Source organism: Streptomyces beigongshangae (assembly GCF_019710745.1).
Taxonomy (GTDB): domain Bacteria; phylum Actinomycetota; class Actinomycetes; order Streptomycetales; family Streptomycetaceae; genus Streptomyces; species Streptomyces beigongshangae.
Genome location: NZ_JAHKJW010000061.1, coordinates 1 through 45434 on the forward strand (window position 1 = coordinate 1; position 45434 = coordinate 45434).

Annotated in this window: 13 protein-coding genes; 2 read left to right on the forward strand and 11 right to left on the reverse strand. The window is 75.7% G+C overall.

Going from position 1 to position 45434, the window contains the following annotated elements; all coding sequences use genetic code 11:
* The 4 genes from KM933_RS32405 to KM933_RS32420 all read right to left on the reverse strand — a co-directional run.
* Positions 1-5127: type I polyketide synthase (locus tag KM933_RS32405; RefSeq protein WP_221359019.1), on the reverse strand; the 5127-nt coding region annotated here is incomplete at its 3' end.
* Between the two features lie 10 nt (positions 5128-5137).
* Entirely contained in the window at positions 5138-34141 is a 29004-nt protein-coding gene (locus KM933_RS32410; RefSeq protein ID WP_221359021.1) for a type I polyketide synthase, read from the reverse strand.
* 505 nt (positions 34142-34646) lie between these two features.
* Positions 34647-35702, reverse strand: coding sequence for a GDP-mannose 4,6-dehydratase (locus tag KM933_RS32415; protein ID WP_221359023.1), 1056 nt, complete (start codon positions 35700-35702; stop codon positions 34647-34649).
* Between the two features lie 209 nt (positions 35703-35911).
* Positions 35912-36535, reverse strand: a complete 624-nt coding sequence (locus tag KM933_RS32420) for a hypothetical protein (protein ID WP_221359025.1) — start codon at positions 36533-36535, stop codon at positions 35912-35914.
* 232 nt (positions 36536-36767) lie between these two features.
* Between KM933_RS32420 and KM933_RS32425 the strand changes: the two genes are divergently transcribed.
* The gene (locus KM933_RS32425; RefSeq protein ID WP_430727398.1) at positions 36768-37043 is read left to right on the forward strand and encodes a hypothetical protein; all 276 of its coding nucleotides are present in this window, start codon (positions 36768-36770) and stop codon (positions 37041-37043) included.
* A gap of 107 nt (positions 37044-37150) precedes the next feature.
* Here the strand turns inward: KM933_RS32425 and KM933_RS32430 are convergent, their stop codons facing one another.
* The 6 genes from KM933_RS32430 to KM933_RS32455 all read right to left on the reverse strand — a co-directional run bounded on the left by KM933_RS32430 (position 37151) and on the right by KM933_RS32455 (position 43356).
* Complete coding sequence (locus KM933_RS32430) at positions 37151-37912, reverse strand: thioesterase II family protein (protein WP_221359027.1); 762 nt, start codon at positions 37910-37912, stop codon at positions 37151-37153.
* A gap of 437 nt (positions 37913-38349) precedes the next feature.
* Positions 38350-39852 carry a glycoside hydrolase family 43 protein gene (locus tag KM933_RS32435; RefSeq protein WP_221359029.1) on the reverse strand — a complete coding sequence of 501 codons (1503 nt, stop codon included), beginning with the start codon at positions 39850-39852 and terminating at the stop codon, positions 38350-38352.
* A 145-nt stretch (positions 39853-39997) separates the two neighbouring features.
* Positions 39998-40867, reverse strand: coding sequence for a class I SAM-dependent methyltransferase (locus tag KM933_RS32440; RefSeq protein ID WP_221359030.1), 870 nt, complete (start codon positions 40865-40867; stop codon positions 39998-40000).
* A gap of 124 nt (positions 40868-40991) precedes the next feature.
* Positions 40992-41582, reverse strand: a complete 591-nt coding sequence (locus KM933_RS32445; protein WP_221359032.1) for a helix-turn-helix domain-containing protein — start codon at positions 41580-41582, stop codon at positions 40992-40994.
* 262 nt (positions 41583-41844) lie between these two features.
* A complete protein-coding gene (locus KM933_RS32450) occupies positions 41845-42468 on the reverse strand; it encodes an NAD(P)-dependent oxidoreductase (RefSeq protein ID WP_221359034.1) in 624 nt (207 codons plus the stop codon).
* A 90-nt stretch (positions 42469-42558) separates the two neighbouring features.
* Entirely contained in the window at positions 42559-43356 is a 798-nt protein-coding gene (locus KM933_RS32455; RefSeq protein WP_221359042.1) for an inositol monophosphatase family protein, read from the reverse strand.
* Positions 43357-43568: 212 nt separating this feature from the next.
* Here KM933_RS32455 and KM933_RS32460 point away from each other — a divergent pair, with 212 nt between their 5' ends.
* Entirely contained in the window at positions 43569-44498 is a 930-nt protein-coding gene (locus KM933_RS32460; RefSeq protein ID WP_221359036.1) for a LysR family transcriptional regulator, read from the forward strand.
* Positions 44499-44631: 133 nt separating this feature from the next.
* Here KM933_RS32460 and KM933_RS32465 read toward each other — a convergent pair whose 3' ends face one another.
* Positions 44632-45234: a DJ-1/PfpI family protein gene (locus KM933_RS32465; protein ID WP_221359038.1), complete on the reverse strand. Its 603-nt coding sequence runs from the start codon at positions 45232-45234 to the stop codon at positions 44632-44634.
* Positions 45235-45434: the final 200 nt, after the last annotated feature.

Genomic DNA, 45434 nt, shown 5'->3' on the forward strand with positions numbered 1-45434 from the left:
CCAGCGCGGCGGCATGGACAGCACGATCTTGCCCACGTGCTTGGCCTGGCTCATGAAGCGGAACGCCTCACGCGCCCGCCGCACGTCCCACACCCGCACCGGCAACGGACGCAACGCGCCCCCGGTGAAGAGGTCGACGAGTTCGCCGAGCATCGCGTGGATGCGCTCGGGAGCCGCTTCGCCGAGGTCGAAGGCGCGGTAGCGCACGTCCCCGACGGAGCGCGGGTCGCGGATGTCGGTCTTGCCCATCTCCAGGAACCGCCCACCGGCAGCCGTGATCCGCAGCGACGCGTCCACGAACTCACCCGCGAGGGCGTTCAGCACCACATCCATCCCACGGCCACCGGTGACCGCACGGAACTTCTCCTCGAAGCCCACATCACGCGAGGACGCGATGTGGTCCTCGTCCAGACCCAGCTCCCGCAGGGTCTCCCACTTGCCCTCGCTCGCCGTCGCGAACACCTCGGCACCCAGATGACGCGCCAGCTGGACCGCCGCCATGCCCACACCACCGGCACCGGCGTGCACCAGCACCCGCTCCCCCGCCGACAGGGCCGCCAGGTCACGGAAGGCGTACAGCGCGGTCAGGAACACCAGCGGCACCGACGCCGCCGTCTCGTCGCTCCAGTCCGCCGGGACGGTGGTGAGGTAGCGCTCGTCGACGAGGACGGTGTCCGCGAGACCGCCGGGCACCATGCCCATCACCCGGTCACCGACCGCGAGACCGGTCGTCTCCGGGCCGACGGCCGTCACGACGCCGGTCGCCTCGGAGCCGAGCAGCCCGGCCTCACCCGGGTACATGCCGAGCGCGTTGAGCACGTCACGGAAGTTCAGGCCCGCGGCCCGCACCTCGACGCGGACCTGGCGGCCCGCCGGCTCGTCCAGGGCCTCGGGGGCCGGGGCGAGGGCGAGGGCGTCGATGCTGCCGGGGGCGGTGCTGTCCAGGCGCCACGGCAGTCCGGGCACGGGCAGCAGGCCCGCGCCGGTGGTGAGCCGTGCCAGCCGGGCGACCAGGACGGTGTCCTCGCGTACGGCGAACTGGGTGTCGCCGTCCGCCAGCAGGGCCGGGAGCCGGGAGAGGACGCGGTCGGAGGGGGCACCGGCCGCGGTGTCCAGGTCGAGCAGGGCGAAGCGGCCGGGGTTCTCGGCCTCGGCGCTGCGGACCAGGCCGTACGCGGCGGCGGCCGCGAGGTCCCGTACGGTGCCGTCGGTCCCGGCGGCGACGGCGCCGCGGGTGACGAACACCAGGCGCGCGTGGCCGGGGCTTCCTGCGTCCAGCCACTGCCGCACCAGGTCCAGGGTGCGGGCGGTGAGGGCGTGGACGGCGGCGGGGGTGTCGCCGCCGGGGCCCTCCAGCGGGACGTCGGGGCCCTCCAGCGGGACCAGTACCAGGTCGGGGGCCGGGGTGAGAGCGGCGGCTTCGGCGAGCCCGGCGACGGGTGAGGGCCAGGGGTCGTCCGCGGGCCGGGAGGCGTCGGCGGCGAGGGTGGCCGTGCGTACGGGAGTCGCGGTGCCGTCCGGGGCGGGGACCCACTCCAGGCGGAGCAGTCCGTCCTGTTCGCCGTGGCGCAGGGTGGGGGCGTGCAGGGCGGAGGGGGCGCGCAGGGTCAGCGACTCGGCGGAGAGCACCGGGGCGCCCTCGACGTCGACGGCGGCGATGGACACCGTGTCCTCGCCGATGCGGGCGACCCTGACCCGGACGACGGAGGCGCCGCTCGCGTGCAGGGAGACCCCGGTCCAGGAGAACGGGACGAGCTTCTTGCCGTCGCCGAGGCCGGCGAAACCGACGGACTGGACGGCGGCGTCGAGCAGGGCGGGGTGCATGCCGTAGTACTCGGCGTCGTCGACCTGCGCGGGCAGGGCGACCTCGACGAACGCCTCGTCGCCGCGGGTCCACACGGCACGCAGGCCCTGGAAGACGGGGCCGTACTCGCTGCGTTCGTAGAAGCCCTCCAGGTCGGCGGCGACGGCGCCGCGCGGCGGCCAGACGGCGGCGTCGAAGCCGGCGGTGCGCTCGCCCGTGGTGAGCAGGCCGGAGGCGTGCTCGGTCCAGCGCTGCTCGGGGTCGTCGACGGTCTGGGAGTAGACGGTGACGGGGCGGGCACCGCTCTCGTCGGGGGCGCCGACCAGGACCTGGACGACGGCGGCGGAGTTCTCGGTGAGGACGAGGGGCTTGGCGAGGGTGAGTTCGTCGACGCGGTCGCAGCCGACCTGGTCGCCGGCGCGGACCGCGAGTTCGAGGAAGCCGGTGGCGGGGAAGGCCGCCATGCCGCCGACGGTGTGGTCCATCAGCCAGGGGTGCGTCTGGGCGGAGAGGCGTCCGGTGAACAGGACGCCGTCCGTTCCGGCGAGGGAGACGGCGGCGCCGAGCAGCGGGTGCTCGGCGGAGACCAGGCCCGCGGCGCTGACGTCGCCGGCGGCGGCCATCAGCACCGGCCAGTAGCGCTCGTGCTGCCAGCTGTAGGTGGGCAGGTCGGTGCGGCGGGCGCCGGTGCCGTCGAAGCAGGCGGCCCAGTCGACGTCGACGCCCGCCGTGTGCAGCCGGGCCAGGGCGGTGAGCAGGCAGCGCTCCTCGGCGCGGTCCTTGCGCAGCGCCGGTACGACCACGGTGTCGGCCCCGGCGTCGAGGCTCTGCTGGGCGAGGGCGGCGAGCACCCCGTCGGGGCCGAGTTCGACGAAGGCGTCGGCGCCGGCGCCGGCGAGGGCGCGCACGCCGTCGGCGAAGCGGACGGTCGCGCGGACGTGCTCCACCCAGTAGTCGGGGGTGCTCAGCTGTCCGGGCCCGGCGAGCGTGCCGGTGACGTTGGAGACGACCGGGAGGAGGGGTTCGTGGTAGGTGAGGCTCTCGGCGACGCGGCGGAACTCCGCGAGCATCGGCTCCATCAGCGGCGAGTGGAAGGCGTGACTGACCGACAGGCGCTGCGTCTTGCGGCCCTCGGCGGCGAACGCGGCGGCGAGTGCGAGGACTTCCTGCTCGTCGCCGGCGAGGACGACGGAGTCGGGGCCGTTGACGGCGGCCAGGGCGGTGCCGGGGGTGAGCCGCGGCGCGGTCTCGGCCTCGGTGGCCTGCACGGCCACCATGGCGCCGCCCGCGGGCAGTTCCTGCATCAGCCGGGCCCGGGCGGCCACCAGCGTGCAGGCGTCCTCCAGCGAGAACACCCCCGCCACGTGGGCGGCGGCGATCTCGCCGATCGAGTGGCCCGCCACGAACTCGGGGTTCACGCCCCAGGACTCGACCAGGCGGTACAGCGCCACCTCGACCGCGAACAGGGCGGGCTGGGTGTAGCCGGTGGTGTCGAGGAAGGCGGCCTCGGGGGTGCGGCGTCCGGCGAACAGCACCTCGCGCAGCGGGCGGTCGAGCTGCGGGTCGAGCAGCGCCAGCACCTCGTCGAGGGCCGCCGCGAACACCGGGAAGCGCGCGTACAGTTCGCGCCCCATGCCGGCGCGCTGCGAGCCCTGGCCGGAGAACAGCACCGCCAGGGAGCGTTCGGCGGCGTGCGCGCGGGCCGCCTCGGTGGGGACGCCGTCGACGCCGGTGAGGAGGACGGCGCGGTGCTCGAAGGTGGAGCGGCCGGTGGCCAGGGAGTGGCCGACGTCGAGAGGGGTGGCGCCGGTGAGGGCGGTGAGGCGGGCGATCTGGTCGTCCAGGGCGGCCTCGGTGCGGGCGGAGACCGGCCACGGCACGACGGCCGGTACGACCGCCGGTGCGGTCTCGGCGGCGGGCTCCGGTCCGTCGGCCGGTACGGCCTGTTCCAGGACGACGTGGGCGTTGGTGCCGCTGATGCCGAAGGAGGAGACGCCGGCGCGGCGGGGCCGTCCGGTCTCGGGCCATTCGGTGCGGTCGGAGAGCAGCCGGACGGAGCCGGAGGTCCAGTCGACGTGGCGGGAGGGGCGGTCCGCGTGCAGGGTCCGGGGAAGGACCCCGTGGCGCATCGCCATGACCATCTTGATGACGCCCGCGACACCGGCGGCGGCCTGCGCGTGGCCGATGTTCGACTTGATGGAGCCGAGCAGCAGCGGCCGGTCCCCGGGCCGGTCCTGACCGTACGCGGCCAGCAGGGCCTGGGCCTCGATCGGGTCGCCGAGGGGGGTGCCGGTGCCGTGCGCCTCGACGGCGTCGACGTCGGCTGGGGTGAGTCCGGCGGCGCTCAGGGCCTGGCCGATGACGCGCTGCTGCGCGGGTCCGTTGGGGGCGGTGAAGCCGTTGGAGGCGCCGTCCTGGTTGACGGCGGAGCCCCGGATCACGGCGAGGACGGGGTGGCCGTTGCGGCGGGCGTCGGACAGCTTCTCCAGCAGGAGCACGCCGACGCCCTCGGACCAGCCGGTGCCGTCGGCGTCGTCGGAGAACGCCTTGCAGCGGCCGTCGCCGGCCAGTCCGCCCTGGCGGCTGAACTCCAGCAGCGAACCGGGCGCGGACATGACGTTGACGCCGCCCGCGAGGGCCAGGCCGCACTCGCCCGCGCGCAGGGCGTGGGCGGCGGCGTGCAGGGCGACGAGCGAGGAGGAGCAGGCGGTGTCGACGGTGACCGCCGGGCCCTCCAGACCCAGGGTGTAGGACAGCCGTCCGGAGGTGGCGCTGGCGGCGATGCCGGTGCCGATGTCGCCGGTGGCGTCGCTCAGGGAGCGGATCAGGAGGTACGCGTAGTCCTGGCCGTTGGTGCCGACGAACACGCCGGTGGGGGTGGAGCGCAGCTTCCGGGGGTCGATGCCGGCGCGCTCGATCGCCTCCCAGGAGGTCTCCAGGAGGAGCCGCTGCTGCGGGTCCATGGAGACGGCCTCGCGCGGGGAGACGCCGAAGAAGGCGGCGTCGAAGTCGGCGACCCCGTCGAGGAAGCCGCCGCGCTGGCTGACGGAGTGGCCGCGGGCGTCGACGCCGGCGTCCCGCAGCGCGTCCAGGTCCCAGCCGCGGTCGGTGGGGAAGCCGGAGACGGCGTCGGTGCCGGAGGAGACGAGGTCCCACAGGTCCTCGGGGGAGGTGACGCCCCCGGGGTAGCGGCAGCTCATCGCGACGATCGCGATGGGCTCCGAGGCCGCGGCGGCGAGTTCGCGGTTCTGCCGCTTGAGGCGCTCGGTCTCCTTGAGCGAGGCCCGGAGAGCTTCGACAACTTTTTCGCTGGGCGTGGTCATGGTAGCTCCGTCAGTCCCGCTCTTCGTCAGGGTTGCCGTTGAGTGCCGCCTGCACCAGGTCGTCGATCCCCATGGCGTCGATCGACACGTCGTACGTGTCGTCGGCGGTGTCGGGGACCGCGGTGTCCTGGCCGGTGCCGGGTGCGGCCGGGGCCTGCCCGGCGAGTTCCAGCAGCTGTTCCAGGAGACCGCTCTCGCGCAGCCGGTCCAGGGGGACGGCGGCGAGGGCGGCGCGCACGGCACCCTCGTCGGCGCCGGTACCGGTGGCGCCCGGGGCGCCGGCGGCGTTGCTGGGGAGGAGCTGCTGGAGGACGTGCCCGGCGAGGGCGGCGGGGGTGGGGTGGTCGAACACGAGGGTGGCGGACAGGGTGAGTCCGGTGGCGGCGTTGAGCTGGTTGCGCAGCTCGACGGCGCCGAGGGAGTCGAATCCGAGGTCGCGGAAGGCCCGGTCGGGGCCGACCTGGTCGGTTCCGGGGTGGCCGAGGACCTCGGCGGCGCGCTCGCGCACCAGGGTGAGGACCGTCTGGGTGCGGCGGTTCCCGGGGAGCCGGGCCAGCCGGTCGCGCAGGGCGGGTCCCGCCGGCTGCGTGTCCCGTCCGGCGGCGGACGCGGCGGTGAGGGCCGTGTGGGCGGGCATCTCGGCCAGCAGGCTGCTGGGCCGGACGCCGGTGAAGGCCCGGACGAACCGCTCGGGGTCGACGTCGGCGACGACGGCGACCGGGTCGGGGCCGGTGACGGCCTGGCGCAGGGCCAGGACGGCGAGGTCCGGGTCGAGCGGCCGGATGCCGGTGCGGCGGGCGAGGGCGGCGGCGCGCTCCCCGCCGGCCATGCCGTCGCCGTCCCAGGCGCCGTAGGCGACGGAGGTGGCCGGCAGTCCCTCGGCGCGGCGCCGTTCGGCGAGGGCGTCCAGGACCGCGTTGGCCGCGGCGTAGGTGCCCTGGCCGGGGTTGCCGACCGCGGCGGACGCCGAGGAGAACAGGGCGAACACCTCCGGGTTGTGGGCGCGGGTCAGTTCGTCCAGGAGCAGCGCCGAGGTGACCTTGGCGCGGAACACGGTGGCGAACCGCTCGGGGGTGAGGCCGTCCACGACGCCGTCGTCGAGGACGCCCGCGGTGTGGATGACGCCGGTGAGCGGCGCGTCCTCGGGCAGGTCCGCCAGGGCGGCGGCCAGGGCGTCCCGGTCGGCGGTGTCGCAGGCGGTGATCACGGGTTCGGCGCCCAGCGCGCGCAGGTCCGCGGCGAGTTCGGCGGCGCCGGGCGCGTCGGGTCCGCTGCGGCTCAGCAGCAGCAGGCGGCGGGCTCCGGCGCCGGCGAGCCGGCGGGCGGTGCGGGCGCCGAGGGCGCCGGTGCCGCCGGTGATCAGGACGGTGCCGGTGGGCTGCCAGTCGCGGGGGGTGCCGGGCCGGACGGCGGCGAGGCGGCGGCCGAAGACCGCGCCGGGCCGGACGGCGAGCTGGTCCTCGCCCTCGGGGTCGGCGAGGACCTCGGCGAGCCGTTCGGCGGTCCGTCCGTCGAGGGTGACGGGCAGGTCGACGGTGCCGCCCCAGCGCTGCGGGTGCTCCAGCGCGGCGACCCGGCCGAGTCCGTGGACGGCGGCCTGGAGCGGTGCGGCGACGGTCTCGGCGGGCGAGACGGCGGCGGCGCCGCGGGTGAGGCACCACAGCGGGGCGTCGGTGCGGGCGTCGCCGAGCGCCTGGACCAGGGTGGCGGTCAGGGCGGCGCCGAGGGGGGTGCCGTCGGCGGCGAGGCCGTGGGCGGTACCGGCCGGGGTGCCGTTCCGCGTGCCGGCGGGGTCCTCCGCGAGGGCGAGCAGCGAGACCACCCCGGTGAACGGACCGGACGCGTCGAGCCGTTCGCGGATCGCGGCGGCGAGACCGGCGCGGTCCTGGCCGGAGACCTCCAGCGGTACGGCGCCGGGGCCGAGGGCCCGCAGCACCTGCGCGGTCCACGGGTCACCGGCGTGGCCCGCGGGCAGTACGGCGAGCCAGGTCCCGGTGGGCGCGGCGGCGGTGGCCCGGTTCAGGGGCCGCCAGGCGATGCGCTGGCGCCAGCCGTCCACGGTGGCCTGGTCGCCGTGCTTGCGGCGCCAGTCGCGCAGGGCCGGCAGGACGCGGGAGAGCGCGTCGCCGTCGACGCCCAGCTCCCCGGCGAGGGAGTCGAACTCCGCGTCCTGGACGGCGGACCAGAAGGCCGCGTCCCCGGCGGTCCCGGTGTCCCCCACCGGCTCGGCGGTCTGCGCGGCCGGGGCCTCGTCGGGCCAGAACCGCTGCCGGCGGAACGCGTACGTCGGCAGGTCGACGCGGCGGGCGCCGGTGCCGGCCAGGAGTGCGGTCCAGTCGACGTCCTGGCCTGCGGCGTGCAGCCGGGCCAGTGCCGTGATCAGGGAGCGCTCCTCGTCGCGTCCGGTGCGCAGCGCCGGGACGACCGCCGGGGCGGGCCGGTTCTCGTCGGCGAGGGTGTCCAGGGTGTCCTGCGCGAGGGAGCACAGGACACCGTCGGGGCCGAGTTCGAGGTAGCGGGTGGCGCCGCGGCCCGCGAGGGTGCGGACACCGTCGCCGAAGCGGACCGCGCGGCGCACGTGCTGGACCCAGTAGCCCGGGTCGCACACCTGCTCGTCGGTGGCCGGTTCCCCGGTGAGGTTCGACACCAGGGGCAGCTTCGGCGGGGTGTACGACACGCTACGGGTGACCCGTTCGAAGTCCTGCAGCATGGCGTCCATGTGCAGTGAGTGAAATGCATGGCTGACCCGCAAACGCCTAGTCTTCCGGCCGAGTGCGGCGAACTCGTCGGCGAGCGCGGTCACCGCGTCCTCGTCGCCGGAGACCACCACGGCCTGCGGGCCGTTGACGGCGGCCAGCGAGAGCCGGCCGGTCAGGCGCGGGGCGACCTCGTCCTCGGCGGCGCGGACGGCCAGCATGGCGCCGCCGGCCGGGAGGGCCTGCATGAGCCGGGCGCGGGCGGCGACGATCCGGCAGGCGTCCGCCAGGGAGAACACCCCGGCCACGTGCGCGGCCGCGATCTCGCCGACCGAGTGGCCGGCCAGCAGGTCGGGCCGCAGTCCCCAGGACTCGAACAGCCGGTGCAGGGCCACCCCGAGCGCGAACAGGGCGGGCTGGGTCCAGCCGGTGCTGTCCAGGAGGTCCGCCTCGGCGGTGCCCTCCTCGGCGAACATCACCTCGCGCAGCGGGCGGTCGAGCTCCCGGTCGAAGTGGGCCCAGACCTCGTCCAGGGCCGCCGCGAACACCGGGAAGCGGGTGTACAGGGCGCGGCCCGCGCCGGCCCGCTGGGAGCCCTGGCCGGGGAAGAGGAACGCGGTCCGGCCGCCGGGCGCCGCCCGGCCGCGCTCCACCGCGGCGTGGCCGCGGTCCCCGGCCAGCGCGGTGAGCGCGTCGAGCAGTTCGTCGCGTCCCGCGACGGCGAGCACGGCACGGTGTTCGAACGCCGAGCGGGTGGTGCCGAGGGAGAGCGCCAGGTCGGCCGTGGCCGGGCGGTCCTCCGGGGCGGCGGCGAGCAGCCGGTCGCGGAGGCGGGCGGCCTGGTCGGCCAGGGCGTCCGCGGTGGCGGCGGACAGCGGCACGGGCAGCAGGCGTACGGCGTCCTCGCCCCGGTCCATGTCCGTGCCGCTGTCCGCGGCGTCACCCGTACCGGTGTCGGCGGGGGCCTGTTCGAGGATGACGTGGGCGTTGGTGCCGCTGGCCCCGAAGGAGGACACGGCCGCGCGGCGCGGGCGTCCGGTCTCGGGCCAGTCGGCCGCCTCGGTCAGCAGGTGCACGGCGTCCGGGTCCCAGTCGACGTGGCGGGAGGGCCGGTCGACGTGCAGGGTGCGGGGCAGGGTGCCGTGCCGCATGGCGAGGACCATCTTGATGATCCCGGCGACGCCGGACGCGGCCTGGGTGTGGCCGATGTTCGACTTGACGGAGCCGAGCAGCAGCGGCCGCTGCGGGTCCCGCTCGCGGCCGTACGTCGCCAGCAGGGCCTGGGCCTCGATGGGGTCGCCCAGGGTGGTGCCGGTGCCGTGCGCCTCCACCGCGTCGACCTCGCGGGCGGTGAGCCCCGCGGCGGCCAGCGCCTTGCGGATGACGCGCTGCTGGGAGGGGCCGTTGGGGGCGGTCAGGCCGTTGGAGGCGCCGTCCTGGTTGATGGCCGAGCCGCGCAGGACCGCGAGGACCTCGTGGCCGCGGCGGCGGGCCTCGGACAGGCGCTCCACGACGAGCATGCCCACGCCCTCGGCCCAGGCGGTGCCGTCGGCCGCGTCGGAGAAGGGCTTGCAGCGTCCGTCCGGGGAGAGCGCCCCCATCTCGCCGAACTCGACGAAGCCGACCGGGGTGGACATCACGGTGACGCCGCCCGCCAGGGCCAGGGAGCACTCGCCGTTGCGGATCGCCTGGGCGGCGAGGTGAAGGGCCGTCAGGGAGGACGAGCAGGCGGTGTCCACGCTGACGGAGGGGCCCTCCAGGCCCAGGGTGTAGGAGAGCCGGCCGGAGAGCAGGCTCGCCGACTGGGCGGTCTCCACGTGTCCGGACTGGCCGATGGCGGGGCGGTAGTCGCCGCTGCCGCCGCCGACGAAGACACCGGTGTCGCCGCCGCGCAGCGCGGCGGGGTCGATGCCGGCCCGCTCCAGGGCCTCCCAGGCGGCCTGGAGCACGATCCGCTGCTGCGGGTCGATGACCAGGGCCTCGCGCGGGGAGATCCCGAAGAAGGCGGGGTCGAAGTCGGCGACGTCGTAGAGGAAGCCGCCCTCACGGGTGACGCTGCGGCCGCGGCCGTCCCGGTCGCCGTGCAGGAGCCGTTCGAGGTCCCAGCCGCGGTCGGTGGGGAAGCCGCCGATGGCGTCGGTCCCGGCGCCGAGCAGCTCCCACAGGTCCTCCGGCGAGCGGATGTCGCCGGGGTAGCGGCAGCTCATGCCGACGATGACGATCGGGTCGTCGGCGTCCGCACCGGCGCCGGCCGTGGGCCGGGCGGCGGTGGCGGGGGCGGCCTCCCCGCCGAGGAGTTCGTCCAGGAGGTGCCCGGCGAGCGCGGTGGGCGTCGGGTAGTCGAAGACGAGTGTCGCGGGCAGGGTGAGCCCGGTGGCCGAGGCGAGCCGGTTGCGCAGGTCGACCGCGGTCAGCGAGTCGAAGCCCAGGTCCTTGAAGGCGTGGCCGGCCTGTACGGAGGCGGCTCCGGAGTGGCCGAGGACCGCGGCGACCTCGGTGAGCACCAGGTCCAGCAGGGCGCGTTCGCGGTCGGCCCGGTCCAGCGGGCGCAGCCTCTCCCGCAGGCCGGCGGCGGTGCCGCTGTCGGCGCCGTCGCCATGACCACCCGCGTCGCGCAGGGCTTCACGGGCCTCGGGCAGCGCGGTGAACAGCCGTCCCGGACGGGTCCGGGTGAACGCCGGGGCGAACCGGTCCCAGACCACGTCCGCGACGGTCACGGAGGCCGGGGCCGCCGGGTCCGCGGCGGTCTCGCCGACCACCGCGTCGAGGGCGGCCAGGGCGCGGCCGGGCTCCATGGCGGGCAGGCCGTTGGCGCGCAGGTGGGCGGCGAGCCCGTCGGGCCCGGCGCCCTGCCAGGCACCCCAGGAGACGGAGACCGCGTTGGTGCCCCGGGCGCGGTGCGCCTGGACGAGGGCGTCCAGGGCGGCGCCCGCCGCGGCGCCCGGACCCTGTCCGCTGACGCCCCAGACGGCGGAGATGGAGCCGAAGACGACGAACGCGTCCAGGGTCCGCTCCCCCACGGCGGCCGTCAGCGCGTCGTACGCGGCGCGCACGGCGTCCACCTCAAGGGACTCCACGGAGTCCACGGACTCCGCGGAGGACTCCCCCGTGTCGCCGGTGTGGACGACGGCGGTGAGCGGCCGGTCCGCCGGCAGCGCGGCGACGGCCTCGGCGAGCGGACCCGCGTCGGCCGGGTCGGCGTGGTGGACGGCGGTCAGGACCGCGCCCGCCGCACCGACCTCGGCGCGCAGCCGCTCGAAGGTCTCGTCCGCCGGGTCCGCAGGACCGGCCAGCAGCACTTCGGCGGCGCCCTGGGCGGCGAGCCGGCGGGCGACGTGGCCGCCGAAGCCCTCCGGGCGGCCGGTGACCAGGACGGTCCCGGCGGGCCGCCAGACGGCGCCGGGCTGCCGGGCGGCGGCCCGCGTCAGACGCCGGCCGAAGGCGCCGGAGGCGCGCAGCGCCACCTGGTCCTCGGCGGGGCCGTCCGGCGCGGTGGCGTCCGCCGCGGCGCCCGTCAGCACGGCGCGCAGGCGGTCGGCGGTGCGGGCGTCGGCGGTGCGGTCCACGTCGACGAGCCCGCCCCAGCGTGCCGGCTCCTCCAGGGCGAGGACCCGGCCGAGCCCCCAGAGCGCGGCCCGGTCCGGGTCGGCCGCGGCGTCGGAGCGGCCCACGGAGACCGCGCCCTCGGTGACGCACCACAGCGGGGCGTCGATCCCGGCGGTGCCGAGGAGCCGCAGCAGGACGTCGGGCCGGGCGGGGCCGTCGGCGGCGCCCGCGGCCGCGGTGGCGAGCAGGGAGAGGACACCGGCGTACGCGGTCCCGTCGGCCGCCGCGGCGAGCAGGGCGGCGGTGCCCTCCTCGTCACCGGCCGGGACGGTGAGGCGTACCGCGTCCTCGCCCGGTGCCCCGGCGAGGGTCTCGGCCCACGGGTCGCCGTCGAGCGCGGCCGGGGTCAGGACCAGCCACCGTCCGCCGGTACCGGTACCGGTACCGGTGGCGGTGGCGGTGGCGGGTGCGGTGCCCGTCAGGGGCTGCCAGGTCACCCGGTAGCGCCAGCCGTCCAGGAGCGAGCGCTCGGACAGGCCGCGGCGCCAGGTGGACAGGGCGGGCAGCACACCGGAGAGGACCTCGTCGTCCAGGTCGAGGGTGGCGGACAGGGACTCCAGGTCCTCGCGCTCCACGGCCGCCCAGAAAGCGGCGTCGACCGGGTCCTGACCGGCGCCCGCACCGGCGCCGGAGGCCGGCTCGGGCCAGTAGTGCTCGCGCTGGAAGGCGTACGTCGGCAGCTCGGTGCGGCGGGCACCGGTGCCGTCGAACCAGGCGGCCCAGTCGACGCGCACCCCGGCCGTGTGCAGGCGGGCCAGCGCGGCGAGCAGGGCGCGCTCCTCGTCGCGGTCCTTGCGCAGCGCGGGTACGACCGGGCTGCCGTCGGTGTCGTCGAGCACGCGGGCGGCCATGCCGGTCAGCACGCCGTCGGGGCCGATCTCCAGGAAGGCGTCGGCGCCGGCGCCGGCCAGGGCGCGCACCCCGTCGGCGAACCGGACGGTCGCGCGGACGTGCTCCACCCAGTAGTCGGGGTCGGTCAGCCGTCCGGGTTCGGCGAGCGCTCCGGTGACGTTGGAGACGACCGGGAGGCGCGGCTCGGCGTACTCCAGGGTCTCGGCGACGCGGCGGAACTCCGCGAGCATCGGCTCCATCAGCGGCGAGTGGAAGGCGTGACTGACCGACAGCCGCTGCGTCTTGCGGCCCTCGGCCGCGAACGCCGCCGCCAGGGCCAGGACTTCCTCCTCCGCGCCCGCGAGGACCACGGAGTCCGGGCCGTTGACGGCGGCCAGGGACAGACCGTCGGTGAGGCGCGGGGCGGTCTCGGCCTCGGTGGCCTGCACGGCCACCATCGCGCCACCGGCGGGCAGTTCCTGCATGAGGCGGGCGCGGGCGGCGACCAGCGTGCAGGCGTCCTCCAGGGAGAACACCCCCGCCACGTGGGCGGCGGCGATCTCGCCGATCGAGTGGCCCGCCACGAACTCGGGGCTCACGCCCCAGGACTCGACGAGCCGGTACAGCGCCACCTCGACCGCGAACAGCGCGGGCTGGGTGTACCCGGTGGTGTCCAGCAGGACGGCCTCGTCGCTGCCCTCCGCCGCGAAGAGCACCTCGCCCAGCGGACGTTCCAGGTGGGCGTCCAGGCGGGCCGTCACCGCGTCCAGCGCCGCCGCGAACTCCGGGAAGCGCGCGTACAGTTCGCGCCCCATGCCCGGGCGCTGCGAGCCCTGGCCGGAGAAGAGGACGGCGAGCCGGCGCTCGGCGGCGTGGTCGCGGACGGTCTCCACGGGTTCGCCGTCGGGCGTCACCAGGAGGACCGCGCGGTGCGCGAAGGCGGCGCGGCCGGTGGCCAGGCTGTAGCCGGTGTCGAGGGCGGGGACCCCGGGCCGCTCCTGCGTGAAGGAGGTCAGCCGTTCGGCCTGGGCGGACAGCGCCGCCTCGGAGCGGGCGGAGAGCGGCCAGGGCACGACGGCCGGGACGGCCGCGGGCTCCGCGGGGGCCTTCGGCCCGGCGGCCGGTGCGGGCTGTTCCAGGATCACGTGGGCGTTGGTGCCGCTCACGCCGAAGGCGGAGACGCCCGCGCGGCGCGGGCGGCCGGCGTCGGGCCAGGCCCGGTGCTCGCGCAGCAGTTCCACCGTGCCGCCGGACCAGTCGACGTGCGAGGAGGGGGTGTCCACGTGCAGGGTGCGCGGGAGTTCGCCGCGGCCCAGGGCGAGGACGGTCTTGATGACGCCGGCGACGCCCGCGGCGGCCTGGGTGTGGCCCAGGTTGGACTTGACCGTGCCGAGCAGCAGCGGCCGTGCGGGGTCGCGGCCCTCGCCGTAGGCGGCGATCAGGGCCTCGGCCTCGATCGGGTCGCCCAGGGTGGTGCCGGTGCCGTGCGCCTCGACGGCGTCCACGTCGGCCGGGGTGAGCCGGGCGTCGGCCAGGGCCTGGCGGATGACGCGCTGCTGGGCGCGGCCGTTGGGTGCGGTCAGGCCGTTGGAGGCGCCGTCCTGGTTGACGGCGGAGCCGCTGAGGACCGCGAGGACGGGGTGGCCGTTGCGGCGGGCGTCGGAGAGGCGCTCCAGGACGAGGACGCCGGCGCCCTCGCCCCAGGCGGTGCCGTCGGCGGAGTCGGCGAACGCCTTGCAGCGGCCGTCGCCCGCCAGTCCCCCCTGTGCGGTGAACTCCACGAAGGCGTCGGGGCTGGACATCACCGAGACGCCGCCCGCGAGGACCAGGGAGCACTCGCCGGAGCGCAGCGCGCCCGCGCCCATGTGCAGGGCGACCAGGGCGGAGGAGCAGGCGGTGTCGACGGTGACGGCCGGGCCCTCCAGGCCCAGGGTGTACGACAGGCGGCCGGACATCACGCTGGCGGTGGTGCCGGTGGCCGCGTGGCCCTGCACGTCGGTGGTGCCGCGGCGCAGCATGGTGGCGTAGTCCTGGCCGTTGGTGCCGACGAACACACCGGTGGCGCTGGAGCGCAGCCCCTGCGGGTCGATGCCGGCCCGCTCCAGGGCCTCCCAGGAGGTCTCCAGCAGGAGCCGCTGCTGCGGGTCCATCGCCAGGGCCTCGCGCGGGGAGATGCCGAAGAAGGAGGCGTCGAAGAGTCCGGCGCCGTCGAGGAAGCCGCCCTCCAGGGTGGCGGAGCCGCCGCGGGCGAGGGCCTCCAGGTCCCAGCCGCGGTCGGCGGGGAAGCCGGAGACCGCGTCGCGGCCCTCCGCGAGGAGGCGCCAGAGGTCCTCGGGCGACTCGACGCCGCCGGGGAAGCGGCAGCCCATGCCGACCACGACGACCGGGTCGTCGTCCGTGGCGCGGTCGGCCGTGCCCGCGGCGCCCCGGTCCGCGGCCGGTTCGGGCAGGTCGCCCAGGATCTCGGTGAGGAGGTGGGCGGCCAGGTCACGGGCGGTGGGGTGGTCGTAGACGAGGGTCGCGGGCAGCCGCAGACCGGTGGTGGCGGTCAGGGTGTTGCGCAGTTCGACCGTGGTGAGCGAGTCGAAGCCGAGGTCGGTGAAGGCGCGGTCGGGCTCGACGGCGTCCGGGTCGGGGTGGCCGAGCACGGCGGCGACCTGGGTGCGCAGGAAGTCCAGGACGTACCGTTCGCGGGCCGCTCCGGTCAGGGCCGCCACCTGGCGGCGCAGGACCGGCTCGGTGTCGGCGGGGGCGCCGTTCGCGCCGCCGGTGGCCCGCAGTTCGGGCAGGTCGCCGACGAGGGCCCGGTTCGGGGCGAAGACGGCGGCGTAGCGCTGCCAGTCGATGTCGGCGACCACGAGGGCGGTGTCGCCGTGGCCGACGGCGGTGTCGAGGGCGGTCAGCGCCTCCTCGGGGCTCATCGGGGTGAAGCCGCCGCGGCGGACCCGGTCCTCGACGCCGGTGCCGTCGCCGGCCATGCCGGTGCCGGACCAGGGGCCCCAGGCCACCGAGGTGGCGGGCAGGTCCTGGTCGCGCCGGTGCTCGGCGAGGGCGTCGAGGTAGGCGTTGGCGGCGGCGTAGTTGCCCTGTCCGGCGGCGCCGAGGGCGCCCGCGGTCGAGGAGAACAGCACGAAGTCGGTGAGGCCGAGGTCGCGGGTCAGCTCGTGCAGGTGGGCGGCGGAGCGGGCCTTGGCGTCGAGGACGGTGGCGAACCGCTCGGGGGTGAGCGTGTCCAGCAGTCCGTCGTCCAGGACGCCGGCGGCGTGCACGACGGCGGTGAGCGGGTGCTCCTCCGGTACGGCGGCCAGGAGCGCGGCGAGCGCGTCCCGGTCGGCGGTGTCGCAGGCGGCGACGGTGACCTCGGCGCCCAGTTCCCGCAGCTCGGCGGCGAGTTCGGCCGCGCCGGGGGCGTCCGGGCCGCGTCGGCCGGCGAGCAGCAGGTGCGGGGTGCCGCGTCCGGCGAGCAGCCGGGCGACGTGGGCGCCGAGGGCGCCGGTGCCGCCGGTGACCAGGACGGTGCCCCCGGGGGCGAACGGGCGGGGTGCCGGGTTCCGGGGGGCGGGGTGGTGGGCCAGGCGCCGTGCGTAGGTGGCGGAGGCGCGGACGGCGAGCTGGTTCTCCTCGCCGGGTGCGGCGAGCAGGTGCGCGAGGCGCCGTACGGTCCGCTCGTCGGTCTGCTCGGGCAGGTCGACGAGGGTGAGGCGGCGCTCGGGGCGCTCCAGGGCGGCGACGCGGCCGAGGCCCCAGAGGGCGGCCTGGCCGGGGCGGGCGAGGCGGTCGGCGCGGCCGGTGCTCACGGCCTGCCGGGTGAGCACCCAGACGGGGGCGGTGATCCCGGCCTCGTCGAGGGCGGTCAGGGCGGTGGCGGTGGGCGCGAGCGCGGCGGTGCCGGCCGGGTCGTCCGCGGTGTCGGCGGCGGCCCCGGTGAGGGCGAGCAGCGCGAGGACGCCGGTGAAGCCGCCCTCGGGGCGCGGCAGTCCGCGCAGGGCGTCGGCGAGCGCGGCGCGGTCGGCGGTGTCGGCGATGAGGTCGACGGTGTCCAGACCCAGGGTGTCCAGGAGCGCGGCGGCGCCGGGAGCGAGGGAACCGGCCGGGCGCAGGACCAGCCAGGTGCCGTCGGGGCGGCCGGTGGGGGCGCCGTCGAGCGGCTTCCACACGATCCGGTGGCGGCGGCCGTCGGCGGCGGCCCGCTCGGTGCGGCGGCGCCGCCACGAGGACAGGGCGGGCACCAGGGCGGTCAGCGTCTCGTCGTCCAGGCCCAGGTCGGCGCCGAGCGCGGGCAGGTCGCCGCGTTCGACGGCGGCCCAGAACGCGGCGTCCGCGGTGTCGTCGGGGTGTCCGGCGGGTCCGGCGGCCGCGGCCGGGGTGAAGGTGGTGTCGGGCCAGTAGCGGCTGCGCTGGAAGGCGTACGTCGGCAGGTCGACGCGGCGCGCGCCGGTGCCGTGCAGGGTGCCGGTCCAGTCGACGGTGGTGCCGTGGACGTGCAGCCGGGCCAGGGCGGCGGTGAGGGAGGGCACCTCGTCGCGGTCGCGGCGCAGCGCGGGGACCGCGGTGAGGGGCACGGTGCCGTCCGTCCCCCCGGTGCCGCCGTCGAGGTCGTCGAGGACGGCGCGGGCCGCGGCGGACAGGGTGCCGTCGGGGCCCAGTTCCAGGAAGGAGGCCACGCCCTGGCGGCGCAGGGTGCGTACCGCGTCGGCGAACCGGACGGTGGCGCGGACCTGGTTCACCCAGTACTCCGGTGAGCGCAGTTCCTCCGCGGTCGCGAGGTCGCCGGTGACGGTGGAGACGACCGGCAGGAGCGGCGCCTCGTAGGTGAGGCCGCGGGCCACGCGGGCGAAGTCGTCGAGCATGGCGTCCATGCGCGGCGAGTGGAAGGCGTGGCTGACCCGCAGGGTGCGGGTGCGGCGGCCGTCCGCGGCGAGGCGGGCGGCGACGTCCGCGACCGGCTCCTCGTCGCCCGCGATCACCACGGCGCGGGGGCCGTTGACGGCGGCGAGGCAGACGCGGTCCGCCAGGCCCTCCAGGAGGGGCAGCACCTCGTCCTCGGCGGCCTCGACGGCGACCATGGCGCCGCCGGCCGGGAGGGCGGCCATGAGCCGGCCGCGGGCGGCGACGAGGGTGCAGGCGTCCTCCAGGGAGAAGACCCCGGCCACGTGGGCCGCGGCGATCTCGCCGATGGAGTGTCCCGCCACGCCGTCCGGGGTGACGCCCCAGGACTCGACGAGCCGGTACAGGGCCACTTCGAGGGCGAACAGGGCGGGCTGGGTGTAGGCGGTGTCGTGCAGGAGGGCGGCCTCGGGGGTGTCCTCGGCGGCGAACAGCACCTCGCGCAGGGGGCGGTCGAGTTCCTGGTCGAAGCGGGTGAGGACGGCGTCCAGGGCTTCGGCGAAGACCGGGTGGCGGTCGTACAGTGCGCGGCCCGTGGCGGCGCGCTGGCTGCCCTGGCCGGTGAAGAGGAAGGCCAGGCGACCGCGGGCGGGGGCGCCGGTGAGGAGGGCGCCGTCGGGGGTGCCGTCGCGCAGGGCGGTCAGTGCGCGCAGCAGCCCGTCGCGGTCGCCGGTGAGGACGGCGGCGCGGTGTTCGAGCGCGGCGCGGGTGGTGGCCAGCGAGTGGGCCAGGTCCGTCAGCGGCAGCGCGGGGCGGTCCGTGACGTGGTCGAGCAGGCGGCCGGCCTGCTCGCGCAGGGCGGCGGCGGTGCGGGCGGAGAGCACGACGGGCACGCCGGCGGGCAGGGTGTCCGCGTCGTGGTCGTCGCGGGCCGGGGCCTGTGCGGGCCGGGACCGCCCGGAGTCCTCCTGGGGTTCCGGGGCCTGTTCCACGATGGTGTGGACGTTGGTGCCGGAGAGCCCGAAGGAGGAGACGCCGGCCCGGTACGGGCGGCCGGTCTCGGGCCAGGGCACGGTGTCGGTGGCCAGGTCGATGGCGCCGGAGGTCCAGTCGACGTGGCTGGAGGGGGCGTCCACGTGCAGGGTGCGCGGGACGGTGCCGTGCCGCATCGCCATGACCGTCTTCATGACGCCCGCGATGCCGGAGGCCATCTGGGTGTGGCCGATGTTGGACTTCACCGAGCCGAGCAGCAGCGGGCGGTCCGCGGGCCGGTCCTGGCCGTACGTCGCCAGCAGGGCCTGGGCCTCGATGGGGTCGCCGAGGGCGGTGCCGGTGCCGTGGCCCTCGACCACGTCCACCTCGGCCGGGGTGAGCCCGGCGGCGGCCAGGGCCTGGCGGATGACGCGGGCCTGGGAGGGGCCGTTGGGCGCGGTGAGGCCGTTGCTCGCGCCGTCCTGGTTGACGGCGGAGCCGCGGATCACGGCGAGGACGGGGTGGCCGTTGCGGCGCGCGTCGGAGAGCCGCTCGACCAGGACCAGGCCGACGCCCTCGGCCAGGCTCATCCCGTCGGCGCCCTCGGCGTACGCCTTGCAGCGGCCGTCGGGGGCCATGGCGCGCTGGCGGCTGAAGCCGGTGAATGCCTGCGGGGTGGCCATGACGCTGACGCCGCCGGCCAGGGCGAGGGTGGACTCGCCGTTGCGCAGCGACTGGCAGGCCAGGTGCAGCGCGACCAGCGAGGAGGAGCAGGCGGTGTCCAGGGTGACCGCGGGGCCCTCCAGGCCGAAGGTGTAGGCGAGGCGGCCGGACATCACGCTGGAGATGGTGCCGGTGATGAGGTGGCCCTCGGCGCCCTCGGAACTGGCGCCGCCCGCCGTGTAGTCCTGGTAGCTGGCGCCGATGAAGGTGCCGGTGGCGCTGGAGCGCAGGCTCGCGGGGTCGATCCCGGCGCGTTCGATGACCTCCCAGCCGGTCTCCAGGAGGAGCCGCTGCTGCGGGTCCATGGCCAGGGCCTCGCGCGGGGAGATGCCGAAGAAGCCGGCGTCGAAGTCGGCGACGTCGTGCAGGAAGCCGCCCTGCGTGGAGTACGTGGTGCCGGGCCGGTCGGGGTCCGGGTCGTAGAGGGCGTCGGCGTCCCATCCGCGGTCGGCGGGGAAGCCGGTGATGGCGTCGCCGCCGGAGGCGACGAGGTCCCACAGGGCCTCGGGCGAGGTGATGCCGCCCGGGTAGCGGCAGCTCATGGCGACGATGGCGATCGGCTCGTCGTCGGCGGCGGCCGTGGTGCGCACCGGTGCGCCGCTCTCGGCGTCGGGGCCGCCGATCAGGCCGCGCAGGTACCCGACGAGGGTGAGCGGGTCCGGGTAGTCGAACACCATCGTGCTGGGCAGGGTGAGGCCGGTGACGGCGGCCAGCCGGTTGCGCAGGTCGACCGCGGTGAGCGAGTCGAAGCCGACGTCGCGGAAGGCGCGCCGCTCGGACAGCACCTCCGGGGAGGCGTGGCCGAGGACGGTGGCGGCCTCGGAGCGCACCAGGTCGAGCAGGAGACGGTCCTGCTCGCCGGCGGGCAGGGCGCGCAGCCGGGTGGTGAACTCGCCGCCCTCGGCGGCGCGGCTCGCGCTCTCCTCGGTGAGCCGGCGGACCTGGGGCACGTCCTCGAAGAGGTCGGTGGGCCGCGAGGAGGTGAAGACCGGGTGGTAGCGGTCCCAGTCGACGTCGGCGACGGCGAGCGCGCCCTCGTCGCCGTCGAGGACCTGCCGCAGTCCGGCCAGGGCCAGCTTCGGGTCCATGAACTCCAGGCCGCTGCGGCGGATCTGGCCGGGGTCGACGCGGCCGAGCTTCATGTCGTCGGCCCAGATGCCCCAGGAGATCGCGGTGCCGTGGGCGCCGCGGGCGCGCCGGTGCTCGGCGAGGGCGTTGAGGTGGGCGTTGGCGGCGACGTACGCGGCGTGCCGGCCGCTGCCCCACATGCCGGCGGTGGAGGAGTACAGCACGAACGCGTCGAGCTGTTCGTCGTCGAGGAGTTCGTCCAGGTGGGCGGCGCCGGCGGTCTTGGCGTGGACGACCTTGGCGAACGCGTCGAGGCCGGTCTCGTCCAGGGACTGGAGCTCGATGACGGCGGCGGTGTGGAAGACGCTGCGGACCGTGCGGCCCTCGGCGGCGAGGCCGTCCAGGAGGGCGGCGACGGCGTCGCGGTCGGCGACGTCGCAGGCGGCGACGGTCACGGCGCAGCCGCGCTCGGCGAGTTCGGCGACGAGGTCGGCGGCGCCGGGGGCGTCCGCGCCGCGCCTGCTGGTGAGCACCAGGTCGCGGGCGCCCTGGTCGGCGAGCCAGCGGGCCAGGTGGGGGCCGAGGGTGCCGGTGCCGCCGGTGACCAGGACGGTGCCGCGCGGGGTCCAGGCGCCGGAGCCGGTGGGGGCGGGGGCCGGGGTGATGCGGCGTGCGAGGACGCCGGAGGCGCGGACGGCGAGCTGGTCCTCGCCGGTGGTGCCGGCGAGGAGGGCGGCGAGGCGTTCGCCGGTCCGCCGGTCCAGGGTGTCGGGCAGGTCGACGGTGCCGCCCCAGCGCTCGGGGTGTTCCAGGGCGGCGGTCCAGCCGAGGCCCTGGACCATGGCCTGGGCCGGGCGGGTGAGGCGGTCGGCGCGGCCGGTGGAGACGGCGCCGCGGGTGAGGGCCCAGACGGGTGCCTCGATCGCGGCGTCGCCGAGCGCCTGCACCAGGACGACGCTGAGGGCGAGGCCGGTGGTCAGCACCGGGTGGGCGGCGCCGGTGTCCTCGGCGTCGGCCAGCAGCGACACCACGCCGGCGGGGGCCGATGCCGTGGCCAGGGCGCGCAGCCGGTCCGCGAGGGCGTCCCGGTCGGTGTCGGCGGGCGTGAGGGCGAGGGGCAGCACCTCGGCGCCGGCCGCGGTCAGGGCCTCCGCGACGGAGGCGGCGTACGCGGGGTCGGTGCCGTCGGCGGTGACGAGCAGCCAGCCGCCGTCCAGGGCGGCGTCGGGGAGCGTGCCGAGCGGCTTCCAGGTGGCGCGGTAGCGCCAGGAGCCGACGGTGGAGCGGTCGCGGCGCTGCTTGCGCCAGGTGGACAGGGCGGGCAGCAGCGGGGCGAGGGCGTCGCGGTCCAGGCGGAGCCGGGAGGCGAGGGAGTCCACGTCCTCCTGTTCGACCTCGGACCAGAACTCGGCGTCGGCCGGGTCGCCGTCACCGGTGCCCTGCGGGCGGCCCGCGACGGCCCACAGGTGCTCGCGCTGGAAGGCGTAGGTGGGCAGGGGTGTCCTGCGGGCCCCGGTTCCGGCGTAGACGGCGGCCCAGTCGGCGCGGCCGCCGCGGACCCACTGCTCGGCGAGGGAGGTCAGGAAGCGGGCGGTGGTGCCCTGGTCGCGGCGCAGGGTGCCGACGGCGGCGGCCGGGCGGCCGGTGTCCTCGGCGGTGGCCTGGACGGCCATGGTCAGCACCGGGTGCGGGCTGATCTCGACGAAGACGGTGTGCTCGGTGTCGAGCAGGGCGCGCACGGCCTCCTCGAAGCGGACGGTCTGCCGCAGGTTGCGGTACCAGTAGGCGGCGTCCGTGCCGGTGGGGTCGAGCGGGGCCGCGGTGACGGTGGAGTGGAAGGGCACGCGGGGCGTGCGGGGCGTCACCGGGGCGAGCACGTCGAGGAGTTCGGCCTCGATGCGCTCGACCTGCGGCGAGTGGGAGGCGTAGTCCACGGCGACGCGGCGGGCGCGCAGGTCGCGGGCGGTGAACTCGGCCTGGAGGGCGTCCAGGGCCTCGGGGGTGCCGGCCAGGACCACGGAGCGGGGGCCGTTGACGGCGGCGACGGAGACCGCGCCGTCATGGGGGGCCAGGTACTCCTCGGCCTCGGCGGCGGACACCTGTACGGACATCATGCCGCCGGCGCCGGCCAGGACGCGGCCGATGGCCTGGGAGCGCAGGGCGACGACGCGGGCGCCGTCGTCCAGGGAGAGCGCGCCGGAGACGACGGCGGCGGCGATCTCGCCCTGGGAGTGGCCGATCACGGCGTCGGGGGTGACGCCGTGGGCGCGCCACAGCTCCGCGAGGGAGACCATCACGGCCCAGGTGGCGGGCTGGACGACGTCGACGCGGTCCAGGGTGGGGGCGCCGTCGGCCTGGCGCACGACGTCGGTCAGGGACCAGTCGGTGTACGCGGACAGGGCGGCGGCGCACTCGTGGAAGCGTTCGGCGAAGACCGGTGAGGTGTCCAGGAGCTCGGCGCCCATGCCGGCCCACTGGGAGCCCTGGCCGGGGAAGACGAACACGGTGCGGCCGTCGGTGTCGGCGACGCCCTGGACGACCTGGGCGGTGGGCTCGCCGGCGCCGAACGCGGTGAGCGTGTCGGTGAGTTCGGTGATGCCGGAGCCGAGGGCGACGGCCCGGTGCTCCAGCACGGAGCGCGCGGTGATCAGGGTGTGGCCGACGTCGGCGGGGTGCGGCGCGGCGGCGGCGGTGAGGTGGTCGGCGAGGTTGGCGGCCTGGCCGCGCAGGGCGGCGGGGGCGGCGGCGGACAGGATCCACGGCAGGGTGCCGCCCGCCGGGAGGGCGGGCTCGGGAGCCGGCGCGGGTTCTCCGGTGATGTCGGCGGGGGGCGCCTGCTCCAGGATGGCGTGCGCGTTGGTGCCGCTGATGCCGAAGGAGGACACCGCGCAGCGCAGCGGGCGGTCGTCCCGGCTCCACCCGGTGTTCTCGGTGATCAGGCGGACGGCGCCGCCGGACCAGTCGATGTGGCTGGAGGGTTCGTCGGCGTGCAGGGTGCGCGGCAGTTCGCCGTGGCGCATCGCCTGGACCATCTTGATGATGCCGGCGACGCCCGCGGCGGACTGGGTGTGGCCGATGTTGGACTTCACCGAGCCCAGCAGCAGCGGCTGCTCGGGGTCGCGTCCCTGGCCGTACGTCGCCAGCAGGGCCTGCGCCTCGATGGGGTCGCCGAGGGCGGTGCCGGTGCCGTGCGCCTCGACGGCGTCGACGTCGGCGGTGGTCAGGCCCGCGGCGTCCAGGGCCTGGCGGATGACGCGGACCTGGGAGGGGCCGTTGGGGGCGGTGAGGCCGTTGGAGGCGCCGTCCTGGTTGATGGCGGAGCCGCGGACGACGGCCAGGACCTCGTGGCCGTTGCGGCGGGCGTCGGAGAGGCGCTCCAGGACGAGCATGCCGACGCCCTCGGCGAGGGTCATGCCGTCGGCGTCCTCGGAGAACGCCTTGCAGCGGCCGTCGCGGGCCAGGGCCCGCTGCCGGGAGAACGCGATGAACGACATCGGGTTGGTCATGACGGTGGCGCCGCCGGCCAGGGCGAGGGTGGACTCGCCGTTGCGCAGCGACTGGCAGGCCAGGTGCAGCGCGACCAGCGAGGAGGAGCAGGCGGTGTCGACGGTGACCGCGGGGCCCTCCAGGCCGAAGGAGTAGGCGAGGCGGCCGGACAGGACGCTGGGGCTGGAGCCGGTGACCATGTGGCCCGCGGAGCCGTCGTCCACGCCGACGCCGTAGTCCTGGTAGGTGGAGCCGATGAAGGTGCCGGTGGGCGTGGAGTGCACCGACGCGGGATCGATCCCGGCGTGCTCGAACGCCTCCCAGGTGGTCTCCAGGAGCAGGCGCTGCTGCGGGTCCATGGCGAGGGCCTCGCGCGGCGAGATGCCGAAGAAGCCGGCGTCGAACTCGCCCGCGTCGTGCAGGAACCCGCCCTGCGTGGAGTACGTGGTGCCGGGCCGGTCGGGGTCCGGGTCGTACAGGGCGTCGGCGTCCCAGCCGCGGTTGACGGGGAACTCGGAGATGGTGTCGGTGTTGTCGGCGACCAGTTTCCAGAACGCGTCGGCGGAGCGGGCACCGCCGGGGAAGCGGCAGCTCATGCCGATGATGGCGATGGGCTCGTCGGGGGCGGCGGCGCCGGTGGCGGGCGCGGCGGCGCCCGCGGCGGTGCCGAGGAGTTCGTCCCGCAGGTGGCGGGCGAGGGCGACGGGGCTGGGATAGTCGAAGACCAGGGTGGAGGGCAGGGTGAGCCCGGTGAGGGCGGCGAGCCGCTTGCGCAGCTCCACCGCGGTCAGTGAGTCGAAGCCGGCGTCCCGGAAGGCGCGCTTGGCGGGGACGCCCTCGGCGGAGGTGTGGCCGAGGACGACGGCGGCCTCGGAGCGCACCAGGTCGAGCAGCAGGCGCTCCTGCTCCTCGCCGGTGAGGCCGCCGAGCCGGCCGGCCAGCTCGGTGGCGGCGCCGGAGGACCGGGCGGCGTCGGGGGCGGTGAGGGCGGCGACGGTGTCGATCGTGTCGAAGAGGCGGCTGGCGCGGGCGGCGGTGAAGACCGGGTGGTACTGCTCCCAGTCGACGTCGGCGACGGTGACCGCGGCCTCGCCCCGTACGACGGCACGGCGCAGTTCGGCCATGGCGGTGCCCGGCTCCAGGAGCCGCAGACCGGTGCGTTCGATGCTCTCGGAGACCGACCGGTGGGTGCTGGCCATGCCTACCTCGGCCCAGGGGCCCCAGGCGACGGAGGTGGCGGCCAGGCCGCGGGAGCGGCGGTGCCCGGCGAGCGCGTCGAGGTAGGCGTTGGCGGCGGCGTAGGCGCTCTGGCCCGCGCTGCCCCAGACCCCGGCGACGGACGAGACCAGGACGAAGAAGTCCAGGTCGTGGCCGTCGAGGAGGGCGTCGAGGTGGGCGGCGCCGAGGGTCTTGGCGGCCATGGCCGCGGCGACCTCGTCCAGTCCTGTGGCGGCCAGTGGCGCGGCCTGGCCGACGCCCGCGGCGTGCACGACGCCGGTGAGGGGCGCGTCCTCGGGCACTCCGGCGAGCACGGCGGCGAGGGCGCCGCGGTCGGCGGCGTCGCAGGCGACGAGGGTGACGCGGGCGCCGAGTTCCTCCAGTTCGGCGCGGAGCGCGGCGGCGCCGGGGGCGTCGGGGCCGCGGCGGCCGGTGAGGATCAGGTGGGCTGCGCCGGACCGGGCCAGCCAGCGGGCGGCCTCGGCGCCGAGGCCGCCGGTGCCGCCGGTGACCAGGACGGTGCCGGAGGCGGTGAACTCGTCCTCGCGGGGCAGCTCGTCGCCGGGGTGGCGCACGACGCGGCGGGCGAGCGTGCCGCCGGCGCGGACGGCGAGCTGGTCCTCGCCCGCGCGGGTGGCGAGGACGCTGACGAGGCGCTGGACGGCCGGGGCGTCGAGGACCTGCGGCAGGTCGACCAGGCCGCTCCACTGCTCGGGGCGCTCCAGGGCGGTGACCCGGCCCAGGCCCCAGGCGGCGGCGCGGGCGGGGTGGGTGAGGGGGTCGCCGGGGCCGGTGGAGACGGCGCCGCGGGTGACGGTCCACAGCGGGGCGGTGACGCCGGTGTCGCCCAGGGCCTGGGCGAGGACCACGCCCAGGGCGAAGCCGGCCGGGAGCCCGCCGGCGGGGTCGCCGGTGCCGGTGGCGGCGGGCCGGGCGGCGTCGGCGAGCGGCAGCAGGGAGAGGACGCCGCTGATGCCCGCGGCCCCCTCGGCGGCGGCGCCCTGGACGGCGGCGCGCAGGGTCGCGGCGAGGTGGTCGCGGTCGAGGTGGGCCGCGTCCAGGACGAGGCGTTCGACGACGGCTCCGTGGCCGCGCAGCGCGTCCAGCACCTCCTCGGCCTCGTCGGCCTGGTCGGTCTCGTCGGGACCGGCGGCCGTACCGGCGGTGGTGACGGCGAGCCAGGTGCCGTCGAGGACGGGGGCGCCCTCGGCTGCGGCGGGGTGCCAGGCGACGCGGTAGCGGGCGGCGTCGAGCACGGCCCGCTCCTGGCGGGCGCGCCGCCAGGAAGACAGCGACGGCAGCAGCGCGTAGAGGGAGGCGTGCTCCTCGTCGCGCAGGCCGAGCAGACCGGCGAGGGAGGCGGCGTCACCGCGCTCGACGGCGGTCCACAGCGCGGCGTCGGCGGGGTCGGAGGCGCCTTCGGAGGTGCGGCGCGCGGTGGGCGCGGTGGTGTCGGGCCAGTACGTCTCGTGCTGGAAGGCGTAGGTGGGCAGTTCGACGGTGGTGGCACCGGTGCCCCGGTGGACGGCGGTCCAGTCGACGCGGACGCCGCGCACGTGCAGGCGGGCCAGCGCGGTGAGGGCGGACTCGTCCTCGGGACGGCCGGTGCGCAGCAGCGGGACGGCGTCGACGGGGGTGCCGTCGCCGAGGGTGTCCTGGGCGGCGGCGCACAGCGAGCCGCCGGGGCCGAGTTCGAGGTAGGTGGCGGCGCCCGCCTCGTGGGCGGCGCGCACCGCGTCGGCGAACCGGACGGTGGACCGCACGTGCCGCACCCAGTAGTCGGCGGTGCGCAGGTCGTCGCCCTCGGCGGGGCGGCCGGTGAGGTCGCAGACCACGGGCACGGTGGGCTCGTGGTAGGTCAGGCCCTCGGCGACCTCGCGGAAGGCGTCCAGCATCGCGTCGGTGCGGGGCGAGTGGAAGGCGTGGCTGACCCGCAGGCGGCGGGTGGTGCGGCCGAAGGCGGCGAAGTGCTCGGCGATCCGGGCGGCGGGCTCCTCGTCGCCGGAGACGACCACCGCCGACGGGCCGTTGACGGCGGCGAGCGCGACCCGGTCCTCCCGGCCCGCGAGGAGCGGCAGCACCTCCTCCTCGGACGCCTGGAGCGACCACATGGCGCCTCCCTCGGGGAGGGCCTGCATGAGGCGGGCGCGGGCGGCGACCAGCGCGCAGGCGTCCTCCAGGGAGAGGACGCCCGCGGCGTGGGCGGCGCTGATCCCGCCGATGGAGTGGCCGAGCAGCACGCCGGGACGCACACCCCAGGAACGGACGAGCCGGTACAGGGCGGTCTCCAGCGCGAACAGCGCGGGCTGGGTCCAGCCTGTCTCGTACAGGGCGGCGGCGCCGGGGGTGCCCTCCTCGGCGAAGAGCACGTCCTTGAGGGAGCCGTGCGGAGCGCCCGCGGGGGTGTCGAGGAGCAGCGGGTCGAGGCGGGCGACGACCTCGTCGAGGGCCTCGGCGAACACCGGGTGGCGCTCGTACAGTTCGCGGCCGGTGCCGGGGCGCTGGCTGCCCTGGCCGGTGAAGAGCAGGGCGGTGCGGCCCGCGCCGCCGGTCTCGCCGAGGACCAGCGCCGCGTCGGGCCGGTCGGCGGCGAGCGCGCCGAGGGCGCGGCGGGCGTCCTCGGCGGTGCCGACGACGACGGCGCGCTGCTCGAAGGCCGGGCGGGTGGTGGCCAGCGAGAGGGTGAGGTCGGCGGGGGCGGCGCCGGGGCGGGCCTCCAGGTGGGCGAGGAAGCGGGCGGCCTGGGCGCGCAGCGCGGGACGGGTGCGGCCGGACAGCGTCCAGGGCAGCAGGGTCGTCCCGGCGGTCCCGGCGGCCTCGGTGCTCTCCGGCGGCGCGGCGGGCTCGCCCTGTTCGAGGACGACGTGCGCGTTGGTGCCGCTGATGCCGAAGGAGGAGACGGCGGCGCGGCGCGGGCGGCCGGTCTCGGGCCAGGCGGTGTGCTCCCGGACGAGGGTGACCGCGCCCGCCTCCCAGTCGACGTGCCGGGAGGGTTCGTCGGCGTGCAGGGTGCGCGGCAGTTCGCCGTGGCGCATCGCCTGGACCATCTTGATGACGCCCGCGACACCGGCGGCGGCCTGGGTGTGCCCCAGGTTGGACTTCACCGAGCCCAGCAGCAGCGGCCGCTCGGGGTCGCGGTCCTGGCCGTAGGTGGCGAGGAGCGCCTGCGCCTCGATGGGGTCGCCGAGCGGGGTGCCGGTGCCGTGCGCCTCGACGGCGTCGACGTCGGCGGTGGTCAGGCCCGCGGTGCCCAGCGCCTGGCGGATGACGCGCTGCTGCGAGGGACCGTTGGGGGCGGTCAGGCCGTTGGAGGCGCCGTCCTGGTTGACGGCGGAGCCGCGCACCACGGCCAGGACGCGGTGGCCGTTGCGGCGCGCGTCGGAGAGGCGCTCCAGGACGAGCACGCCGACGCCCTCGGACCAGCCCACGCCGTCGGCCCCGTCGGAGAACGCCTTGCAGCGGCCGTCGGGCGACAGGCCGCGCTGGCGGGAGAACTCGATCAGGGAGGTCGGGGTGGACATCACCGTGACGCCGCCGGCCAGGGCGAGGGAGCACTCCCCCGAGCGCAGGGCCTGCATCGCCCAGTGCATGGCGACCAGGGACGAGGAGCAGGCGGTGTCGACGGTGACCGCCGGGCCCTCCAGGCCCAGGGCGTAGGAGACCCGGCCGGAGGCGATGCTCGGGGCGGTGCCGCTGCCCTGGTGGCCCTCGAAGCGCTCGTCGGCGAGGGTCGCCGAGTAGTCGCTGTACATGACGCCCGCGAAGACACCGGTCTGGCTGCCGCGCAGGGTCACCGGGTCGATCCCGGCGTGCTCGAAGGCGGTCCAGGACGCCTCCAGGAGCAGCCGCTGCTGGGAGTCGGTGGCGAGCGCCTCGCGCGGGCTCATCCCGAAGAAGCCGGCGTCGAACTCGCCCGCGTCGTGCAGGAAGCCGCCGTGGCGGGTGTACGAGGTGCCCGGGTGGTCCGGGTCGGGGTGGTACAGGTTGTCGAGGTCCCAGCCGCGGTTGGCGGGCAGGCCGCCGATCGCGTCGGTGCCCTCGGTGACCAGGCGCCACAGGTCGTCGGGCGAGTCGACGCCGCCGGGGTAGCGGCAGCTCATGCCGACGATGACGATCGGGTCGTCGGCGGTGGCGGCGCCGCGGGCCCGCGGTTCGGTGCCGGACGCGGCGGCCCGGGGGACGGCGTCGGTCAGCTCTTCGAGGAGGTGGCCGGCGAGGGCGGCGACGGTCGGGTAGTCGAAGATGACGGTCGCGGAGGTGCGCAGACCGGTGGCGGCGGCCAGCCGGTTGCGCAGTTCGACGGCGGTCAGCGAGTCGAACCCGAGGTCCTGGAAGGCCCGTTCGGCGTCGATGTCGTGCGCGGAGGCGTGTCCGAGCACGATGGCCGTCTGGGTGCGGACCAGGTCGACGACGGCTTCGGTACGGGCCTCCGCGTCGAGCCGGGAGAGCCGCTGGGCGAGGTCGAGGGCCGCTCCGGAGCCGGTGCGCACGGTACGGCGGGTCCGGGTGCGGACCAGGCCGCGCAGCAGCGGCGGTACGTCGTCGGCGGCGGGGCCGCGCAGGACGGCGAGGTCCAGGCGGGCCGGGACGACGGCGGCGCGGGGCAGGGCGAGGGCGGCGTCGAAGAGCGCGAGGCCCTGTTCGACGGTGAGCGGGGGCGTGCCGGAGCGGGACATGCGCTCCAGCTCCTGCGCGGACAGCTCGCCGGTCATGCCGCCGGTGGGCACCCAGGGGCCCCAGGCCAGGGAGAGGCCGGGCAGGCCCGCGGCGCGGCGCAGGGCGGCGACGGCGTCCAGGAAGGCGTTGCCCGCGGCGTAGTTGGCCTGGCCGGGGGCGCCGGTGGTGCCGGCGAGGGAGGAGAACACGACGAACGCGGCGAGGTCCAGGCCGAGCGTGGCCCGGTGCAGGTGCCACACGGCGTCGGCCTTGGGCCGCAGGACCGCGGCGAGGCGCTCCTCGGTGAGGGACTCCACGAGGCCGTCGTCGAGGGTGCCGGCGGTGTGCACGACGGCGGTGACGGGGTGGTCGGCGGGTACGGCGGCGAACAGCCGCTCCACCGCCGCCGGGTCGGCGGCGTCGCAGGCGGCGAGGGCGACCTCGGCGCCCAGCTCCCGCAGTTCGGCGGCGAGCTCGGCCGCTCCGGGGGCGTCGGGGCCGCGGCGTCCGGCGAGCAGCAGGTGCCGTACGCCGTGCTCGGCGACCAGGTGGCGGGCGAGCACGGCGCCCAGGCCGCCGGTGCCGCCGGTGACGACGACGGTGCCGTCGGGGTTCCAGGGCGCGGCGGTCGCGCCGTCGCCGGGGCGGACCCGGGTGAGGCGGGCACCCAGCACCGCGCCGTCGCGGAGGGCGCTCTGCGGCTCGTCGCCGGCCAGGGCGGCGGTGAGTCCGGCGGGCGCGCCGTCCACGGGCGCACCGGGGTCGAGGTCGAGCAGGCCGAAGCGGCCGGGGTGTTCGGTCTGGGCGGAGCGCACCAGACCCCAGACGGCCGCGGCGGCCGGGTCGGTGACGCCGCTGCCGCCCGCGTCGACCGCGCCCCGGGTGACGAACACCAGCCGGGAGCCGTGCGGGGTGTCCCCGGCGAGCCACTGCCGGAGCTGCCCGAGGACGCGCGCGGTGAGGGTGTGGACGGCGGCGGGCACGTCGCCGTCGGTGTCGTCGGCGACGGTACCGCCGGCGACGGGGGCGAGCACGAGTGCGGGCGTGTCGGCGCCGAGGACGGGTCCGGCTCCGGCCCCGGTCTCCCCGGTCCCGGTCCCGGTCCCGGTCAGGACACTGACCGGCGTTCCGGCGGCCGTGAGGGCGGCCGCGAGCCGGTACGGGTCGGCGCCGAGCAGGCCGACGGTGCCGGTGGGGCCCTCGTCGGCGGAGCCGGGGACGCGGACCCAGTCGAGGGCGAACAGGGCGTCCCGTTCGAGCGCGGAGGCGGCGGGGCGGGCGTCGGGGGCGGAGCGCAGCACCAGGGAGCCGACGGTGGCGACGGGCGCACCGGTGGTGTCGGCGACGGCCAGCGTCACGGCGTCGTCGCCGGACGGGGTGATACGCACCCGGGCCTCGGCGGCACCGCTCGCGTGGAGGGTGACGTCCTGCCAGGCGAAGGGCAGCCCGCCGCGGGCGTCCTCGCCGAGCGGGGCGAGGGCGGTGGCGTGCAGGGCGGCGTCGAGCAGTGCGGGGTGCAGACCGAAGGAGGCGGCGTCGCCCGCCGGTCCGGCGTCGAGGGCGACCTCGGCGAAGGTCTCCTCGCCGCGCCGCCAGACGGCGCGCAGGCCGCGGAAGGCGGGGCCGTAGGAGAAGCCGGCCTCGGCCAGACCCTCGTAGAAACCGTCGAGCGCGACGGCCTCGGCGCCCGCCGGCGGCCACACCGCGGCGTCGAACGCCCCGGCTTCCCCGGCCTCCTCGGCGTGCTGGGCGGCGGGCGCGAGGAGGCCGGCGGCGTGCTGCGTCCAGGGCCGGTCCTCGTCGCCGTCGGGGCGCGCGTACAGGCTCAGGGTGCGGCGGCCGGTCTGGTCGGGGCTGCCGATCCACACCTGGACCTGGACCCCGGCGTCCTCGGGCAGGGCCAGCGGCGCGGCCAGGGTGAGGTCCTCGACGCGCTCGCAGCCGACCTCGTCGCCGGCCCGCACGGCCAGCTCCAGGAAGGCGGTCCCGGCCAGCAGCACGGTGCCGCGCACCGCGTGGTCGGCGAGCCAGGGGTGGGTGCGCACCGAGAGACGGCCGGTCAGCAGCGTGCCGTCGGAGTTGGCGAGGGTGACGGCGGCAGCCAGCAGCGGGTGGTGGGCGGCGCCGAGCCCCGCGGACCGCAGGTCGCCGGGGAGCCCGGTGACGCCCTTGGGCCAGAAGCGGCGGTGCTGGAAGGCGTAGGTGGGCAGGTCGGCGCGGCCGGCTCCGGTGCCCTCGAACCAGCGCTCCCAGCGCGGGGCGGTGCCCCGCAGGTGGAGGCCGGTGGCGGCCTCGGTGAGGGCGACGGCCTCGGGGCGGTCCTTGCGCAGCGCGGGCAGCACGGCGGCGCGCTCGTGTCCCTGGGCGTCCAGGACGGTGCGGGTGAGTGCGGCGAGGGTGGCGTCGGGGCCGAGTTCGAGGAAGAGGCCGGTGCCGTGTCCGGCCAGCCAGGAGACGCCGTCGGCGAAGCGCACGGCGTGGCGGACGTGGTCGGTCCAGTGGTCGGCGGAGGTCAGCTGCCCGACGGTGGCGGGCGCGCCGGTCAGGTTGGAGACGACCGGGATGGTGGGCGCCTGCGGGGAGAGTCCGGCGACGACCGCCCGGAACTCGTCCAGCATGGGGTCCATGAGCGGCGAGTGGAAGGCATGGGAGACCCGCAGCCGACGGGTGCGGCGGCCCAGCGCGGCGACGCGTGCGGCGATGTCCTCGACGGCGTCCCGCTCACCGGCGACGACCACGGCCGAGGGGCCGTTGACGGCGGCGACGGAGACCTGTCCGGCGTGCTCGGCGACGAGCGGCGCGACCTCGTCCTCGGTGGCCTCCAGGGACACCATCGCGCCGCCCTCGGGCAGCGCCTGCATGAGCCGGCCGCGCGCCAGCACCAGGGTGCAGGCGTCCTCCAGGGAGAACACCCCGGCCACGTGGGCGGCGGCGATCTCGCCGACGGAGTGGCCGGTGAGGTGGTCCGGGACGACGCCCCAGGACTCGACGAGCCGGTAGAGGGCCACTTCGAGGGCGAACAGGGCGGGCTGGGCGTACTCGGTGCGGTCGAGCAGGGCGGCCTCGTCGCTGCCCTCCTCGGCGAACATCAGGGGGCGCAGCGGCCGGTCGAGCCCGGCGTCGAGGTGGCCGAGGACCTCGTCGAGGGCGCGGGCGAAGACGGGGAAGCGTGCCGACAGCTCGCGTCCCATGCCCGGCCGCTGGGAGCCCTGGCCGGAGAAGAGAACGGCCAGCTTGGTCCGGCCGCGCAGCTGGTGGGTGGCGAGGCCCGGGGCGTCCTCGCCCGCGGCGAGCGCGGTGAGGGCCGTGACGGCGGTGTCCGGGTCGGCGGTGGTGAACGCCGCCCGGTGCTCGAAGGCGGAGCGGGTGGTGGCCAGGGCGTGCGAGACGTCCAGGGCGGGCAGTTCGGGGTGGGCGGCGAGGTGGTCGAGGAGCCGGCCCGCCTGGGCGCGCAGCGCCTCGGGGGTGCGGCCGGACAGCAGCCAGGGCAGCGGCCCGGCCTCGATCACCTCGATCGCCTCGGCGGCCTCGGCGGGAGCGGCCTGGTCGTCGCCCTCGGTCCCGGCGGGCCGCTGGGCCGGGGCCTCCTCGATGATGGTGTGCGCGTTCGTGCCGGACAGGCCGAAGGAGGAGACGCCGGCGCGGCGCGGGGCGTTCTCGCGGCGCGGCCAGGGGACGGGCTCGGTGAGCAGGCGGACGTTGCCCTCGGTCCAGTCGACGTGGGTGGAGGGCCGGTCCACGTGCAGGGTGCGGGGCAGCAGGTCGTGGCGCATCGCCATGACCGTCTTGATGATGCCGGCGATACCGGCGGCGGCCTGGGTGTGGCTGATGTTGGACTTCACCGAGCCCAGCAGCAGCGGGCGTTCGGGGTCGCGTCCCTGGCCGTACGTCGCCAGCAGCGCCTGCGCCTCGACGGGGTCGCCGAGGACGGTGCCGGTGCCGTGCGCCTCGACCACGTCGACGTCGGCGGTGGTCAGCCGGGCGTTGACCAGGGCGGACTCGATGACGCGCTGCTGGGAGGGGCCGTTGGGGGCGGTCAGGCCGTTGGAGGCGCCGTCCTGGTTGACGGCCGAGCCGCGGACCACGGCCAGGACGTGGTGGCCGTTGCGGCGGGCCTCGGAGAGGCGTTCCAGGACGAGGACGCCGACGCCCTCGGACCAGCCGGTGCCGTTCGCGGCGTCGGCGAAGGACTTGCAGCGGCCGTCGCCGGCCAGACCGCCCTGCCGGGCGAACTCGACGAAGGTGGTGGGGCTCGCCATCACGGTGACGCCCGCGGCCAGCGCCAGGGAGCACTCCCCCGCGCGCAGCGACTGGGCGGCCAGGTGCACGGCGACCAGGGAGGAGGAGCAGGCGGTGTCGACGGTCACGGCCGGACCGACGGCGCCGAAGAAGTACGAGAGGCGGCCGGACAGGATGCTGGTGGCGTTGCCGGTGAGCTGGAAGCCCTGGACGTCGTCGTCGGGGCCGACCCGGTAGTCCTGGGGCATGGCGCCGACGAACATGCCGGTACGGCTGCCGCGTACGCCCGCGGGGTCGATGCCGGCCCGCTCGAACGCCTCCCAGCCGGTCTCCAGGAGGAGCCGCTGCTGGGGGTCCATGGACAGCGCCTCGCGGGGCGAGATGCCGAAGAAGTCCGGGTCGAAGGCGGGCGCGTCGTGCAGGAAGCCGCCCGCGAAGTCGGCCGGGCCGTCGCCGACGGCGGCCTCCCAGCCGCGGTCGGTGGGCATGGCGGTGATGCCGTCCTCGCCGGCCACCAGCATCCGCCACAGGTCCTCGGGGCTGCTGACACCGCCCGGGTAGCGGCAGCTCATCCCGACGATCGCGATGGGCTCGGTCGCCGCGGCCTCCAGCTCGCTCACCCGCTGCCGGGAGCGCTTCAGGTCCGCGCTCGCCCGCCGGAGGTAGTCCCGGAGCTTCTGTTCCTTGTCCATATCAACGCAACCCATCTGGAAGAAGACCGGCGGACGGCTGGCGGTCCGACGTGGGTACCGGGGCACCGGGGCGGCCGTACGGCACCGGTGCGGCCGGGGTGCCCGGGGTGTCCTGAGTGTCCGGAGGAGGGAGGAGGGCCGGGGGCGGGACCGCGGCGGTCCGCCCGGCGGAGTGGCTCACGCGCGTGCGGGAGCGGGCGGGGTGCCGCGCCGCGAGCGGGAGTCCTCCGACGGCCCCCCGGCAGGCGGGCGGGCGGGCGGGACCCCGGCCGCTCCTCCGGAGCACGCGCCCGGTGCGCGTGCCGTGCACACAGTTCCGCTGACCATGGGCACAGTCTGCGGCGGCACGACTTTGGAAATCCCTAGTGTGTGACGTCCCCGCGCGCCCTGGCGCGCTGTCCCCGTGCGCGTCCCGTGATGCGTGGCCCCCGCACGCGGCGGAGCCCGCCCGGTGGTGCACCGGGCGGGCTCCTCCTGCGGCCCGGCCGCGCCGGGCCGGACGGACCTACCAGTTGCCCAGGGGGCCGGTGGAGCCGCTGGTGGCGAGCAGGCGGCTGTAGTCGCGCTCGCGGGATGCCTGCCGCAGGTCGGACTCGACCATCATGCGCATCAGCTCCTCGAAGTCGACCTCGGGCTCCCAGCCCAGTTCCCGGCGGGCGTTGCCGGAGTCCGCGCAGAGGGTCTCGACCTCGGCGGGGCGGACGAGGCCAGGGTCCACCACCACGTGGTCCCGCCAGTCGAGGCCGACGTGCTCGAACGCGATGCGGGCGGCGTCCCGGACCTGGTGCATGGCGCCGGTGCCCACCACGTAGTCCCCGGGTTCCTCCTGCTGGAGCATCAGGTGCATGGCGCGGACGTAGTCGCCGGCGAAGCCCCAGTCGCGCTCGGCGTCGAGGTTGCCGAGGCTGAGCTTGTCCATGGTGCCGAGCTTGATCTGCGCGACCGCCAGGGAGATCTTGCGGGTCACGAACTCCGCGCCGCGGCGCGGGGACTCGTGGTTGAACAGGATGCCCGAGACACCGTACATCCCGTACGACTCGCGGTAGTTGCGGGTGATGTAGTGGCCGAACGCCTTGGCGACGCCGTACGGGCTGCGGGGGTGCAGCGAGGTGGTCTCCCGCTGCGGGCTCTCCGCCACCTGGCCGTACATCTCGGAGGAGGACGCCTGGTAGAAGCGGATCTGCCCGCGGGGGGCGCCGCCGGAGGACTTGGTGAGCCCGGACACCATGCGTACGGCCTCCAGCATCCGCAGCACACCGGTGCCGTTGACCTCCGTGACCAGCTCGGGCTGCTGCCAGGACATGGGGACGAACGAGATCGCGCCCAGGTTGTAGACCTCGTCGGGCTGGACCAGGTCCACGGCCGACACCAGGCTGCCCTGGTCCATGAGGTCGCCGTCCACGAAGGACAGCTCGGGGATCAGTTTGGCTATCCGGTCCTTGCGGGGGTTGGCCTGGCCACGGCACAGCCCCCACACCTGGTAGCCCAGGCCGAGGAGGTGTTCCGCCAGGTACGAGCCGTCCTGGCCGGTGATTCCGGTGATGAGTGCGCGCTTGGACATCTTCCCTCTTTCGACCGCCACGGTGAGGACCGGTCGGGCGGATGTCCGCGCCCGGGGGGCGGATTGATCGAGGCCGGATGCGTACCGCGCCCACCGGGCGGACAGACCCCTGTCCGCCTCCGTCGGAGCACGCGACGCACGGCCTGCGCTCACGAGCCGTCCTCGTCGCAGCCATGCAAGCACGCGCAACGCTAAGGAATTTGCGAGTCTTAGGGCACGTCCCACCCGGACCGAAACACCCGCAACCGGCAGGTAAGCCGCATACCGGCCCGGCAGCGGCCTCGCGGGCCGGCGGCGCGGCGGGGCCGGACGGCTACAGCTACAGCTAGGGGCGGGGTCAGCCGGGGCGCGGGCGGCCGTACCGACCCGATGACCTCCTTGACGGTGCCGTCGCAGTTCTCCGTGGTGGTCATGGAGTTGCCGATCGCCCGGCCCACGCCGTACAGGTTCGCCGCGCGCACCCGGGGCAGCGTGGTGGGCGCGGCCGCGCCGGGCAGGGTGAAGGTCACCGATCCCGGGGTGTCCGGGAAGAACTGGAACCTCGACCCCTGCCGGGCCAGTGTCCGGTTCCAGCCGGCCAGGGCCGCCGGATCGGCGAAGAAGTGCTTGGGCTGGCGCCGCGTCCCGTCGACGTCCTCGACGGCGAACCGCCCGTTCGCCGACACCCGCAGTCCCGGGTCGGCCCGCGGCACGATGTTGGGCGCACCCCCGACGAGGAAGGTGTACCCCACACCGGCCGCGTGGTCGGCCGACCACGCCTGCGCCTCGAACTGCTGGTCGGTGGTGTACGTGGGGGGCATCGCGCCCGGTCCCGCCAGGTTGTAGAACAGCACGGTCGGCTCCCTGGATGCGTCCGCTGCCCGGTGCGCGCGCACGGCGGCGCCGTGCACGCGGCGGCCCACGGGCCGGGGGGCGAACCCGGTGGGCCGTGCCCTGTTCCTCCGTGGTTCCTTCGTAGCAGTCCCGGGCGGGGTGCACCACGGGGCGAACCGGCTCCGGTTGCGGGGGCCGTCCGCCCGCGGGCGTGGCGCCCCGTTGTCAGTGGCGGCTGGGAGGCTGGACCGCGTGAATGGCGACGAGCAACTGCTGCGCGGCCGGATCTACGGCCACGACCACGACGACCCCGACCCCGGTCCACGTCCGGGCCGCTCCTACGTCGCGCTGGTCGGCGGGCCGCTGGACGGCCTGTTCCTGGACATCACCGACTGGACACCGGAGCGGATCGCCGCCGGCGCCGCCCTGCCCACCGAGCTCGGCCGGTTCGGCGCCGGCGGCCGCGCCCTGTACGACCCGCGCCCGGGGGACCCCCACCGCTTCGACTGGTCCGGCGACAGCCCCTGACCGGCCCCGGCGTTCCAGGACGCCGGATGCCGGACGGACAGACGCACAGGCGGACGGACAGACGGACGGACGGGCCGTTCATGGCGCGGCCCGCCGTGCGCCGCGGGTCACTTCGACGCCACGGCTCCGCGTTCCGCGACGAACCGCCGGATCTCCTGGAGAACCTGCGGTACGTGGGAATTGAGGTAGAAGTGCCCGCCGTCGAAGGAACGCACCGTGGTGTCCTCCGTCGTGTGCTCGGCCCACGAGCGGGCCTCGTCCTCGGTGACCTTGGGGTCGTCCTTCCCGAACATGACCACCACGGGGCAGCTCACCCGGCGCCCCGGCTCCGGGCGGTAGATCTCGGCGGCCCGGTAGTCGCCGCGCACCGCGGGGAGGATCATCCGCAGGAGCTCCTCGTCCCCCAGGACGGCCGGATCCGTACCGCTCAGGTTGCGCAGTTCCGCGAGGAACTCCTCATCGCCGGCCTGGTGCACCTGTTCGTCCCGCCACCGCGAGGGAGCCCGGCGGCCGGAGGCGAAGAGGCCGAGCAGCGGCGTTCCGCCGGCCTCCAGCCGCAGCGCCACCTCGTAGGCCAGTGACGCGCCCATGCTGTGCCCGAAGAACGTCAACGGCCGGTCGGCCCAGGGCTTCAGCTCCTCCGCGACGAGGTCCGCCAGTTCCTCGATGGTGTCCACGAGGGGTTCCGTACGACGGTCCTGGCGCCCCGGGTACTGCACCGCCACCACGTCGATCTCGGGCGACAGGGCACGTGAGACGGGGTGGTAGAACGTCGCGGAGCCGCCGGCGTGCGGGAAGCAGACCAGGCGCGTCGGGGCGGCCGGTGCGGGGTGGTAACTCCTGATCCACTTCTCGGAGTTCGTCGCCATGCTCTGGTGTGTCCCTTCGGTTCGTTCCGGGTGGTCGCGGAGGGGCGTGCGCCGGCCCGGCGGGTGGTACGGCCGAACTCCGCCCCTCGCGGGGCCCGGCTCCCACCGGTTCCCCGGCCGCCCGGGCCGGACGCGGCGGAACCTGCCCGGGGAGCCGCGGGACCGTGGGTCCCGCGGCTCCCCGTCCGCCGTACCGCCGGGACGGCTTCGGGGAGCGGGTCGGCCGTACCCACCCCATTGGACCCTCAGGACCCCCGTCCCGCCAGCATGTACACCCCCTACTTTGCGTCACCTCCCCCTTAAACTTCCACTCCCCGGCGTCCGGCGGGCCGCGTTCGCGCCGGACGCCNGCATGTACACCCCCTACTTTGCGTCACCTCCCCCTTAAACTTCCACTCCCCGGCGTCCGGCGGGCCGCGTTCGCGCCGGACGCCCCGTCACTTGACCGGTGTGACGGCGACGTTGTCGAAGGAGGCGGCGGTGTCGAAGACCCGGAGACCGTTCGCACCACTGCCGTAGGTGGAGTCGCTGACCGATATCCTGGGCGTCGTCATGTCGTCGACGAACACCTTGATCGAGGAGCCGACGGCGGTGACGCGCAGCCGGTGGGACGAGCCCGGAGCGACGGTCGTGCGGGCGCTCCCCAGTTCGGTCCAGGAGTCGTTCGCCCGGCCGAGGACCACCTTGCCGCTCGGGCTGATGCCCGCGTAGTAGCCCGAGTAGCTGTCCCAGCCGACCGACGGCCTGCTCACCCGGAACGTCAGGCCCGCGTCCCCGGCGCCCGAGGTGACGGTGACGTCGGCGTCGTACGTGAAGTCGGCGGAGTTGGTGTCGAGCAGCGCCTTGCCGCCCAGGTCGCGTCCCACCCGGTACCGTCCGCCGGCGACCGACCACGTCCCGCCGTACGTCTTCCAGCCCAGCGCGTTGCCGTCGGCGAAGTTGTCCTTCACCTGCATCGCGATGCGCCGGATGGTGCCGTCGGGGTTGAAGTACATCCGGTCGTAGGCGAGTTGGCGGTGGTTGCCGTCGCTCTCGCTGAGCGGGCGGCGGTGGTAGACGATGTACCAGATGTCGGTGCCCGGCACGTTGACGACGGAGTTGTGGCCGGAGCCCTTGGCCACCGCCGGGTCCTGGGCGAGCACCTTGTCGAGTTTCCTGAAGGGACCGGTGGGCGAGTCGGACATGGCGTACGACACCGAGTAGTCGGGGCCGGTCCAGCCTCCTTCCGACCACATCAGGTAGTACTTGCCGTTCCGCTTGAACATGTAGGAGCCCTCCGTGTAGTTCTCCGGAGTGATCTCCTTGTAGGTGGACCCGTCGTCGAACGTGCCCAGGCTGGTCATGTCCGGGTTGAGCTTCACGACGTTGGCGTGGTGCCAGCCGCCGTAGTACATGTACGCCTGGCCGTCGTCGTCGATGAACACGTCCTGGTCGATCGGCTGGGCCCCGTTGTGGAACTGCGAGATCAGCGGCTTGCCGAGCGCGTCCTTGTACGGCCCCTCCGGACGGTCGGCGACGGCGACGCCGATGCCGCCGAGCTGGGAGTTGTTCTGGATGTCGTTCGCGGCGAAGTACAGGTAGTACTTGCCGTTGCGCTTCACCGGCGCGGGGGCCCACACCGCGTACTTGGCCCAGGAGACGTCGGCCGTCCTGAGGATGTCGCTGTGCTTCTTCCAGTGGACCAGGTCGGTCGAGGAGAACGCGTCGAGGTAGGTCTGCTCGGCGTAGGGCCTGGAGGCCGTGGGATAGACCCAGTACGTGTCGTCGTACACCGCGATGTCGGGGTCCGCGTACCAGCCGTCGACGAAGGGGTTGCCCGCCTCGGCGGTCGAGTACTCGGGCGCCGCGACGGCGGTCGAGGGCGAGAACATCGCCACGAGACCACCGGCGAGCAGCGTCGCCCAGGACTTGGCGACGAACCCGGTCGATCGGACTGTCATGAGGACCTCCGTGGGGTGGGGCTGACAGAGACGAGACAACGTTGTCGAGAGCTGGATGCCGCGAAGTCGTCCGTGAAATCGCCGCAAGCAGGTGCTTACATCGTTGCAAGGGACCTGTAAACCCTTTGCACACGGACCAGGGGTGTCAAGCGCGCCGGGCGGCCCAGACGGTGCGTTCGGTGCGTACCGTCAGGTCGTCGCGGCGCAGGATGCCGTGCGGGCTGCCGGTGTCGAGGAGTCGGTCGAGCGCGGCGAGGTCTTCGGGGGCGAGCCTGTCGGCGACGGCGCTGCGGATGCGCTGCAGGACGCCGACGGCGTAACGGCCGATCGCCTCGCCGCCTTCGCCTCCGACGGCGACGGCGACGGCGACGGTGCGTTCGCCCTCCACGACGAAGTCGGCCGCGGTCAGCATCGGGCCCCAATCGGCACCGCGGTGGGGCATGCGCTCGGCCTGGAGGCGGTCGGCCGCGGCATGGACGCGCTCTTCGAGGCCGGGCCGGTCCGCAGGGGCGTTCTCGGGCAGGAAACGGGGGTGGCCGGCCAGTTCCACGACGGCGAACAGGCCGCCGGGCGCGAGCATGTCGCGGACGGTGCGCAGCGCGTGGCCGGGGTGAGCCATGTGGTGCATCGAGGCCGACGCCCATACCAGCTCCGGTGAGCCGAGGTCCGGCCAGGTGGCTTCGTCCAGGTCGGCCTGCACCGTGCGTACGCGGTCCTCGACGCCGCGGGCGCACGCCTTGGCGCGCAGGCGCCGAAGGTGGTCGGCGGAGGCGTCGACGGCGGTGACGTGCGCGTCGGGGAAGCGGTCGAGGAGGGCGAAGGTGCCCGCGCCGGTGCCGCAGCCCAGGTCCACGAGGTGGTGCGGGCGGGCGGCCAGCGGCAGCCATGCGGTGATGGAGGCGGTGTGCTCGGCGAGGACCTCGGCGTCCAGGTCGAGGATCTCGGCCTGGGCGCCGGTGTCGGTCCGGTGGTCGTGGTGCCGGCCGCGAGGGGCGTGGGTGTGTGCGTGGCTCATGCTTCTCACCCTAGGGCGGCTATGCGCTTGAGGCACTGGACATCCCTGTTCACGCAAGATGATGGCCGGGCGTGATGCCCGGCGCGCAAGAGCCCGCCTCGGCGCGGGGCCGCGGATCCGGCCGTTACGCGGAAGGGCTCCCGGGGCTGTCGGCGTCGTCGCGCTGGTGCCCGCGGCGGGCGTCGCGGTCGAAGATGCCCAGGATCTCGCAGGGCCCGCCTTCGGCGCCGATCGCGTGCGGCATCATCGTGGGGAATTCGGCCGCCTGGTTGGTCTCCAGCCGGAAGCGACGGTGGCCGAGCATGAGGACGGCGGTGCCGGAAAGGACGACGAGCCATTCGCGGCCCGGGTGGGCGCGCATGCGCGCCGGGTTCACGGGGGGCGGTTCGGTCAGTCGCTGGCGCACCACGCTCATCCCGGGATCGGCCTTGATGCTCCAGCGCATCCGGCTGTGGGTGGCATCGACCGTCGGGCTGGTGACGACGTCGTCGGTGGCGGTCTCCACGAGCTGGTCGAGGGTGGTGTCCAGCGCGCGGGAGAGGGTGACGAGCTGATCCAGGGCCAGGCGGCGCTGGCCGTTCTCGATGCGGCTCAGTGAGGACTGGCTGAGGTTGGCCCGTTTCGCCAGCTCCTCCAGGGACCAGCCCTGCGCCACCCGCAGGGCGCGCAGGCGTTTGCGCACGAGACCGTCCAGATCCCCGTCTTCTTGCGTCATGAGCAACATCATATGTCCTGAGTGCATGACCGGCTCGGTGTCGTGCGCGGACGACCCGCGACGCGTGGGGCCACGTACGGGGGAAGGGCAGGAGGAGGAAGGGCAGGAGGTCTGGTCTCACCCTGGCCGACGGCCCGGTCCCAGAACTCGCCCCGTGTGCCGGCGCCCGCTCGACCACGGCGACGGGCGTCGGGCCGGCCGGCGCCGCCATGGGCGCCGGCGTGGGGGCAGTGCCGTCGCCACGGTCCCGGCGCGGGTTCTTTCAGCCGCTTCCGAACACCGCGACGGTGTCCGCGTCGGCGAAGTGCGGTGTCTCCGCCTCCGCGACCATCAGCGCCGCGACACCCGCCCGCGGCGCCATCGGCGGCACCAGGCGGGCCTGGAACTCCCCGGCGCGCACGAGGCGCCCGTTGCCGCGGTAGGGCTTGCCGGTCAGCGGCCCGGCATGGACGGTGGTGCCCCCCGCCGCGCGGACGATGTCGCCGGAGACCTTCTTGGCGTCCCACTCATGGCGCAGGACGCGCTTGAGGAGCGCACCGCCGAACGCCCCCAGCGCCCCTTCGGTGGCACCCATGCCCAGGGAGGCGAGCCAGATGACGCGGGGTGTGGCCGAGGCGAGCCGGCGGGCGCCCTCGACCAGCGTCGCGGGGTCCTGCCCCTTGCTGATCCCCAGGCCGCTCACGACGACGTCGGCGCCCCTGACGGCCGCGGCGACGCTGCCGGGATCGTGTACGTCCGCGCGGACCACGCGCAGCTTTCCCGAGGCGGGTACCTGGATCAGTTCCGGCCGGCGGGCCAGGGCGACGACGTCGTGCCCGCGTTCCAGGGCGCGCGCCAGCACCAGGCGGCCGGTCTGTCCGGTGGAACCGAGTACGGCGATCTGCACGGTGATCTCCAGTCGTGGCGGCAGGGGAGGGAGGAGCAGCAGGAGGGGAGGGAAAGGGCGAGAGGGAAAGGGGGAGAGCGAAGGGGCGCGTCACAGAGCGCCCGGGCCGGACAGGGCGCCGACGGCCTGGGCGTGCAGGCCGGACGCGCAGGCCAGGAAGTCGCTGCTCGCCAGGCCCCACGGCTCTCCCCTGGTGTCCGTGACCGTGCCGCCGGCCTCCGCGACCAGCAGCGCGCCGGGCAGGAGGCCCGAGCGCACGTCGGAGAACTGCCAGAAGACGTCCGTGCGGCCGGCCGCGACATGGATGAGCTGCATCGTGGCGGGCACCGAGACCCGCACCACCAGCGCGCCGAGCAGCATGGCCGTCACCGAGGCGCCCATGCGGCGCAGCGCTTCCTCGTCCTCGCCCGGCTTGGCCTGACCGGTGCCCACCAGAGCCGCCCCCAGGTCGGTCTTGGCGGAGGAGCGCAGCACCTCACCGTTCAGGAAGGCGCCCCCGCCCCGCAGGGCGGTGTACGTGTCACCGGTCAGCGGCTGGTGAACCACGGCCAGGACCGGGACGTTGTCGCGCACCAGGGTGGCGGTCACGGCCCACTCCCCCATGCCGTGGATGTGGTTGATGTTGCCCTCGGCCGTGTCCACCACCCACCACTCCCCGTCGGGCAGGGCGCCGCCGGCCAGCTCGTCCTCCACCCACCGGGCGCCGGGACGCGCTTCGAGCAACGACTGCCGGAGCAGCGCCAGGACCGCCTCGTCGTTGGCATGGATGGCCCGGACGATCTCCTCCAGGCCGGCCGGGCGCGCGTCCACGTCGTAACGCCGCCGCAGGATTTCCCCCGCCTCACGCACGGCGGTCACGGTGCGCTCCAGCACCGCTTCCGTCTCCATGGTCACGGCGGTCCCGGCGGAGGCGGCGAAGGCGGCAGTTCCGGCGGAGGCGGCCGTCCCGGCGGAGTCGGTACGGGGCGCGGAGAAGGCGTTCATGATCGCTCCTGATACGGAAGAGAAGGTTCTCGCGACCTGTCGGCCGCTCGCCTTCGACGTTAGAACCAGGCATCATTAACTTCAAATGCAATCTAATTACGACTGGATTTACCTTCATGCAACTGGATTTGAATCTGCTGATCGCGCTCGACGCCCTGCTGGAAGAGGGCAGCGTGACGGACGCCGCCGCCCGTCTGAACGTCTCCGCCCCCGCGATGAGCCGCACCCTGGGCCGTATCCGCCGGGCCACCGGAGACCAGATCCTGGTCCGCACCGGCCGTACCATGACGCCGACCCCTCACGCCCTCGCCCTGCGCGCGCCCGTGCACGACCTGGTCCAGCAGGCCCGGTCGGTCCTCGCCCCCCACACGGACGTCGACCTCGCGGCGCTGGAGCGGACCTTCGTCCTCAAGTGGCACGACGCGCTGGCCGCCGCTGCCGGTCCCGCCCTGCTGCACTCGGTGCGCGCGCAGGCACCCGGGGTGCGGCTGCGCTTCCTGGCCGAAGCCGGTACCGACACGCTCGACCCGCGGCGGGGCGACATCGACCTCGAAGCCGGGGCCGGTGTCCCCTCCTCGCCCGAGTTCCGCCACGAGACCGCCGGGCACGACCGGCTCGTCCTCGCCCTGCGTCCCGGCCACCCCCTGTGCCGTGGTCCGCTCACCCTCGACGACTACCTGGCCGCCGACCACATCACCGTCTCCCGCCGCGGGCGGCTGCGCGACCCCGTCGACGACGCCCTCGAAGGCCGGGGCATGCGCCGGCACGTCGTGGCCGCCGCTCCCACCAGCGCCACCGCTCTGCAGTTCGTCCGCCACCACGACCTGGTCGCGGCGGTCCCCCGCCTGGTCAGCCGTCCGCTCCTGGACGACCTGGGCCTGCGGACCCGGCCCCTGCCGCTGGCCATGCCCCCCGTCCCCGTCCGCCTCGCGTGGCACCACCGCTACGACAACGACCCCGCCCACGCCTGGCTGCGCAAGCAGGCCCGCACCGCCCTGCGCCAGGTCTGCGGGCCGGACGACGACGCCACCGCGGCGGACGGGTGAGCGTTCAGGTCCCTCGCTCCCGGGCCGTCAGGTGTTCGACGGCCGTGACGACGGCTACGGCTACGGCTACGGCTGTGGCTGTGGCGAGGGCCACGGTCATGGTGCGGTCCGCGACGGCCGGGTTCCGGCCGGGTCACACGGGCGGCTGCGGATCGTACTGGATACCGCGGCGTACCTGACGTGCGCGTTCGGGGGACGACAGGCGTGCGACGAGGTGGAGGGCCATGTCGATGCCGGCCGAGACCCCCGCGGAGGTGACCGTGTCGCCGTCGTCGACGAACCTCTCGTCAGTCCGCACGTCGATCGTGGGGTCGAGTTCCCTCAGCCGCTCCACGGCGCCCCAGTGGGTCGTGGCCGGGCGCCCCGTCAGCAGGCCGGCCGCGGCGTAGACCAGCGAACCGGTGCACACGCTCGTCAGCAGCGGCACCGACCGGCGCTGGCGCCGCACCCACTCCAGGTGCCGGCTGTCGTCGAGCAGGAGGCGGGTCCCGCGGCCGCCGGGGTGCAGCAGGACGTCCGGCGCGGGCATGTCGTCCATCGAGTGGTGTGATCCGATCGTGAGGCCCTTCGAGCAGGTCACGGGCTTGCCGTCGGCGGAGAAGCAGTACGCCGCCCACCTGTCCTCGGGAAAGTTTCGGGCCCAGTAGGACAGGACCTCCCAGGGGCCGACCGCGTCCAGTTCCTCGACGTCCGGGAACAACAGGATGCCGAGGTGCCGAGTCTTCTCATGGCTCATGCCATGATCCAAGCAGGCCCGGCCGGGCGCGACCACCGAGTTTGCGTCCTGTGCCCCGCAGGGCACCCGTGACGGCACCGCTCCGCCCCGCTCACAGCTGTGAGCGGGGCGGAGCCGTGTTTCCCGTGGGGGCGGTCCGTCAGGGCAGGGTCCATTTCTGGTTGGCGTTGGTGTGGCAGGTCCACAGGTGGACCGCTGTT

Excerpts from the sequence above, each read along its gene's own strand:
- KM933_RS32410 (WP_221359021.1), bottom strand. The coding sequence starts at position 34,141 with ATGGACAAGGAACAGAAGCTCCGGGACTACCTCCGGCGGGCGAGCGCG.
- KM933_RS32415 (WP_221359023.1), bottom strand. The coding sequence starts at position 35,702 with ATGTCCAAGCGCGCACTCATCACCGGAATCACCGGCCAGGACGGCTCG.
- KM933_RS32430 (WP_221359027.1), bottom strand. The coding sequence starts at position 37,912 with ATGGCGACGAACTCCGAGAAGTGGATCAGGAGTTACCACCCCGCACCG.
- KM933_RS32435 (WP_221359029.1), bottom strand. The coding sequence starts at position 39,852 with ATGACAGTCCGATCGACCGGGTTCGTCGCCAAGTCCTGGGCGACGCTG.
- KM933_RS32440 (WP_221359030.1), bottom strand. The coding sequence starts at position 40,867 with ATGAGCCACGCACACACCCACGCCCCTCGCGGCCGGCACCACGACCAC.
- KM933_RS32445 (WP_221359032.1), bottom strand. The coding sequence starts at position 41,582 with ATGACGCAAGAAGACGGGGATCTGGACGGTCTCGTGCGCAAACGCCTG.
- KM933_RS32455 (WP_221359042.1), bottom strand. The coding sequence starts at position 43,356 with ATGGAGACGGAAGCGGTGCTGGAGCGCACCGTGACCGCCGTGCGTGAG.
- KM933_RS32460 (WP_221359036.1), top strand. The coding sequence starts at position 43,569 with ATGCAACTGGATTTGAATCTGCTGATCGCGCTCGACGCCCTGCTGGAA.
- KM933_RS32465 (WP_221359038.1), bottom strand. The coding sequence starts at position 45,234 with ATGAGCCATGAGAAGACTCGGCACCTCGGCATCCTGTTGTTCCCGGAC.